Origin of the sequence: Bacteroides sp. AF29-11, from assembly GCF_003602895.1 — a bacterium.
In the GTDB taxonomy this organism is placed as follows: Bacteria; Bacteroidota; Bacteroidia; order Bacteroidales; family Bacteroidaceae; genus Bacteroides; species Bacteroides uniformis.
In genome coordinates this window covers 256,141-313,811 of record NZ_QTLY01000007.1, presented here as the reverse complement: position 1 = coordinate 313,811, position 57,671 = coordinate 256,141, and the positions used below count along the sequence as shown (strand labels likewise).

Annotated in this window: 44 protein-coding genes, 10 tRNA genes and 1 pseudogene (2 of these 55 only partly in view); 18 read left to right on the top strand and 37 right to left on the bottom strand. The window is 48.3% G+C overall.

The window, feature by feature from the left end:
• The 3 genes and pseudogenes from DWZ03_RS13905 to DWZ03_RS13895 form a co-directional block, all read right to left on the bottom strand.
• Nucleotides 1-467, bottom strand: a pseudogene (locus tag DWZ03_RS13905) (ATP-binding protein); it reaches 834 nt to the left of the window's first position.
• A 434-nt stretch (nt 468-901) separates the two neighbouring features.
• Nucleotides 902-1,717 (bottom strand): carboxymuconolactone decarboxylase family protein, encoded by an 816-nt coding sequence (locus DWZ03_RS13900; protein ID WP_016272656.1) that lies wholly within the window; start codon nt 1,715-1,717, stop codon nt 902-904.
• A gap of 375 nt (nt 1,718-2,092) precedes the next feature.
• Nucleotides 2,093-2,166 (bottom strand) — tRNA-Asp (locus DWZ03_RS13895).
• A gap of 165 nt (nt 2,167-2,331) precedes the next feature.
• Here DWZ03_RS13895 and DWZ03_RS13890 point away from each other — a divergent pair.
• Nucleotides 2,332-3,648, top strand: a complete 1,317-nt coding sequence (locus DWZ03_RS13890; RefSeq protein ID WP_016272657.1) for an aminotransferase class I/II-fold pyridoxal phosphate-dependent enzyme — start codon at nt 2,332-2,334, stop codon at nt 3,646-3,648.
• A 28-nt stretch (nt 3,649-3,676) separates the two neighbouring features.
• Here the strand turns inward: DWZ03_RS13890 and DWZ03_RS13885 are convergent, their stop codons facing one another.
• Nucleotides 3,677-5,257, bottom strand: coding sequence for a SusD/RagB family nutrient-binding outer membrane lipoprotein (locus DWZ03_RS13885; RefSeq protein ID WP_044467587.1), 1,581 nt, complete (start codon nt 5,255-5,257; stop codon nt 3,677-3,679).
• A 20-nt stretch (nt 5,258-5,277) separates the two neighbouring features.
• Nucleotides 5,278-8,385, bottom strand: a complete 3,108-nt coding sequence (locus DWZ03_RS13880; RefSeq protein ID WP_120130281.1) for a SusC/RagA family TonB-linked outer membrane protein — start codon at nt 8,383-8,385, stop codon at nt 5,278-5,280.
• A 125-nt stretch (nt 8,386-8,510) separates the two neighbouring features.
• Between DWZ03_RS13880 and DWZ03_RS13875 the strand changes: the two genes are divergently transcribed.
• Nucleotides 8,511-9,119 (top strand): YqgE/AlgH family protein, encoded by a 609-nt coding sequence (locus DWZ03_RS13875; RefSeq protein ID WP_016272660.1) that lies wholly within the window; start codon nt 8,511-8,513, stop codon nt 9,117-9,119.
• Here DWZ03_RS13875 and DWZ03_RS13870 read toward each other — a convergent pair.
• The 3 genes from DWZ03_RS13870 to recR are packed head-to-tail and all read right to left on the bottom strand — an operon-like array spanning nt 9,112 to nt 10,786.
• On the bottom strand, nt 9,112-9,648 hold the full coding sequence (locus tag DWZ03_RS13870) for a GNAT family N-acetyltransferase (protein WP_016272661.1): 537 nt from the start codon (nt 9,646-9,648) through the stop codon (nt 9,112-9,114). The two genes, DWZ03_RS13875 and DWZ03_RS13870, sit on opposite strands and share 8 nt — an antisense overlap.
• Nucleotides 9,649-9,661: 13 nt before the next feature.
• Nucleotides 9,662-10,120 (bottom strand): hypothetical protein, encoded by a 459-nt coding sequence (locus DWZ03_RS13865; RefSeq protein ID WP_016272662.1) that lies wholly within the window; start codon nt 10,118-10,120, stop codon nt 9,662-9,664.
• A 48-nt stretch (nt 10,121-10,168) separates the two neighbouring features.
• Complete coding sequence (recR, locus tag DWZ03_RS13860) at nt 10,169-10,786, bottom strand: recombination mediator RecR (protein ID WP_035448317.1); 618 nt, start codon at nt 10,784-10,786, stop codon at nt 10,169-10,171.
• A 175-nt stretch (nt 10,787-10,961) separates the two neighbouring features.
• Here recR and yihA point away from each other — a divergent pair, with 175 nt between their 5' ends.
• Both yihA and DWZ03_RS13850 read left to right on the top strand, forming a co-directional pair.
• Nucleotides 10,962-11,570, top strand: coding sequence for a ribosome biogenesis GTP-binding protein YihA/YsxC (gene yihA / locus DWZ03_RS13855; RefSeq protein ID WP_005836522.1), 609 nt, complete (start codon nt 10,962-10,964; stop codon nt 11,568-11,570).
• An 11-nt stretch (nt 11,571-11,581) separates the two neighbouring features.
• A complete protein-coding gene (locus tag DWZ03_RS13850) occupies nt 11,582-12,178 on the top strand; it encodes a DUF4923 family protein (RefSeq protein ID WP_087332535.1) in 597 nt (198 codons plus the stop codon).
• A 72-nt stretch (nt 12,179-12,250) separates the two neighbouring features.
• Here the strand turns inward: DWZ03_RS13850 and DWZ03_RS13845 are convergent.
• The 11 genes from DWZ03_RS13845 to DWZ03_RS13790 all read right to left on the bottom strand — a co-directional run bounded on the left by DWZ03_RS13845 (nt 12,251) and on the right by DWZ03_RS13790 (nt 16,997).
• A tRNA-Gly gene (locus DWZ03_RS13845) sits at nt 12,251-12,323 on the bottom strand.
• Between the two features lie 32 nt (nt 12,324-12,355).
• Nucleotides 12,356-12,437, bottom strand: a tRNA-Leu gene (locus DWZ03_RS13840).
• Nucleotides 12,438-12,464: 27 nt separating this feature from the next.
• Nucleotides 12,465-12,537, bottom strand: a tRNA-Gly gene (locus DWZ03_RS13835).
• Nucleotides 12,538-12,551: 14 nt separating this feature from the next.
• A tRNA-Leu gene (locus DWZ03_RS13830) sits at nt 12,552-12,635 on the bottom strand.
• Between the two features lie 43 nt (nt 12,636-12,678).
• Nucleotides 12,679-12,760, bottom strand: a tRNA-Leu gene (locus tag DWZ03_RS13825).
• Nucleotides 12,761-12,787: 27 nt separating this feature from the next.
• A tRNA-Gly gene (locus DWZ03_RS13820) sits at nt 12,788-12,860 on the bottom strand.
• Nucleotides 12,861-12,874: 14 nt separating this feature from the next.
• Nucleotides 12,875-12,958, bottom strand: a tRNA-Leu gene (locus tag DWZ03_RS13815).
• Between the two features lie 40 nt (nt 12,959-12,998).
• Nucleotides 12,999-13,083 (bottom strand) — tRNA-Leu (locus DWZ03_RS13810).
• Nucleotides 13,084-13,111: 28 nt separating this feature from the next.
• A tRNA-Gly gene (locus DWZ03_RS13805) sits at nt 13,112-13,184 on the bottom strand.
• 111 nt (nt 13,185-13,295) lie between these two features.
• Nucleotides 13,296-14,441 carry a carboxynorspermidine decarboxylase gene (gene nspC, locus DWZ03_RS13795; protein ID WP_035448315.1) on the bottom strand — a complete coding sequence of 382 codons (1,146 nt, stop codon included), beginning with the start codon at nt 14,439-14,441 and terminating at the stop codon, nt 13,296-13,298.
• Nucleotides 14,442-14,642: 201 nt separating this feature from the next.
• Entirely contained in the window at nt 14,643-16,997 is a 2,355-nt protein-coding gene (locus DWZ03_RS13790; RefSeq protein WP_120130280.1) for an ATP-dependent helicase, read from the bottom strand.
• 144 nt (nt 16,998-17,141) lie between these two features.
• On the opposite strand from DWZ03_RS13790, the gene DWZ03_RS13785 reads away from it, so the two are divergent.
• Both DWZ03_RS13785 and DWZ03_RS13780 read left to right on the top strand, forming a co-directional pair.
• Complete coding sequence (locus tag DWZ03_RS13785) at nt 17,142-17,762, top strand: superoxide dismutase (RefSeq protein WP_005828364.1); 621 nt, start codon at nt 17,142-17,144, stop codon at nt 17,760-17,762.
• A gap of 166 nt (nt 17,763-17,928) precedes the next feature.
• On the top strand, nt 17,929-18,537 hold the full coding sequence (locus DWZ03_RS13780; protein WP_120130279.1) for a thiamine phosphate synthase: 609 nt from the start codon (nt 17,929-17,931) through the stop codon (nt 18,535-18,537).
• A gap of 21 nt (nt 18,538-18,558) precedes the next feature.
• Here DWZ03_RS13780 and DWZ03_RS13775 read toward each other — a convergent pair whose 3' ends face one another.
• Nucleotides 18,559-19,443: a sensor histidine kinase gene (locus DWZ03_RS13775; RefSeq protein WP_005828359.1), complete on the bottom strand. Its 885-nt coding sequence runs from the start codon at nt 19,441-19,443 to the stop codon at nt 18,559-18,561.
• A 167-nt stretch (nt 19,444-19,610) separates the two neighbouring features.
• A complete protein-coding gene (gene ppdK, locus DWZ03_RS13770; protein WP_117963688.1) occupies nt 19,611-22,331 on the bottom strand; it encodes a pyruvate, phosphate dikinase in 2,721 nt (906 codons plus the stop codon).
• A 203-nt stretch (nt 22,332-22,534) separates the two neighbouring features.
• Between ppdK and rlmD the strand changes: the two genes are divergently transcribed.
• Both rlmD and DWZ03_RS13760 read left to right on the top strand, forming a co-directional pair.
• On the top strand, nt 22,535-23,956 hold the full coding sequence (rlmD, locus tag DWZ03_RS13765; protein WP_008663284.1) for a 23S rRNA (uracil(1939)-C(5))-methyltransferase RlmD: 1,422 nt from the start codon (nt 22,535-22,537) through the stop codon (nt 23,954-23,956).
• Nucleotides 23,957-24,016: 60 nt separating this feature from the next.
• The gene (locus tag DWZ03_RS13760; RefSeq protein WP_008663283.1) at nt 24,017-24,928 is read left to right on the top strand and encodes an RluA family pseudouridine synthase; all 912 of its coding nucleotides are present in this window, start codon (nt 24,017-24,019) and stop codon (nt 24,926-24,928) included.
• A gap of 66 nt (nt 24,929-24,994) precedes the next feature.
• On the opposite strand, the gene DWZ03_RS13755 is transcribed toward DWZ03_RS13760, so the two are convergent.
• From DWZ03_RS13755 to DWZ03_RS13730, 6 genes are all read right to left on the bottom strand, one after another.
• Nucleotides 24,995-25,408 (bottom strand): hypothetical protein, encoded by a 414-nt coding sequence (locus tag DWZ03_RS13755; protein WP_120130292.1) that lies wholly within the window; start codon nt 25,406-25,408, stop codon nt 24,995-24,997.
• Nucleotides 25,409-25,418: 10 nt separating this feature from the next.
• Complete coding sequence (locus DWZ03_RS13750; RefSeq protein WP_120130278.1) at nt 25,419-25,853, bottom strand: hypothetical protein; 435 nt, start codon at nt 25,851-25,853, stop codon at nt 25,419-25,421.
• A 57-nt stretch (nt 25,854-25,910) separates the two neighbouring features.
• Nucleotides 25,911-27,053 carry an MFS transporter AraJ gene (gene araJ / locus DWZ03_RS13745; RefSeq protein ID WP_120130277.1) on the bottom strand — a complete coding sequence of 381 codons (1,143 nt, stop codon included), beginning with the start codon at nt 27,051-27,053 and terminating at the stop codon, nt 25,911-25,913.
• Between the two features lie 105 nt (nt 27,054-27,158).
• Nucleotides 27,159-28,028 (bottom strand): aldose 1-epimerase family protein, encoded by an 870-nt coding sequence (locus DWZ03_RS13740; RefSeq protein ID WP_120130291.1) that lies wholly within the window; start codon nt 28,026-28,028, stop codon nt 27,159-27,161.
• Between the two features lie 16 nt (nt 28,029-28,044).
• Nucleotides 28,045-28,374 carry a PAS domain-containing protein gene (locus DWZ03_RS13735; RefSeq protein ID WP_005828341.1) on the bottom strand — a complete coding sequence of 110 codons (330 nt, stop codon included), beginning with the start codon at nt 28,372-28,374 and terminating at the stop codon, nt 28,045-28,047.
• Nucleotides 28,375-28,467: 93 nt separating this feature from the next.
• Nucleotides 28,468-29,550: a hypothetical protein gene (locus tag DWZ03_RS13730; protein WP_120130276.1), complete on the bottom strand. Its 1,083-nt coding sequence runs from the start codon at nt 29,548-29,550 to the stop codon at nt 28,468-28,470.
• Nucleotides 29,551-29,820: 270 nt separating this feature from the next.
• Between DWZ03_RS13730 and DWZ03_RS13720 the strand changes: the two genes are divergently transcribed.
• The 5 genes from DWZ03_RS13720 to DWZ03_RS13700 all read left to right on the top strand — a co-directional run bounded on the left by DWZ03_RS13720 (nt 29,821) and on the right by DWZ03_RS13700 (nt 37,337).
• Nucleotides 29,821-30,450: an HU family DNA-binding protein gene (locus DWZ03_RS13720; RefSeq protein ID WP_005836463.1), complete on the top strand. Its 630-nt coding sequence runs from the start codon at nt 29,821-29,823 to the stop codon at nt 30,448-30,450.
• 27 nt (nt 30,451-30,477) lie between these two features.
• Nucleotides 30,478-31,689 carry an exonuclease SbcCD subunit D gene (locus tag DWZ03_RS13715; RefSeq protein ID WP_120130275.1) on the top strand — a complete coding sequence of 404 codons (1,212 nt, stop codon included), beginning with the start codon at nt 30,478-30,480 and terminating at the stop codon, nt 31,687-31,689.
• Between the two features lie 15 nt (nt 31,690-31,704).
• Nucleotides 31,705-35,127, top strand: a complete 3,423-nt coding sequence (locus DWZ03_RS13710; protein ID WP_120130274.1) for an AAA family ATPase — start codon at nt 31,705-31,707, stop codon at nt 35,125-35,127.
• A 101-nt stretch (nt 35,128-35,228) separates the two neighbouring features.
• Nucleotides 35,229-36,083, top strand: a complete 855-nt coding sequence (gene map, locus DWZ03_RS13705; protein ID WP_005828329.1) for a type I methionyl aminopeptidase — start codon at nt 35,229-35,231, stop codon at nt 36,081-36,083.
• 21 nt (nt 36,084-36,104) lie between these two features.
• Complete coding sequence (locus tag DWZ03_RS13700) at nt 36,105-37,337, top strand: DNA recombination protein RmuC (protein WP_005828327.1); 1,233 nt, start codon at nt 36,105-36,107, stop codon at nt 37,335-37,337.
• A gap of 263 nt (nt 37,338-37,600) precedes the next feature.
• On the opposite strand, the gene nqrF is transcribed toward DWZ03_RS13700, so the two are convergent.
• The 7 genes from nqrF to DWZ03_RS13665 form a co-directional block, all read right to left on the bottom strand.
• Entirely contained in the window at nt 37,601-38,875 is a 1,275-nt protein-coding gene (nqrF, locus tag DWZ03_RS13695; protein ID WP_016272690.1) for an NADH:ubiquinone reductase (Na(+)-transporting) subunit F, read from the bottom strand.
• Between the two features lie 17 nt (nt 38,876-38,892).
• Nucleotides 38,893-39,519, bottom strand: coding sequence for an NADH:ubiquinone reductase (Na(+)-transporting) subunit E (nqrE, locus tag DWZ03_RS13690; protein WP_005828321.1), 627 nt, complete (start codon nt 39,517-39,519; stop codon nt 38,893-38,895).
• Between the two features lie 113 nt (nt 39,520-39,632).
• Nucleotides 39,633-40,271, bottom strand: a complete 639-nt coding sequence (locus tag DWZ03_RS13685) for an NADH:ubiquinone reductase (Na(+)-transporting) subunit D (protein ID WP_005836455.1) — start codon at nt 40,269-40,271, stop codon at nt 39,633-39,635.
• 4 nt (nt 40,272-40,275) lie between these two features.
• Complete coding sequence (locus DWZ03_RS13680) at nt 40,276-40,965, bottom strand: Na(+)-translocating NADH-quinone reductase subunit C (protein ID WP_016272691.1); 690 nt, start codon at nt 40,963-40,965, stop codon at nt 40,276-40,278.
• A gap of 14 nt (nt 40,966-40,979) precedes the next feature.
• Nucleotides 40,980-42,149 (bottom strand): NADH:ubiquinone reductase (Na(+)-transporting) subunit B, encoded by a 1,170-nt coding sequence (locus DWZ03_RS13675; protein ID WP_005828314.1) that lies wholly within the window; start codon nt 42,147-42,149, stop codon nt 40,980-40,982.
• A gap of 53 nt (nt 42,150-42,202) precedes the next feature.
• Nucleotides 42,203-43,552, bottom strand: a complete 1,350-nt coding sequence (locus DWZ03_RS13670) for a Na(+)-translocating NADH-quinone reductase subunit A (protein WP_120130273.1) — start codon at nt 43,550-43,552, stop codon at nt 42,203-42,205.
• Between the two features lie 213 nt (nt 43,553-43,765).
• Entirely contained in the window at nt 43,766-45,166 is a 1,401-nt protein-coding gene (locus tag DWZ03_RS13665; RefSeq protein WP_022401052.1) for a C1 family peptidase, read from the bottom strand.
• Between the two features lie 159 nt (nt 45,167-45,325).
• On the opposite strand from DWZ03_RS13665, the gene DWZ03_RS13660 reads away from it, so the two are divergent.
• From DWZ03_RS13660 to DWZ03_RS13650, 3 genes are all read left to right on the top strand, one after another.
• Entirely contained in the window at nt 45,326-46,528 is a 1,203-nt protein-coding gene (locus DWZ03_RS13660; RefSeq protein WP_055288402.1) for a BamA/TamA family outer membrane protein, read from the top strand.
• 248 nt (nt 46,529-46,776) lie between these two features.
• Entirely contained in the window at nt 46,777-47,967 is a 1,191-nt protein-coding gene (locus tag DWZ03_RS13655) for a glycosyltransferase family 2 protein (RefSeq protein WP_005828306.1), read from the top strand.
• Between the two features lie 16 nt (nt 47,968-47,983).
• Nucleotides 47,984-50,674 (top strand): ATP-binding protein, encoded by a 2,691-nt coding sequence (locus DWZ03_RS13650; RefSeq protein WP_120130272.1) that lies wholly within the window; start codon nt 47,984-47,986, stop codon nt 50,672-50,674.
• 23 nt (nt 50,675-50,697) lie between these two features.
• Here the strand turns inward: DWZ03_RS13650 and DWZ03_RS13645 are convergent, their stop codons facing one another.
• Nucleotides 50,698-52,473, bottom strand: coding sequence for a biotin/lipoyl-binding protein (locus DWZ03_RS13645; protein ID WP_120130290.1), 1,776 nt, complete (start codon nt 52,471-52,473; stop codon nt 50,698-50,700).
• Nucleotides 52,474-52,617: 144 nt separating this feature from the next.
• Nucleotides 52,618-53,121: an RNA polymerase sigma factor gene (locus DWZ03_RS13640; RefSeq protein WP_005828302.1), complete on the bottom strand. Its 504-nt coding sequence runs from the start codon at nt 53,119-53,121 to the stop codon at nt 52,618-52,620.
• Nucleotides 53,122-53,393: 272 nt separating this feature from the next.
• Here DWZ03_RS13640 and DWZ03_RS13635 point away from each other — a divergent pair, with 272 nt between their 5' ends.
• Nucleotides 53,394-56,297, top strand: a complete 2,904-nt coding sequence (locus DWZ03_RS13635; RefSeq protein ID WP_005836442.1) for a M16 family metallopeptidase — start codon at nt 53,394-53,396, stop codon at nt 56,295-56,297.
• 188 nt (nt 56,298-56,485) lie between these two features.
• Here DWZ03_RS13635 and DWZ03_RS13630 read toward each other — a convergent pair whose 3' ends face one another.
• Nucleotides 56,486-57,112: a trimeric intracellular cation channel family protein gene (locus tag DWZ03_RS13630; protein WP_005836440.1), complete on the bottom strand. Its 627-nt coding sequence runs from the start codon at nt 57,110-57,112 to the stop codon at nt 56,486-56,488.
• 152 nt (nt 57,113-57,264) lie between these two features.
• Here DWZ03_RS13630 and DWZ03_RS13625 point away from each other — a divergent pair, with 152 nt between their 5' ends.
• Nucleotides 57,265-57,671 carry the beginning of a UDP-N-acetyl glucosamine 2-epimerase gene (locus DWZ03_RS13625; RefSeq protein ID WP_057281211.1) on the top strand. It continues 688 nt past the right edge of the window, so 407 of the gene's 1,095 nt are visible here — the first part of the coding sequence; the start codon lies at nt 57,265-57,267; its stop codon lies off the right edge, out of view.

Sequence of the window (57,671 nt, the reverse complement as noted above, 5' to 3'; positions counted from 1 at the left end):
GGAGCATCGTACTCGTCAATCAGCACTACAACCGGCTTTCCGGTCTTGGCGTAGGCACGCAGGATGATGCCTTGCAGACGCTCTGCCGCCCCCTCTTCCTCTTCCTTTTTTCCGTAAATTTCTTCCCAACGGGATAAAAACAAATTCAATTGCCCCGTCAAGTCGCGCAGCTCGGTATATTTCGTCAGACTGAAATCGACGTGCAGCACCGGATAGGCCTCCCACTCCTGCTCCAGCCGTTCCATGGCCAGTCCCTCGAAAAGTTCCTTTTTCCCCAGGAAATAGGCCTCCAGCGTAGACACGAGCAGGCTCTTGCCAAACCGACGGGGACGACTGAAGAAATAGACCTTATCTGTATTCACCAATTTATAAACCAGCTCCGTCTTGTCCACATACACACAATTCCGGTTGCGAAGTTCCTCAAAATTCTGTATCCCTATCGAGTAACGTCTGCCAATCAATTCCATAGTTGCTACTGTTTTAAATTACAAGTATGACAAAGATGACACATATTCCGCAAATAAAGAAAGTACGCCCTTTTTTCAGGGCAACCGCACCCCAATACCCGTTTGTGCCCGCTACAGGAACAAGTTAAATGAAAAGTTATCGAGTATCATCAATAAAGCGACACTTTATTCGTAATAAAGTGATACTTTATCACTGATAAAGCACTGCTTTACTCGCAATAAAGTGTTGCTTTACTCGCGATAAAGTGATACTTTATATTCAGCAAAGTGTTCGTACAGCTGTTGTATGCTGATAAAGAAGACGTTGAGTTCGTCCGTCTCAACACAGTCAGAACGAAGCAAAAACTATACTTTAATGAAAAAGTCAGATAAGGTTTTGAGCGAAGCTAATGACAGAGCAAAATGATAGTTTCAGTTTTGACTTGTGGATTGTATTATTTAAGTTTATCGTATTCTTCATCCGTCACCGGCTCTAGCCATTCATTAGAAGTATCCTCACCGGGAACTTCGAAAGCAAGATGGGCAAACCAACCATCAGAAGCGGCACCGTGCCAATGCTTCACATTTGCAGGGATATGGATAACCGTACCGGGTAGAATCTCTACTGCCGGCTTGCCTTCTTCTTGATACCACCCACGACCGGCAACACCGATAAGCATCTGTCCACCGCCTTTAGTAGCGCGGTGCATGTGCCAGTTATTGCGGCAACGAGGCTCGAAAGTGACGTTAGAGACGGAAACCTGCTCGCGTGAAACGGGAGCAAGATAGCTGTTACCTATGAAGTACTGTGCGTATGCTGTGTTCGGTTCTCCAATGGGGAAAATCATTTCACGCTGGAACGCGGCTTTGGTATCTTCACCGGCGGTGTCCTCTGCCCATACGCCTTTGGCCAGATTAAACGCTGCCCACGCTTTGGGCCAACCGGCATAGAATCCGATATGGGTGATGATTTCGGCAATCTCCGTACGGGTGATGCCGTTCTTTTTTGCCGACTGAAGGTGGAACACGAGCGAATTATCCGTGATTCCCTGACTGATAAGAGAGGTAATAGTTACTAAACTACGGTCGCGCAGACCGAGTTTGTCGGTGCGGCTCCAGACCTCGCCAAAGAGGACATCGTCGTTGAGCTCCGCAAATTTAGGAGCAAACTCACCCAACTGGATGCGTCCTGCTGTCTGTACTATCTTTTCCTGTGCCATAACATTGAGTGTTAAAATGCTGAATACTGAAATTAAAAAAATCTTGTTCATAGTCGTTCTATTTATTGCATGAAGTTATTGAGTTTGTTAGCTGGGTCACCTTGCAGGGATTCGACAGAACTCCTAAAATTGTTTTTGCCATACGCTATATTACTCTATTTTTCTTGTTAAACTTCTGATGATAAAGGTACCGCGATAGCACAAGCGAAGGTGTATATGATTTACGGATATTTGTACCCGAATTCCCGATTATACCGCAAGAAAGTTCAAGTTCATCAGATGAGTATAGTAAGACTGGCAGAAATCCCACGAATAATCCCACGCATGATTTGTTTTTAATCGTTATTCTCTGCCGATACAGAAAACAAAAAAAGCTCTGAAATTCAAGAATTTCAGAGCTTTGCTTTAATTTGCTATTTGCTTTCGCGGTGCGTACGGGACTCGAACCCGTGACCCCATGCGTGACAGGCATGTATTCTAACCAACTGAACTAACGCACCATTATTTCATTTCTTTGTTGCCATCTCTCTCGATTGCGGTTGCAAAGGTAGACAAAATTCTTATATCTGCAATAGATTGAAAGAAAAAAAATCATCTTTTTTTTAACAAAGCTTGATTATAAGAGATTTATGTTACCTTTGCAAAACTAAATTAATATTGAAATCATGAGAAATACTCCTATTGAACGTAAGTTGATAGATGAAACTATCGCAGATTTTCATATCACAGACTTTGCCAAAGCAACCATCCGTGAAGTAAAAGCCATTGCAGCCAATGCCGAAGCGGCATCGGGTGTGGAATTCATAAAAATGGAAATGGGTGTACCCGGACTCCCCCCCTCAACCGTCGGCGTACAGGCAGAGGTGGAGGCATTGCAGAATGGTATTGCCAGCCTCTACCCGGACATCAACGGACTTCCCGCCTTGAAAGAGGAAGCAGCACGTTTCATCAAAGCCTTTATCAATGTAGATGTAGCCCCCGAAGGTTGTGTACCAGTTACCGGCTCCATGCAAGGAACTTTCGCTTCATTTCTCACATGTAGCCAATGCGATGAGAAAAAGGATACCATTCTCTTCATCGATCCCGGTTTCCCGGTACAGAAGCAGCAGTTGGTCGTGATGGGACAGAAATATGAAACCTTTGACGTATATGACTACCGTGGCGACAAGTTGAAAGCGAAGCTGGAAAGTTACCTCAGCAAAGGCAATATCTCCGCCATCGTCTATTCCAATCCCAACAACCCCAGCTGGATTTGCCTGAAAGAAGAAGAGTTGCGCATCATCGGCGAACTGGCAACCCAATATGACGTCATTGTGCTGGAAGACCTCGCCTACTTTGCCATGGACTTCCGCCAAGACTTGAGCAAACCGTTCCAAGCGCCTTACCAACCTTCTGTGGCACACTATACGGACTATTACGTGCTGCTCATTTCCGGTTCCAAAGCTTTCAGCTATGCCGGTCAACGTATCGGTGTCAGCTGCATTTCGGACAAACTGTATCATCGGGCCTATCCCGGGTTGACACAACGCTACGGCGGCGGCACCTTCGGCACAGTATTCATCCACCGCGTACTCTATGCGCTCTCCTCCGGCACCAGCCACTCTGCGCAGTATGCTCTTGCCGCCATGCTTAAAGCAGCCAATGAAGGTCAATACAACTTCCTTGATGAAGTGAAAGTATACGGTGAGCGTGCCCGCCGCCTGAAAGAAATCTTCTTGCGCCACGGTTTCCACTTGGTATACGACAATGATTTGGGTGATCCCGTTGCCGACGGTTTCTATTTCACCATCGGTTATCCGGGCATGAGTAGCGGAGAACTTGCGCGGGAACTAATGTACTACGGTGTAAGCGCCATTTCGCTGGTGACCACCGGAAGCCATCAAGAAGGATTGCGTGCCTGCACTTCCTTTATCCAAGACCATCAGTACGACCAGTTGGACGAACGTATGGCGATTTTTGCCGAGAATCACCCCATCCAATAAAAAATATCCCTATATAAATAAGGTATCTCTACCAGTTGATGCCGGTATCCCACCACAATCGGGTACCGGCATTGTCATCCCCACCCAGTGCCTCTACCAAAGCGGCATACTGCTCGGCATTCTCCGTCTTCAGTCCGCCGGGAAAGTTCAGACGGCGAATCATTGTCTCAGTATCTATGCACCCGTCTTTACTGTGATTAAAGCGTACGGGGAATAGCCGGGGATACCCCGTCCGGCGCTGTTCAGCCCAAGCCTCACACCCTTCGGGAAACATGGCAATCCATTTTTGGGTAATAATCTTCTCCAGTTTCGTATCCCTATCCGCTGACTCCAGCCAGCGTGGCGAAACCTGACAACGGGCGGTAATATCATTCTCCATATCGTAGGTATCCACAAAATCGGCAGGCAACAAGTCGCTCTCCAGATAAGCATCGGACTGCAAGATGCCATACTGACGGAAAGAAGCCATTACCCCTTCTTCATAGCAGGTTTTCACCGACTCATCGGTCCATCCCCGTAGGGCAGCCTCGGCACGCAGGAACCAGACTTCTGCTGCCGGCATCAACACTGCATCAGTCTGCTGGGTGACTTTCAATTTTGAGAGTGTATTATAATAGTTATGTGCAAAGCATGTACCCTGACGAATGCCGCGATACTCGCCTGCAAACTGTTCATTCTGGCAAGTGGCAAAATAGATTTCACGACGGGGATCTTCATATCCGTTCAGTATGGACTCCATCGGCGCTCCCATATAAGCTTCATTCCAAACAAGGTTTATCTCGCCCAACGGATTGGTATATCCACTCGCCGTGGAAACCGCCACCGACTCGTCCGCCTCCCGAATGACTCCGTATTCATTATCCATCGCTTTACGGAATTCCGTTTTTGCCTTCTCCGGACTGGCTACCGCAATGCGCATGGCAAGCCGCATCCGCAACGAATTGGCAAACTTTATCCAAGAGTCATAATCACCGTCCAACAACATATCGAAACGCGCAAACTCCGAAGCTCCCGGATGCTCGACAATATAATCGGAAAGTACAGCAACAGCCGTATCGAGTTCACAGAAAAAGGCACTATAGACCTCTTTCTGCGTGTCAGGCATATAACGGGCTTCGGGATCGGCAAAATGACTATACACAATAGGGCCGTAATAGTCCGTGACACGGTGCATCACTTCCACCTTCAGTATCTTGGTAATGCCGAAAAAGGCAGGCATACGGTCACGTGTGGCATTCTCCGACTGATATATCTGCGGGAAAACATACTCATAGGTATGTCCCCACATGGCGCTGTTCCATCCATCCTGCAAGTTGTAGTCCGAATTGTGCGAACCTCCATTCAGAGGCTTGGCATCGTGCATGTAACCGCTGAACATGTCGGCATTCAAATTCTGGGTCAATTGAAAAGGCCAGTTCTTCCCCTTTCCGTAGTCGTAATTGAAATAGATGCCTTGCTGGATGATTCCAAGACGGATGCCATGTTCGTTATAGTCGGCCTGCAAGTCCTCGTCCGTCACGCCGGACTTGTCCGTATTGATTTCCTTAAAGTCTCCCGTACAAGCCAGAAACACGAAAACCATGCCAATCAGTACTATAATCCTCTTCATATCAAGTCTCCCTCCCCCTCTTAAAATTCACACTTCAAAGAAAATCCCCAACTACGCGTGGTAGGCATACCGTAGACTTCAATTCCCTGGTTATCGTTGCCCGTAGAGAGTACCAGGTCAGGGTCGAAAGGCGCCTTTTTGTAGAAGAAGAACAAGTTGCGTCCCGAAAAGGACAGTTGTGCCCGCTTGAGGACTTTGGTCTTTTCCATCCAGGCAGCAGGCAGTTGGTAGCCCACGGACAGCTCACGCAGCCTGATGTTCGTGGCATCATATATATAATATTCCGTCACCCCGGCCCGTCCGCCTACAACATTCTTATAAAATCCTTTCACATTATCTATCCGGTTACCTTCAAGCATTACATAACCTTTGTCCCTGGCCCGGGCCGTGACTTCAGAAACGCCATACATATCCATATCCGCCTGCGTCTGGGACAAAATATCGCCTCCAAAGCGACAATCCACCAGAAAATAGAAAGAAAAATTCTTGTAAGACAGCATATGATTCCAGCCCAGCATCAGTTTTGGATTGGCATTGCCCACTTTCACCGTATTGCCATCACCTTCCACCAAAGGCATGCCGGTATTGTCTCCTTCCGTGCCGTAAACGATATTGCCCGCATCGTCACGTACAAAAGCTTTTCCGTAGATGTCACCGATAGAGCCCCCTTTCACCAATTTCATGGCATAACTGGACGAGAAGCTGGTAGGACCGTAAAGAAACTCCTTCAGCGCTTCGTGCAGTGAAATTATCTTGTTGCGGTTGGTGGAGAAGTTCACCTCTGTTTTCCACTTGAAATGGTTTGTCAGCAAAGGAACGGCATCCAATGAAATCTCCCACCCCACATTCTGTATATCACCCGCATTGACATAACGGTAGGCATATTTATCGCCCGACAGAGTAGGAAGCTTGAAGAACTGGTTCCGGGTATTCGTCTTATAGAAAGTGGCATTCAAACCAATGCGGTTCTTTAAAAAACGCGCTTCTATACCCGCCTCAAAGGAGTGCGTCATCTCCGGTTCCATATCCTTGAACGGCGCGGCATCACTTGCCAGGAACTCTCCGCCCGCCGTGATATGCGAGGAAGGATTTGTGATGAACATGGGAATATCATTGCCCACCATGCTGTATGCCCCCCTTATCTTTGCCAGTGACACCCATTGGGGTAAAGTCATCAGCTTATTGAATATCAGCGAAAATCCCACGGAGGGATAGAAGAACCCGCTTTTCTCATGAGATGTATAAGCCAGCGTGGAAGACCAGTCATTACGGGCCGACAAATCAAGATAGACAAACTCGTTGTAGCCCAGTTGTGCCGTCGCAAACAAGGACTGCAATTGGCGCCGCGCATCAATCTTCTGGTCCAGCCCGGCAGAACCATTCATGATGATATTGGCCAGATTGAACACATTGGCATATTTCAGCGAAGCTGTTTTAGAGTCATAGCGGGTGGAGTTCACAGTCTTGTCATTGATACTGACACCGAGCGCCGCGTTGAGAGAGAATGCATCCCACTGCTTTTTCATCATCAGTATGGCGTCTCCGTAATATTGGGTTTCCTGATAGTCCATCTCGATATAACGCCCATTGGCTCCCGCCAACGCCGGAGCGGTAGAGGCATAGAACTGCTGGCGCACCTTGTCGTTAATATAGTCTACATTGCCACGGGCCTGCAGGCTTAACCAATCGTTTATCTTCAGATTGGCGGATAAGGAGACTATGACATGCATGCGGTTCTCCTTGCTCAATATGCGATTGGTAATCCAGTAGGGATTCTGCTCAAAATCCTCGTAAGAGGTATGCCAATTCTGTATGTTCAAGTTTCTACCCTCATCATCAACCTCGAAGTTCTCCTTATAATAAGCAATATCCTCACCCCGTGGAAAACGGTAGAGCCCCACCAAAGGATTCATGTAGAAACCACCCACGGTAGGCTTGTTCTTCACCACCTGGCGCATCAGGTTCATACTGCCATCTAACTTCAGACGGGAATTCAATAGAACGGAAGTCTCTCTGAAAGTGAGGTTGTGCTTCGAAAGGTTATGTTTCCCAATGATGCCATGCCCCGTAGTATTAGCATAGGAGAAATAGTTCTGCAACTTCTCATTGCCGTGACTCAAGGAGATGGAAGTTATGGAGGTGACACCAGTAGAGAAGAAGTCTCTCAGATTATCGTATTCGGGAAGGTTTGCCCGTTCTCCCCAACTGTCCACACCGTCACTTACTCCATAGCGGTTCTGCATCTTGGGTAGCGCAAAAGCATTGTCGAACATTAGGCTCGTCGAGAAAGAAACACTGCGCTGCCCGTGCGACTGCCCCTTCTTTGTAGTAATCAGTATCACCCCATTGGCAGCCTGGCTACCATACAAAGCTGCCGCGGGAGCTCCTTTCAGGATACTGATACTCTCTATATCTTCAGGATTCAGATTGGAAATGCCGTCTCCTCCGTCACGGTTGCCGGCATTGGCCGTTCCGCCTATGGCAGAGTATGCTTGCTCGGAAGTGGAGTTCAGAATGGGAACACCGTCTATCACATACAGCGGTTGGTTGTCACTCGCCACCGAACGGATTCCACGGATACTGACTTTGGCTGAGGCTCCCAGACCGGAAGAAACCTGATTGACACGCACACCTGCCGACTTGCCGGTCAACGAAGTAATTAAGTTGGGCATTTTTACTCGCGTCAACTCCTCGTTTTTTATTAAATCTGTGGCGTAAGAAAGAGAATTTTCTTTCTTTTCGATACCCAAAGCGGTAACAATAACGTTATCCAGCTCTATCATATCTTCTCTTAGTGTGATATGAAAGGTCGAATGTCCTTCCACCTCAATATCCTGGGACATGTAGCCGATAAACGAAACACGAAGCACTGCATTATCGGCAACCACCAGAGTGAATTTTCCTTCCGAATCCGCTATCGCACCATTGGCAGTTTCTTTCTCTTGAATAGTGGCACCGGCCAACGGAAACCCGCTTTCATCCAGCACACGGCCACTTATCGTCACTTTAGAAAGCTGTATTTCAGAATGTCCCGGACGCTGCATACGCTCCATAAAATCCTCCGGGCAATCCGTCCATCCTATAGAAAACAGCCCTAAAATTAACGTATATAATGTAGTATATTTCATTGCATTAAATTGCCAATTACTTGCAAACTTAAGTATTTTCTCCGAATAAAAAAAGCCATAAAATCTGAGAAAAGAAACTTTTAAAATGAAAAACAGCGAAGAACTTTGGTTTATTGTGGAATATTATGTATATTAGGGGCATGTATAGCAATATAAATCTATTCAAGATAGAAACAAACCATGTGGTTCCTGCCCAGGGAAAGGTCTTGATTTCCGAACCCTTTTTGTGTGACCATATGTTTGGACGATCCGTCATTCTACTGGTGGACCATACACATGACGGCACAATGGGACTGGTTCTGAACAAACCGCTCCCCCTATTCTTGAATGATGTGCTGAAAGACTTCGACTGCCCGGAAAGTATACCTATCTATAAAGGAGGACCACTCAGCACAGATACATTGTTCTATCTGCACACGCTCGAGGGTATTACCGGAGCGCTGTCCATCGGCAAAGGCTTCTACCTGAACGGTGACTTTGAAGCCATTAAAAACTACATCATGCAGGGAAATCCCGTTCAAGGCAGAATCAGATTCTTCTTGGGATACTCCGGCTGGGAGTACGAACAACTGGGCCGGGAAATTGAAGAAAACACCTGGCTGGTAGGCAAAGAAAACATCAGTTCGCTAATGAACGAGGCGGCCAGCGGCACACTCTGGAAGAAGGCATTGTGCAAGCTGGGAGCAAAATATGAAATATGGTCGCGTTTCCCTCAGATTCCAACGCTCAATTAGTGCTTCGGAGAAGTTGCAACAGCACGACATCCTTATAGCATCCTCCTACGCGCCACCACTCCTTCAAAAGCCCGCAACGCACAAAACCGCAGGATTCAAAAAGGCGGATACTTGCCTCATTATCCACCGAGATATGGACTATCAACTGTTTCAGATACAAGAAACTGAAAACATAGTCGCACAGCAAACGCAGCGCTTCCTTGGCATAACCATTGCCCTGATACTCCTTCCGTATGGCAATGCCCACCTCTCCCCGGGCATGCATGGGAGAAAACTCTGTAATATCGATGGTACCTATCAGCGCATCATCCTCTGCACGTACAATCATCATACGCAGCTGGCGGTCGGCAAACATATCGCATTCGGAATTCTCAATATATTGTTTCAAGACAAATCTGGAATAGGGTACGGTGAAGTTCGTCACATCCCAAGTCTGGGAATCATTCTCCATAGCATACATCACTTCCAGGTCTTCCGGCTCCATAGCACGGAGACGCACCCTTTCACTGCAGAAATAAGATTTATTCATATCTTCCAGTCGGTTACATTTCTTCTTCTTTATTGATATGCAGTTCTTTACGCAGGCGTCCCTCACCCGGTAGGCAGAACAGAGAAGCCGTCAGTCCTATCAGTGCACACAGTGCACCCGTACTGCTCAACATGATATAATAGGTGAAAAAGCCTGCAAGCACCGGTATGGCAAGCAATGCCAGCCGCACGCCACTCCACAGCGCATAGAGGCGGAGGGCTTCGGGAAGCGTCACTACATCTATTTTCCGGATTAATACCCATGAAAAGAGTTTCAAGGCTATGGGTACGCAAGAGGCAGCCAGCAGAATGGTTACCGTCTCAGCCATATAGGTGACACGTACATCTCCGGCATACATACCTACCCATCCGCCTCCGGTTTCTCCAAGTAGAACGAGCAGGATGGGAAGCATCCAGAAATAGGCAAAAGTTGTTCGGACACGCGCTGCGGTCTTCTTTATTTGTTCTTCCATTTAGTAAATTGATAGTGGATAATGAATAATTGATAATGGCCCAAACAATCAGGCAGTTCCGGAAAATGGAGTGCGGTTCACAATACTGCGTCCCAGAGTCACTTCATCCGTATACTCCAATTCGTCGCCGATGGAAATGCCACGGGCTATGACAGAGAGCTTCACGCCCAGTTTTTCCAGCTTGCGGTAGATATAAAAGTTGGTGGTATCTCCCTCCATCGTCGTGCTCAGCGCAAGAATCACTTCATTGATGCCGCCGGCGGCTACCCGCTGCACAAGGCTTTCTATCTGCAAGTCTCCGGGGCCAATGCCATCCATCGGCGAGATGACACCTCCCAGCACGTGATACAAACCACGGAACTGTTGTGTGGCTTCCACAGCCATCACATCGCGGATGTTCTCTACCACACAAACCACAGAAGCGTCCCGTTGCGGACTGGAACAGATGCGGCACGTCTCCGTATCTGATATATTATGGCATACCTTGCAATATTTCACTTCATGCTTCAGCGTCACGATGGCATTGCCGAACGCTTCCACCACTGCCGTATCCTGGCGGAGCAGGTGAAGAACCAGCCTCATAGCCGTCTTGCGTCCCACTCCGGGCAACTTGGCAAACTCATTTACCGCCTTCTCCAATAATGTAGAGGGAAACTGTCCATTCATACTTAAAATTCTCCTATTGGCCACAAAGATAGTGCAAACCGAATGCAGAATAAAATGAACGAGTTCATTTTTTATGCTGAGGTACAGCCTATCTTCGCTTTCTGGGCAAAGATAGTACAAACTTATGAAATTAGTGCTACCTTTGCCACACGTAAAACCCCAAAAAGGCAACAAAATGGATATTACAAACGCTGAATTCGTCATCAGTAACACAGACGTGCGGAAATGCCCCACTGGTACATTTCCCGAATATGCTTTCATCGGACGCTCCAACGTAGGAAAATCCAGTCTCATCAATATGCTGACCGGGAGAAAAGGGCTTGCCATGACCTCTGCCACACCGGGAAAGACCATGCTCATCAACCATTTCCTCATCAACAAGAGCTGGTACATTGTAGACCTTCCGGGATACGGCTATGCCAAACGGGGACAGAAAGGGCAGGAACAAATCAAACGTATTATAGAAAGTTATATACTGCAACGCGAACAGATGACTTGTTTGTTTGTTCTTATAGATAGCCGGCTGGCTCCCCAAGCCATCGACCTCGAGTTTACGGAATGGCTGGGCGAGAACGGCGTACCCTTTGCCATCGTCTTCACAAAGGCCGACAAACTGAAAGGCGGCAGACTGAACACCCACATCAACGAATACCTGGAACAGTTGAAGGAACAGTGGGAAGAGCTGCCTCCCTACTTCATCACCTCTTCTGAAAACCGCATGGGACGGAAAGAGCTGCTGGACTATATCGAAAGTATCAACAAAAGCCTGAATAGCAAACAATAGACATAAGTAAAATGAAAAGATTAGTTTTTTGGCAACTGTTTGTTGCCGCACTACTGCTGACCGGCAATAGTCACGCACAATCCATCAAGGATTTGTTCAACAAAGAAAATATAGAGAAGGCGGTAAATGCCGTGACCGGCAAGTCAACAGCGGATATGACCGGCACTTGGTCGTATACCGGCTCCGCCATTGAATTCGAATCGGACAACCTGCTGCAGAAAGCCGGCGGTGCCGTTGCCGCCACAGCCGCAGAAAAGAAACTGGACGAACAGCTTGCCAAAGTAGGCATCAAAGCCGGGCAAATGTCATTCACATTCAACGCCGACAGCACATTCAGCGCCAAAGTAGGGCAAAAGAGCATGAAGGGAAGCTACTCCTACGATGCATCCACCCAAAAGGTCAACTTGAAATTCGCCAAGCTGATAGGTATGAATGCCAAGGTCAACGCTACCTCCACAACTATGGACCTGCTGTTCGAATCGGACAAGCTACTGAAACTGATAACCTTCCTCTCCAGCAAAAGCAGCAACTCCACTCTGAAGAGTATCGGCTCGCTGGCCAACAGCTACGACGGAATGATGCTCGGATTCTCATTACAGAAACTGTAACAACAACTTCCATACAACAAAAAAATCCCGCAAGCACCGAACAATGCTTGCGAGATTTTTTTATCTGAAAAGAGCGGAAAACGAGACTCGAACTCGCGACCCTAACCTTGGCAAGGTTATGCTCTACCAACTGAGCTATTTCCGCATGGGATGACTCTCCTTTTTTGAGGAGTAAAGTGCCCAGAACAGGACTCGAACCTGCATGCCTCTCGACACACGCACCTGAAACGTGCGCGTCTACCAATTCCGCCACCTGGGCATAAGTCATCTTCAATACATCTGAAAGAGCGGAAAACGAGACTCGAACTCGCGACCCTAACCTTGGCAAGGTTATGCTCTACCAACTGAGCTATTTCCGCAATGTATAAAAGCGTGAAGAGAAGGAGACTCGAACTCCCACGACATAATTGTCACTACCCCCTCAAAGTAGCGCGTCTACCAATTCCGCCACCTCTCCAACTTACTTTCAACAATTCAAAGAACCGACTGCTTTACCTAAGTGCCCAGAACAGGACTCGAACCTGCATGCCTCTCGACACACGCACCTGAAACGTGCGCGTCTACCAATTCCGCCACCTGGGCATAAGTCATCTTCAATACATCTGAAAGAGCGGAAAACGAGACTCGAACTCGCGACCCTAACCTTGGCAAGGTTATGCTCTACCAACTGAGCTATTTCCGCAATGTATAAAAGCGTGAAGAGAAGGAGACTCGAACTCCCACGACATAATTGTCACTACCCCCTCAAAGTAGCGCGTCTACCAATTCCGCCACCTCTCCAACTTACTTTCAACAATTCAAAGAACCGACTGCTTTACCTTGGTGCCCAGAACAGGACTCGAACCTGCATGCCTCTCGACACACGCACCTGAAACGTGCGCGTCTACCAATTCCGCCACCTGGGCATAGGTAATTGCAATCCAAACTGCGTTGAGCGGAAAACGAGACTCGAACTCGCGACCCTAACCTTGGCAAGGTTATGCTCTACCAACTGAGCTATTTCCGCGATTGCGGATGCAAAGGTAGATATTTTCCTTAAACCTGCAAACATTCCGCAGACTTTTTTCACACAGAAAAGTGTACATTTTCGCCAGGCATACAAGCAGACTTTTGATTATCAACTCATTCGCCCACGATAATCTTCATAAGAAAATTGCTTGAAAACTTCAGCTTTTCCTTCTTTTGTCCACATTGCAATGGCCGGATGGTGAATTCCATTGAACATATTCGTCTTTACAGTGGTGTAATGTATCATGTCCTCAAAGACGATTCTCTCCCCTATCTGCAGCTCATGGTCGAAACTCCACAGTCCCATATAGTCGCCGCTCAAGCAGGAGTTTCCTCCAAGGCGATAGACGTAAGGGCCCGCATCGCCCATCTCCGCTCCACGCACTGCAGGCTGATAGGGCATCTCCAGACAATCCGGCATGTGGCACGTAAAGCTAACGTTGAGAATGGCGGTACGAATGCCGCGGTTTTCCACGATGTCCACTATCTCCGAGCTCAGCACACCGGTCTGCCAAGTAAAAGCGGAACCGGGCTCAAGAATGATTTGAAGATGTGGATAGCGCCCCTTCAAGCCCTGCAACAGACGGACAAGATGCTCTACATCATAATCCTTACGCGTCATCAGATGCCCGCCTCCTAAATTCAACCACTTAATCTGTGAGAACCAGCGGGAGAATTTTCCTTCCAAGTGCTCCAATGTGTGTTCCAGCTCGTAGGAAGAAGACTCGCAGTGACAATGACAGTGAAAACCTTCAATACCCGCCGGAAGTTCTTCGGGAAGCTGGTCGGCCATTACACCGAAGCGGGTACCGGGTGCGCAGGGATTATAAAGCTCCGTTTCCACCTCAGAGTATTCAGGATTGATACGGATACCGCAGGAAATGCCGCTTCCCTCCGCCACCACTACCGGATAAAAGCGGTGGAACTGCGAAAGCGAATTGAAAGTAATATGGCTGCTGCACCGCATTATCTCCGGAAAATCGGCCTCGGTATAGGCAGGCGAGTACGTATGTGCCTTACTTCCGAACTCCTCCAATGCCAGACGGGCTTCGTAGACAGAACTTGCCGTAGAGTGGTCTATATACTCCCTGAAAATGGGAAAGGAACGCCACATGGCAAATGATTTGAAAGCGAGGATTATCTCCACACCTGCGCGGTCGGCCACACTTTTTATCAGTGCGAGGTTCTTTCTCAGCAATCCTTCTTCCATAATATAGCAGGGAGAAGGGAAAAGGGAAAAGTCTTTATTTGTCATTTTATATATATTTTTTTTACCATTTATGATTCCATCCTAATAAACACGCCACAAGGGGTTGACAAGCCCTCTCCAACGATTTAGTAAAACTTCGGAGAAGATTTACTAAATCGTCCTCCTCATTTTAGTAATTCTCCGGGGAATATTTAGTAAAACAGATGCCGCCCTTCTGCAAAGTCATTCTTTTGTAAACAATATTCATCACCCTATAACTTTGAAACGCGCGAAGCGCAGCAAAAGTTGTTTGTCTCCCGCATTCTTGAAGCGGATGGTGGCTTTCGCATTGTCTCCTTCGCCCTCCACTTTCAAAACTTCACCCAGGCCGAAACGTTCGTGCTCTATCAGTTGTCCCTGCTGTACACGGTTGGCAGACGCGCCGGCAGAAGGCGATGTACTTGCCGTATTTGCAGAAGGCGCCACCCGTTTCAGGTTACGTGGAACGGTCGGCGCAATAATCTGCTGCTTCGGCCGTACAGACACACGCTCTTTTCCTCCATACGGAGTATCTTCCTTATCAGGCGCAAAGCCTCTGGCGTTCTCCCTGCGGAAAACGGCAGCTTCCTCCTCTACCCTGCGGAACATTCCCGCATCCTGAGGCAGGCGCAGGAACCGTACGTCTATATCCTTCAGAAAACGGCTGGGACTGCCAAACTCCATCTTGCCGTACCGGAAACGCGTCTTTGCATACGATAGGAAACAGTGTTCTTCGGCACGTGTGATGGCTACATAGAACAGCCGCCGTTCTTCCTCCAATGCCCGGGGAGAGTCACCCACCATGCTGCTGGGAAAAAGATTCTCCTCCATCCCCACTACAAACACATTCTTGAACTCCAATCCCTTGGCCGAATGTACAGTCATCAGGGTTATCTTCTCATCGTCCCCATCCTTATCCGAATCCTGGTCGGTAAGAAGGGAAACTTCCGAAAGGAAGTCACCCAACAACACGTTAGGGTTTCCTTCCTCCTGCCGTTGGGCGCAAAAATCACTCATACCGTTCACCAGCTCCTCTATATTCTCCTTACGGCTCAGATTCTCGGGAGAGCTGTCTTGACACACATCATTGATGATGCCCGATTGGCGAATAATGTCAGCACCAATCTCGTAGGCATTCTTCTCCGCAGCATCTGTGATAAAGGCAGATATAAGTTCGCGGAATGCCTGCAACTTTCCCACCGTACCTTTATTGAAGTTCAAGCCATACGCCAACGGCTCACAAAGCACGGTCCACAAACTTACATTGTGCCCGGTGGCGGCAGCAATGATTTTTCCCACTGTCGTATCTCCGATACCCCGTGCAGGATAATTGATAATACGTTTGAAAGCCTCTTCATCATTGGGATTCACTATCAGACGGAAGTAAGCAATAACATCTTTGATTTCCTTGCGTTGATAGAACGACAAGCCTCCGTAAATACGGTAAGGCATACTGCGTTTGCGCATGGCTTCCTCAAAAATACGGCTCTGCGCATTGGTACGGTAGAGTATCGCAAAATCAGAGTAGGCATAGCGCTTTTCACGCCGCAGTTCAGCTATCTTATTCACCACAATATCCCCTTCTTCCACATCACTGTATGCCTGGTACACACCAATGGCCTCTCCCTTCTCCTTTTCCGAGAACACTTCCTTGCGTATCTGCCACTGGTTCTTTTCTATCAGGCTGTTGGCCGCGCGGACAATGGTCTGGGTGGAACGGTAATTCTGCTCCAGCTTGAAGACCTTCGTATCGGGATATACTTTCGTAAAGTAGAGAATATTGTCAATATCAGCACCACGGAAGGAGTAGATACTCTGTGCATCATCCCCCACCACACAGACATGCTGATGGTTCTTGGCAAGTTGCAGCACAATGCTGTGCTGTGCAAAATTGGTATCCTGATACTCATCTACCAGAATGTAACGGAACTGGTCCTGATAACGCGCCAACACCTCGGGGTGGTCCCGGAACAGCAGGAATGTGTAGAACAGCAAATCGTCGAAGTCCATCGCATCTGCCTGCCGGCAACGCTCCCAATATCTCTGGTAGATGTCGCGAAGCGCCGGAACCTTGGCTGCACGGTCTCCTTCGTAAGCCTCCTTGTTGTTGGCATAGCCTGCCGGAGAAACCAGATGATTCTTGGCATTCGAGATACGCGCCTGCACCATCCCCGGCTTGTACACTTTCTCATCCAGCCCCATTTCCTTGATAATGGAACGTATCAAGCTTTTACTGTCTGCCGTATCGTAAATGGTAAACTGCGAAGTGAAGCCGATATACCCGGCCTCGACATGCAGAATGCGCAGGAACATGGAGTGAAAGGTTCCCATCCACAGATGGCGCGCCCTCTCCGGCCCCACCTGACGGGCTATACGCTCCTTCATTTCGCGCGCCGCCTTGTTGGTAAAGGTCAATGCCAGAATGTTCCAAGGCTGGTAGCCATTCTCCAGCAGATAAGCAATCTTGTAGGTCAGCACGCGCGTCTTTCCCGAACCGGCACCGGCTATCACCAGTGACGGACCGTCATTGTATAACACCGCGTTCCGTTGTCCTTCGTTCAGTTCCTCTATATAATCGGGCATATCCGTATAATCTTAAAATGATGATATTTTTTCTTCCTTTGTTTTTACGGAGGCAAAGATAAAAAAAGCTTCGGAGACGTACGAACATTTCTATAGGTTATAGTGTTTATATAGTAAAGTTCCAAAATTAAATAATTGAAACTTATGAATACAATATTAACGATTTTAATGATAACAGTTATGACTTACGAAATGCCAAAACTTCCCTACACCAACAATGCACTGGAACCTGTAATCAGTCAGCAAACCATAGATTACCACTACGGTAAACATCTGCAAACCTATGTGAACAACCTCAACAACCTCGTTCCGGGAACGGAATTTGAAGGCAAAGACCTGGTAACCATTGTTGCCACAGCACCGGACGGTGCCATCTTCAACAATGCAGGACAAGTGTTGAACCACACATTATACTTCTTACAGTTTGCTCCGAAGCCTGCCCACAGCGAGCCTACCGGCAAGCTGGCAGAAGCCATCAAACGCGACTTCGGCAGCTTTGAGAATTTCAAGAAGGAATTCAACGCGGCAGCTGTCGGCTTGTTCGGCTCCGGATGGGCTTGGTTGTCTGCCGACAAGAACGGCAAACTCCACATCACCAAAGAAGCCAACGGTAGCAATCCGGTACGCGCCGGTCTTGTTCCGCTACTCGGATTCGACGTGTGGGAACATGCCTACTATCTTGATTACCAGAACCGCCGTGCCGACCATGTGAACGAACTGTGGAGCATCATCGACTGGGATGTAGTAGGTAAAAGACTGAAATAAGCAACAAGGTCCCACTAAACATGTTAATGACGCATTCTTGAGCAACTAAGGTTCAAGAATGCGTTTTCTTGTTTAAAATAGCCATCTAACATATTTTAAAGAAATTCTTTGGCTTCTACCATAAGTATTCATTAACTTTGCTAAACTTAAAAGTTAAACAAAAGAAATGAAACTCATCGTAGTAACAGCACCCACATTTTTTGTGGAAGAAGACAAGATTATCACGGCACTATTCGAAGAGGGGCTGGATATTCTACATCTGAGGAAGCCGGAAACTCCCGCCATGTATTCAGAACGGCTTTTAACGCTGATACCCGCAAAATACCATAAGCGCATCATTACCCATGAGCACTTCTACCTGCAGGAAGAGTTCAGCCTGATGGGGATTCATCTAAACACCCGCAATCCCAAAGAGCCCCATGACTATTCGGGTCACATCAGTTGCACCTGCCATTCACTGGATGAAGTGCAGAACAAGAAGCATTTCTATGACTATCTGTTCCTAAGCCCGATATATAATTGCATCACAAAGTCCGGAGTCACGTCCGGCTTCACAGCCGAAGAGTTGCGGCAAGCAGGAAAAAGTAAGGTCATAGACAGTAGAGTCATGGCTTTGGGAGGCATTACTCCCAACAACATACTGGAGATTAAGGATTACGGATTCGGTGGTGCCGTTGTAATGGGTGACTTATGGAATAAATTCAATGCCTGCACCGACCGCGATTATCTGGAAGTAATCCGCCACTTCAAGAAGTTGAAGAAAATGGCTGATTGAGCCTTGCCTTGGACTGGCAAATCAAAATTTACCGTACTCTTTGTATTCAATACCGGCAGGCAACGTGAAATAGAAGGTGGAGCCTTCCCCTTTCTTAGACTCCACACCGATACCTCCCCCATAGTGCTCCACAATAGATTTGGTGATGGAAAGCCCCAACCCCGTACCTTTGATATTGTAGTTCATCTTCACAAACCGTTCAAAGATGGCATGTCTTCCCACTTCATCGATACCACAGCCTGTATCTGCCACATAAAAATAGAAGTTATGGTTGCTCAATCTCCTGCAACCGATTTTCACACTGCCCATCTCCGTAAACTTCAAGGCGTTCCTCACCAAGTTACCTATGACTTGGGCAAAACGCACGCGGTCTACCACCAAACGGCATTGAGGCAGCCGTTCTACAAACTCCACCTGAATGCCCGTGGGATGCGAGCGCATATTCTCCGTCGTACAGACTTCATCAATCAGCGCGTTTACATCCACTTCTCCATCGTTATATTCCAGAGTATTTGCCTCAATCTTCGAATAGTCCAGCAAGTCATTGACCAGTTGCAGCAGCGAGTCCTTGTTATCATTAATCTCCTTCAGAAAAGCCATACGGGTTTCTCTGTCCAAATTATCCATTTCGGCAAGCATAGTTGTAAAGCCTACAATGGCATTCAAAGGAGTACGAATTTCGTGAGTCATATTAGCGATGAAAGCATTCTTCAGCTGGTTGGATTCTTCGGCAACCTCATTGATGCGCTGCAACGTCTTCAACCTTTTGCTCTTGCTGATGGAAATGATTATCATGATGACCAAAAGCAGAATGACAATTATCCCAAAACTATATACCAATGCTTCATTATTCTGATAGAAGTCATTCGTCCAAACATCGTATGCTGCCGTAATTGTCAATATCATCGTTTTTTGCTTGCTTATTGGAAACTATAAAATTATGGGAAGCAAATATACTAAAGAAAATACAAATAAATTAATAGAAACTACAGTTTTTTCCAACAAAATAGGCCGCATGCCATTACCAAGTAAAGCATGCAGCCCATAAATGTCATTATTCAGTATTATTGAAATCAGCCTTCAATGGCAGCCTGCGCCGCAGCCAGACGTGCAATAGGCACACGGAACGGAGAACAGCTGACATAATTCAAGCCAACTTTGTGGCAGAACTTCACAGAAGAAGGCTCACCGCCATGTTCGCCGCAGATACCGCACTTCAAATCCGGACGGATAGCACGTCCCTTTTCAGTAGCCATGCGCACCAACTGTCCTACACCATTCTGGTCGAGTACCTGGAACGGGTCTACTTTCAGAATCTTCTTCTCCAGATAAATCGGGAGGAAGGAAGCGATATCGTCGCGTGAATAACCAAATGTCATCTGAGTCAAGTCGTTCGTACCGAATGAGAAGAACTCGGCAGAGGAAGCAATGCGGTCGGCAGTCAAGGCGGCACGCGGAATCTCAATCATTGTACCTACCTTGAAGTCGATGCTGTCACCCACTTCTTCAAACAACTGGGCAGCCTCAGCACGAATCACTTCTTCCTGCTGCTTGAACTCATACAAGATACCGGTCAGAGGCACCATGATTTCAGGATGGGTTTCAACACCTTCCTTCTTCAATTCCAAAGCAGCACCCAGGATGGCACGCGTCTGCATCTGTGTAATTTCAGGATATGTATTTCCCAAACGGCAACCACGATGACCCAACATCGGATTATGCTCACAAAGTGCCTCAACACGTTGCTGGATATACTGGAGGCTCACGCCCATCGTATCTGCCATTTCCTGCTGTCCCTTCAGGTCATGGGGAACAAACTCATGCAAAGGAGGATCAAGCAGACGCACCGTCACCGGACAGCCTTCCATTGCCTTGAAAATTCCCTTGAAGTCAGCTTGCTGGTAGGGAAGAATCTTAGCCAAAGCCTTGCGGCGCCCTTCTGCATTTTCTGCCAGAATCATCTCGCGCATGGCTTTAATCTTCTCGCCTTCAAAGAACATGTGTTCCGTACGGCAAAGACCGATACCCACAGCGCCAAAATTACGTGCTACTGCGGCATCATGAGGAGTATCCGCATTGGTACGAACCTGCAGCTTCGTATATTTGTCTGCCAAATCCATCAGTTCCGCAAAGTCACCGGACAGCTCAGCCGCTTTTGTCTCCACCTTGTCTTTATATACTTCACCGGTGCTTCCGTTCAAGGAGATATAGTCACCTTCTTTCAACAGTACACCATCCACTTCCACTGTACGCGCCTTGTAGTCTATATTCAAGGCACCGGCACCGGATACACAGCACTTACCCATACCACGAGCAACCACTGCCGCATGAGAAGTCATACCGCCGCGGGCAGTCAGGATACCTTCGGCAACTGCCATACCTGCCAAATCTTCCGGAGAAGTCTCGATACGTACCATCACCACACGCTTGCCGGCAGCATGCCATTCGGCAGCATCATCGGCAAAGAATACGATTTGTCCCGTAGCGGCACCCGGAGAAGCGGGAAGACCACGGGTCAATACCTTGGCTTGCTTCAGCGCTGTCTTGTCAAATACCGGGTGGAGCAATTCGTCCAACTTATTGGGCTCGCAACGCATCAATGCGGTTTTTTCGTCAATCATACCTTGATGCAGCAAATCTACGGCAATCTTCACCATAGCGGCACCGGTACGCTTACCATTACGGGTCTGGAGAAACCAGAGTTTACCCTCTTGTACGGTAAACTCCATATCCTGCATATCACGGTAGTGGTTTTCGAGCTTCGTCTGCAAAGCATCCAATTCTTTATAGATTTCCGGCATAGCCTCCTCCATGGAAGGATACTTGCTGGCACGTTCTTCTTCGCTTACACCGGCCAATTCAGCCCAACGTTGAGAACCGATTTTTGTAATCTGTTGCGGAGTACGGATACCGGCAACCACGTCTTCGCCTTGTGCATTAATCAAATACTCACCGTTGAAAAGGTCTTCACCGGTAGCAGCATCGCGGCTGAAGCAAACACCCGTAGCAGAGCTCTCGCCCATATTACCGAATACCATAGCCTGAACGCTTACGGCAGTACCCCATTCGTCAGGAATTCCCTCCATCTTACGATACAAGATGGCGCGTTCGTTCATCCAGGAGTTGAATACGGCACAAACGGCACCCCACAACTGCTCGTAGGCACAAGTCGGGAAGTCTTTTCCGGTTTGTTCTTTCACCGCAGCCTTGAACTTCTTCACGAGTTCCTTAAGGTCTTCCACCTCAAGCTCGTTATCCAGCTTCACGCCTTTAGCATGTTTCACCTCTTCTATAATAGCCTCGAACGGGTCTACATCTTCCTTGTTCACCGGCTTCATACCCAGCACCACGTCGCCATACATCTGCACGAAACGACGGTAAGAGTCCCATGCAAAGCGTGCATTGCCCGTCTTACGCGTCAGGCCTTCCACCACTTCGTCATTCAAGCCAAGATTCAGGATAGTGTCCATCATGCCCGGCATGGAAGCGCGTGCACCCGAACGAACGGAAACCAGCAACGGATTCTCCACATCACCGAATTTGGAACGCATCAGCGTCTCCACATGGGCAATGGCCTGTTCAACTTCGTTCTTCAACAGAGCAACGACTTTATCCTGCCCCATTTCATAATATTCCGTACAAACTTCTGTCGTTATTGTAAAGCCCGGAGGAACCGGAACCCCTATAAGGTTCATTTCTGCAAGGTTAGCACCTTTCCCACCCAAAAGGTTTCTCATATCGGCCTTTCCTTCTGCCTGGCCGTTACCAAAGGTATAAACTCTTTTTTTGTCCATAATATAAATTTAAAGTTTTTGATAGTGATTTCTCTTTTCTGTTCGCAAATCTAAGTATATTTCGCAGACTAGAAAACTTTTTCAGAAAAAACTTTATGCTAAAATGCAATTTCGACATTGCAATCTTTAATATTTCATTTCATAGAGAGAAATCCCGAAAAAATGTCTATTTTTGCCGAAGAATTTATTAGATTGGTGTAAAAGTGGCAAGAAAGAGAAAAGAACTTCCCCTACTGGAGAAGGTGACAATTACGGATGTGGCTGCCGAAGGAAAAGCCATCGCAAAAGTCAATGATTTGGTGATTTTCGTACCATATGTCGTCCCCGGCGATGTAGTTGACCTGCAAATTAAGAGAAAAAAGCATCATTATGCTGAAGCCGAGGCTGTGAAATTCCATGAATATTCGGCAGTACGGGCAGTTCCATTCTGCCAACATTATGGTGTATGCGGCGGTTGTAAATGGCAGGTTCTCCCCTATTCCGAGCAAATCAAGTATAAGCAAAAACAAGTAACGGACAACCTCACCCGCATCGGCAAAATCGAATTGCCGGAAATCTCTCCGATATTAGGTTCAGAAAAAACTCAGTTCTACCGGAATAAACTGGAGTACACTTTTTCCAACAAACGTTGGCTGACAACAGAAGAGGTTCAGCAGAATGTAGTATACGAACAGATGAATGCCGTAGGCTTCCATATTCCCAATGCTTTCGATAAAGTGCTTGCCATAGAAAAGTGCTGGTTGCAGGACGATATATCCAACCGCATCCGCAATGCGGTACGCGACTATGCCTACCAGCACAACTATTCCTTCATCAACCTGCGTACGCATGAAGGAATGCTACGCAATATGATTGTGCGTACCTCTACCACCGGCGAACTGATGGTAATCCTCATCTGCAAGATAGAGAAAGAGGAGGAAATGGCTCTGTTCAAGCAAATGCTGCAATACATAGCAGATACATTCCCCGAAATCACTTCCCTGCTATACATTATTAATAATAAGTGCAACGATACCATCACCGACCTCGAGGTACACACCTTCAAGGGAAAAGACCACATCTTCGAGGAAATGGAGGGACTGCGCTTCAAGGTAGGTCCCAAATCTTTCTATCAGACCAACTCCGAACAAGCCTACAACCTCTACAAAGTAGCGCGCAACTTTGCCGGACTGACCGGTAACGAGCTTGTTTATGACCTTTATACCGGCACGGGTACCATTGCCAATTTCGTATCCAAGCACGCACGCCAGGTAATCGGCATAGAATATGTGCCCGAAGCCATTGAAGACGCCAAGGTCAATGCCGAGATTAACGGAATTAAAAATACATTGTTCTTTGCCGGAGATATGAAAGACATGCTGACACAAGACTTCATCAACCAATACGGCCGTCCCGATGTCATCATCACCGACCCTCCCCGTGCCGGAATGCACCAGGATGTAGTGGATGTCATTCTGTTTGCCGAACCCAAACGCATCGTATACGTCAGCTGTAATCCGGCTACGCAGGCGCGCGACCTGCAACTGCTCGATGCGAAATATAAAGTGAAGGCCGTTCAACCGGTAGACATGTTCCCGCACACCCACCATGTGGAAAACGTAGTATTATTGGAATTAAAAGATTGAAAGTCCAAGTAGTTTTCAATCGTAAATTGTAAATTGTCTAATCGTAAATTAAAACCAGTCGTGGCAAAAGAAAAAATTACAGCAAGAGCCCGCACACAATATACGGACTACATGGTGAAGGAACCGATGGAGCTCATGGAGTTTCTGGCAGCTAAAATGCCGGACGCCAGCCGCACCAAGCTGAAATCATTGCTGAGCAAACGCATTATATATGTGGACAGCGTTATCACTACACAATACAATTTTCCCCTGAAACCGGGTATGAAAGTACAAATCAGCCGTGAGAAGGGACGTAAAGAGTTCAACCATAAACTGATGAAGATTGTATACGAGGATGCCTATATCATCGTGATAGAGAAGATGCAGGGTTTGCTGTCCGTCAACACTGACCGGCAAAAGGAACGTACCGCCTATACCATCTTGAATGAATACGTGCAACGCTCGGGCAAGCAGCACCGTGTACACATCGTGCACCGCCTGGACCGTGACACCTCCGGCTTGATGATGTTTGCCAAAGACGAGAAGACCCAACGTACACTACGCGATAACTGGCATGACATTGTAACAGACCGGCGATACGTAGCCGTGGTGGTCGGCGAGATGGAAAAAGATGCAGGAACCGTGGTTTCTTGGTTGACAGACCGCAAGCTGTATGTATATTCAAGTCCGACAGATGACGGGGGACAAGAATCCATTACGCATTACCGTACCATCAAACGAGCCAATGGATACTCTCTCGTTGAACTGAACCTGGAAACGGGACGAAAAAACCAGATACGTGTACACATGCAGGATTTGGGGCATCCCATTATCGGCGACGGACGCTATGGACTGGAAGACGTAAATCCTATCGGACGCTTGGCCCTGCATGCTTTCAAACTCTGTTTCTATCATCCCGTCACGGGAGAGCTGATGCGGTTTGAAACACCTTATCCGGGAGAGTTCAAGAAATTGGTTTTGAAGAATAAGTAAAAAGCTGACATACAATAAAAAAACGGAGCAATTGATTTGCTCCGTTTTTTATTGATAAGCATGTCGTCATTGCCGACGCATACGAAAAGGCTGTCCGTGAATATTATCTTGATATTCCCTCCAGCTATTATACCAAGTACCACTGAAAGAATAAGAATCAGCCATGGCTCCTTCAATGTAAGCCATGCTGCCATCATCATAGAATTCCAATTCCATCAGATTGTAAGCCCCACTAACCCAATTCCATCTGAAAAGCAAATAATTCGGGTCGCCATATGAACCAATAGTACCTTGGTTACGCGCGTTAAAGGTCATAATCGTCCCCCTACCCCAAGTATATGCCCCAAAATCTATTTCTTCAGATGTATACCATTCACCGGGCAGATTATATTCCGTTTCTTCCTCACTATCACATGATGTCAATCCTAATACAAGGACAAACAACAATAACAATTTTGTGTATTTCAACATATTATTCATAAGCCATACTTTATTTATAATTAGCATCTACCATCATTACAACTACTCCATCCAGCTTGCCGGATAAATAATGCTCGCGCACCCATACATTATCAAAGTACTTGATTTCACCCGCACCGTAATTCAGCGTCAACCCCTCCATAGACTTGTCCATCCATTTCCAAGTAAAAGTACGTGAAGTCGTTTCATAGGGACGGGACTCGCCTCCGCGATAATACTCCCAGATTTCCTGTCCGGAATTATCAGCTTTGGCAAACTTCAGTTGATGACTGCATAACACTTCAACTCCATCTTTGTTTTCCGTCTGATATTCTTCTACCCACGTCTTTCCACACAATTTGTCGTCGCTATTCTGCATGGTATAATATACATCATCCCCACAAGACGCCAACCCAATCGTAAATACACACAACAGCAATATCTTCACATAATTCAAAGTCTTCATAAGTTATCGAGTTTAGTTAATACTTGCGGACAAACATACACAAAAAAAATGAAACACTTAATACTTCGCCTGAAATTTCTTGTAGAAGACAAGGAATAAAATAAATCCCATCAGTGCAAACGGTACGCCTGCCAATGCAGGATAACGGTAGCCTCCACTCAAGGCAAGGCCTCCGATATAAGCTCCGATAGCATTCCCAAAATTGAAAGCCATCTGCACACAAGCGCCTCCTAACATTTCTCCTCCAGGAGCCACACGAATCATCAACACCTGCTCCGGACTGGAGACGGCAAACAAACCTGCCGTACAGAGTGTCATCAATATTGCCGAACACCACGGATGGGGCGAGAGTAAAAATATCAATAATAAAATAACACATATCATCCCTTGCACCACCGTACCGACTTTCCCCGGAGTGTACCGGTCGGACATGCGCCCACTGACCAGATTGCCGACAACCATTCCGAATCCTGCCAGTACCATCAGTGCCGTAATGCTGTCCGCACTAAAACCGGAAACCTCGGTCAGCAACGGGGTGATGTAGCTATACCAGCAGAATACGCCACCGTTGCCCAAAGCCGTAGCTCCCAATATGAGCCACGGCGCCGGCTTCTTCAAAAAACGGAACTGTCCTTTAAATCCCGTGTCTTTCAGTCCTTCGACCTGCGGTACCCAACGCCAAATGTAGTACAGTGTTATCAATCCCCAGGCACCTACCAGCAGAAACGTGGCACGCCAAGACAGCGTATGGCTCAACGAAGTACCCAACGGCACCCCAAACAGATTGGCCACAGTCATTCCCGCTATCATAATTGAAACCGCCTCCGAGCTTTTCCCCTTATCAGCCAATTTTCCCGCAACAATGGAAGCCACCCCAAAATAAGCGCCATGAGGAAGTCCGGAAACAAAACGTCCCAACAGCAAGACCCAATAATTGGGTGCCATAGACGCACAAATATTACCCACAATCATTAATGTCATCAAGACCAGCAGAATCTGCTTCAACGGACGTTTGCGGGCCAGGAGCAGCATGGGTGCACCAAAACAGACACCCAACGCATACGCAGAAATGAAATGACCGGCCACGGGAATGCTGATTCCCAAATCAGTAGCCACATAGGGCAAAATACCCATCATCGTAAATTCGGCAATCCCCAGCCCCAATGTACCGAATGCCAATGCAATAAGACTCTTCTTCATACCTTAAAAAAACAACCTATATTTTTTACCGGGCGCAAAGATAATGACATTGCATTCTCCAAATAAAAAGGATACCGAATTATTTTCAGTATCCTTCTTCATTTTTTATCTTATATCAATTGTATACCCACCATTAAAGACTTCTCCCGGTATCAAGTGCTGCATCCAGTCCTTATTCTTATATTCACCTTTATAATGGGCACTGTCACAACGCCCGTACCACGGCTCGATGCAGACAAACGGAGCATTCTTGGCCGGAGGCGACCACAGCCCCACCACCGGAGTGTCGAAATACAGACTGAGATAGGGTTTCTTTTCCTTATTATATAATGTAACTTCTTTCACTTGACTGTTTTCCAGAATCAAGGCATCTTTATCAAAGGAGTGTATGTCCAAAGGCAGCAGGCCATCTGTCAACTCAAGCAAATATTCCTTATCCGGAGCGGCACATCCTTTCTCGGAGATAAGGATATAGTGCAAACCTTCCGTCTTATCAAAGCCGAAATATCCACGGTCCATTGTCTCCGCATCATAGTCCGGATAATAGAAAGCCGGATGAGCTCCTATCTGGAAGTGCATTTCGCGTGTTCCGGTATTGATGACTTTCCAAAGCACTTCAACCTTCTTTCCTTCTATCCGATAGCCTATCTCAAGACAAAACGGGAAAGGATATTTCTTGCGTGTTTCCTCACTGTCAACCAGTCGATAGCGTACCTCATCTTCCTGTTCAAATATCAATTCAAAATCCATATCGCGGGCAAAACCGTGTTGCGTCAATGCGTAGGAAACGCCTTCGTGGCGGTATTCATTCTCCCAAACGCTGCCTACAATGGGAAAAAGCACCGGAGAATGCCGTTTCCAGAAAGCAGGGTCTGCCTGCCAAAGATATTCTTTTCCATCATGCAAGATACTGCATAACTCGGCCCCATGTGGGGAGACTTTAATTGTCAGTTCTGAATTAGAAAGTGTTTTCATATCATATATCATTTTGTTATTTTCTCATATAGTGTGGCATCTCTCCGGGTATTTCCATCGAAATCTCCACCAGGCCACCGACCACTCCGTCCTGCTTCCATGCCGTCTGATAAATCATTTTCTTGACACCGTTCTTCTCAATGGTGTAGGCATTCACTCCCCCCGTCTCCAGCAGTTCGCGTATCTTGGCTTGCGATTGCGGGTTGTGGCAATCAAAGAGATTCTTGCCTATCAGGTCACCGTGTTTGGCAAACGTACGGCATGCTTTCTCGTTCATATATAGGATGATTCCCTTTGTGTCGCATACAGTTACGGCACAGTTCATTTCATTGGCCCATTCGTACATAATTCTTTATTTTTAATTGGCTATTTTCTATGCACTTGAAATGCATTTACAGAAAACTCTTCAAAGTCAAATGTCCTTTTCTCTATCGAATTATTATTGCATTAATCCTCCTTCTATGAAGAAAACGACTTCATTCAATCGTTCTTTATTCGATTCTTCATCTTTGAAAATAGCTGGAGTAAAGATTATCCTATCTTGAATCAGATTATCTACCAAATCCCACATGACTTCATGGTACAGCATCACCATTGCCACTTTTTCATTGTCAATACCATATTGGCTTGCTAAGGAGCCACAATTATTCTTTAGTTCCGCACTGATAGAGTTTACCAATTTTTCAGTTATTTGATGAAAGCGGTCTTGCCGTTTCTTTATAATAGGAAATAATACATCTCCATTATCATCTACCAGCCCATAAGGTTTTAACTGAGAAACGAGTTTGGCATCTGTTACTTTTCCAAATTGTGCTATTTCATCAGCACAATGGTCCATAATGTCGTTGTCAGGAGCAATGCCGCTATTGATGTAAGTCAAAATCAAATTCTGTTCTCCGAAACCATTCGTACCGCATGCAAAGCCATTTCTTGATTCGTATAATACCCAGTAACAGCCACTCCAGCTTGTATAATTGTCAACATCCTCAAACATGACTAACTTTGTCCACATTTTTCCATCCAGAAGGTATGAAAAAACAAGTGAGAGTACATTGTTCTTGAATCCCATTTCACTGATAGTTTGTGCCAATGATATAAAGTCTGCCTTTGTTTTGACATACATGGATTCAGCAATCTCCTTACTTAAGCTTCTTAGAGAATTGGTCTGTTCTTTGTCGAGAATGGGTATAGTAGCTTCCCATTTTCCTTTTGTTTTACTGACAAGTCCACCTACTTCCAATAACAATAATTGGCTATCAGAGCATTTAATACCCATTTCACGAAGTTCGGCTTGAGTACGTGGAGTCCGTAAATTGTATAGTATTTCCCAATTATTATCTGGCTTTACATAGTCTTCGGGCTGATGTCCGTTCACTGCAACAAACTGGGTTGCTTCCCATTCGCTATAAGGTCTTATCGATATTTGTGCTTTAATCATTGTGGTAACGGACAATAAGGTAAACAACAATAATAAGTCCGGATAATGTTTCATATATCGCTTAATTTTAGTTTTGTTCATCATTCATGCACTTCTCTTATGTAACAAAGATAACGTTTTTTTCAATTCCTCTCTCAAACCTATAACAAAAAACTTCCCGACTACCAATAAAAAACTTCCTAACTACTAATAGTAAAGTTTGCAAGTATAGAGATAAAGAATTACCTTCGCCCTTGGTTTGTCTATCCCAAGCCTTGGGATAGAAATCCCCAACCTTGGCATACACATCCGCAACCTTGGGACAAACTTTGTAAGCCCCAATAAACAAACGAACCTCATAACAACGCTACCATCATGGCAGAATACAACATGCAGGAACTGAACCTGCCGGGAGAAGACGGCAAACGCATCCTCTACCCACGAATGAAACTATACGGGCAGGTGGACTTGGAAACCATCACCGAAAAGATAGCATACGCCTCATCCTTCACACGAGGAGACATCATCGGACTGGTGCAAGCCATCACCGACGAAATAGCCTACCAAATGGGGCAAGGTTACTCCGTGAAGATTGACAACTTAGGAGTATTCACCCCTGCCCTCGGTCTGCGGCAAGACCGTGAACGGGAGACGGGCGAAGAAGGAGACACCAAGCGAAACGCCGTCAGCATCTGCCTGAAGGACATACATTTCAAGGTGGACAAAGAACTACTGTACCGTACCGCTCGCCATTGCCACCTGAAACGTTCCACCGACAAATTCCAACGCTCCTCACAAGTGTTTTCTCCGCAGGAACGGCTGGAACGGGCAAAAAAATACCTGGAAAAGAACAGCTTCATGACCCAAGCCGACTATTGCCAACTGACCGGCTTATTGAAGTCCGCCGCCTCCCGCGAGTTGCGCGAATGGATAGCCAATCCCGAATCGGGCATCGACTACAAAGGACGAGGAACACACAAGATTTATATTCTAAGGAAACCATAACCCACATCCATTGAAGTAACAAAAACAATGAAAATACTACATACCAGCGACTGGCACCTGGGACACACCCTCTACAACTACGACCGCACCGCCGAGCAGCAATCCTTCCTACGGCAACTCACCCGCATAGTAACCGAAGAGCAGCCCGACGCCATGGTGGTAAGCGGAGATATCTACCACTACTCCTCTCCCGCTGCCGCCACGCAGAAGATGTACACCGACGCCATGCTGAACATCCATCAAGCCTGCCCCGGAATGGCCATCGTAGTCACCGCCGGAAACCACGACAGCAGCTCGAAACTGGAGATAGACAGCAGCCTCTGGCAGCACTTCGGCCTGAATGTCGTGGGAAACATCGAACGTACAGCCGAGGAAGTGAATCTGAACAAGCATATCATCGAGATAAACAATGAAAAAAAGACAATAGGCTACGTCATTGCCGTGCCCCACGTCTATCCGCAAAACTTCCCCCTGCTGGACACTGAAACACCGCGCGACCAACGGCAGGCACGCTTCTTCCAGGCACTGCTGGACGAAGTGAAGAAACGGAATACGGCACAGCTTCCCGTCGTCCTCATGGCCCATCTCTCCATTGAAGGCAGCGACCGTAGCGGGCACGATGAGAGTATCGGCGGAATAGAGTATGTTCCCCTCAGCGCTATGGGAGAAGGATACGACTACCTGGCACTCGGACACATCCATTGCCCTCAGGACATCAAAGGCAGTCATCACCACGCACGCTATTGCGGCACTCCCCTCCCCGTCAGCTTCGACGAAACCTATCCGCACTCCATCTCCATCATCGAGTTGGAGAAAGGGGCAGAACCACAAATCAGTACAAGGGAAATTGAAAATCCGATTCCGCTCGTCACACTTCCCCATGACCCGACACCTTTCGAAGACGCCTTGAAATTACTGGAAGAATATCCGGAAGAGAAACCTGCATACCTCCGTCTGAATGTGCTGACAAAAGGCTACCTGCCCCCCGACTGCAACGAAAAAGCCTCGAACGCCGCCAAAGGCAAGGCATGCAAATATTGCTACATCAAGACTACCCGAGAGCGGCAGGCCGACACTGACGAGAGCAAGCCTATCTCCATCCAAGAGATGCAGGAAATGTCTCCCCTGGAAATAGCCAGACTCTACTACCGCGAAACCGAAGGAGAAGAGATGGACCCAGAACTTTGCCAGCTGATGGAGACTGTCATGCAAAAAGTGAAAAGCAAGAACAACTCCTAATCATTTGTCCGGAACATGAAACTCCAGAAACTGACCATAAAGAACCTTGCCTCCATAGAAGATGCCGTCATCGACTTTGAGAACGGACCGCTAAGCGAGGAATCCCTTTTCCTTATCTGCGGCGAGACGGGTGCAGGGAAGACAACCATTCTCGACGCCATCTGCCTGGCACTCTACAACGAAACGCCCCGCATGGACCATGCCGAGAACGAAAAATACAAAGACCTGAGCCAGACTTTCTCTGCCAAAAAGGAAGATGTTGCCATCAACGACAGCCGGCAACTGATGCGCCGTAACACCAGTGAAGCATGGACGGAGCTGGAGTTTACCGGCTCGAACGAAACGCCCTACACCGCCCGATGGTACGTGGCACGGGCACACCGCAAGATTTCAGGAGCCGTGCAAGATGTGCGCTGGACACTGGAAAACAAGAAAAGCGGCGCACAGCTCAACAAAAAGAATGAGATAAAGGCAGAAATACAAGCTGCAGTGGGGTTGACCTTCGAACAATTCTGCCGCACCACCATGCTGGCGCAAGGCGACTTCACCAAGTTCCTGCAAAGCAAGGAAAGCGAAAAATCGGATATTCTGGAAAAGCTGACCGGTACAAGTATCTACTCCGAAATAGGTGCCGAAATATATGCCGCCACCAAGGAAAGACGGACGGAATACGAAAACCAGAACCGGAAGCTGGAAGGCATCCACATCCTGGCAGAAGAAGAAGTCACTGCAATCAAGGAAGCCATAGCCACGCAAAATGCCGGAGTCAAGGAAGCCAATGAGCAGAAAACTACCGCCCTCGCAAAACGGGACTGGCTGAAGAAATACTCCGAACTCCTCCTCACCCGTGAACAGCAAAAGAAGATGTGGGAAGGGAAGCAAGCGCAACTGCAATCGGACGAATTCAAACAGAAAGAACTGCTGATTAAGGAATGGAACGCCACCGCCGATGCCCGCAACTGGCTCTCTACCTTGAAACAACAGCAACAGCAACAACAACAGAACCATGCACAAGCCGGGATACTGAGAGCATCCTTTGCCCGGCTGGACGGAGGAAGCAAGTGGCTATGCGGTTTCCTGAAAGAGCAAGAAGACAAGCTGCATCGTGCCGAGAAGTATTTGCAAGAGCATTCGCCCTTACTGCCCATGTTCGAGCAAAGCCAATCCATCATTACCGGCCTAAAATCCGCACTCGATGCCCAAACACGCATCGGCACCTACAACGCGCACCTTGAAAGACTTGCCGCGCAACAACCCGTAAAAGTCAAGGAGCGTACCGACAAGGAAGCTGCCCTCACCCGGAAAGAACAAGAGAACCATGCATTGCAAAACGAAATAAACCTCCGGAACAAGCAGCTTGAAACCATGGACCGCCCTGCCCTGCAAGACAAGAAAAACAAACTCGATGCCGGACGGGAGAACCTGCTACAAGCCTTGAGCGCCTTGTCTTTACTGGCTGAAACGGAAAGGACACTGAACGAGGCGAAGGAAAACGAAAAGGCTTTGAACGCCAAAGTGGAGGCGTGCCAAAAGCAATACGTCCTCCTGCAAACGGCATTCGACAGCAGGAAAACAAGTTATGATGACATCCGCACCCTCTACGACAAGCAAAAGGAAGCCGTAGAAGAGTGGGCAAAGGAAACACGCTCCCGGCTTGTCGTCGGGGATACTTGCCCCGTGTGCGGACAAGAAATAAAATCGCTTTGCAAAGATGAAGATTTCCAGTCTGTCCTTGCTCCCATACGCACCTCCCTGAAAACAAAAGAGAAAGAATACAAGGAAACCGAGCAGGCATTGAACAACAACCGGACAGAATCCAATACCTACGGAACGCTGGCAGAGAATGCCCGTCAGTCCACAGCAAGAGCGCTCCGGAGCTACAACCTTGCCCACACTGACGCACAGGCCAAATGCGCCCAATGCAACGGCGTCGGCCTCTCCACAACCACCGGCGAAACCCTGAAGAAGCTACTGGAAGAGAACAAGCTGGAAGCAGACAAACTGAACGAAAAGCTCACGGAAGTTCAAAAGCTCAGCGCACAAATCATAGCTCTGCAACGGCAAAAGGACGAATGCCAAAAACATGTGGACGCTGCACGCCAAGCCTTCAACTCTGCCGACAGAGTGCTGAATGAGCTGAAAAACAGCATCGTCAATTACGAGTCGCTCACCGCCAACGAAAAGGAGAACATACGTGCCACCATGGACCGCGTCACTCCCCACATCCTCTGGGAAGGATGGAACACGGAATGGAAGAACTCCCCCCTCTCCTTTATTGACCGCCTGACGCAAGCTACGCGCAACTACCGTCTGGCGCAGGAAAAACAAAGAGAACTGAAATCCGCCATTGCCCTTATCCACAAAGAGCTGGAAGGGATAAACATCAACAAGGAAAGCATCGATGCCGCATTCCCCGACTGGCGCAACGCACCTGCAGCAACACAGGAAATGGAAATCAAGGACCTGGGGATTGCCTGGAATAATCTGAATACACAAGCAAGCGGACTGAAACAAAGCATATCCTCCACCGCAGACCAAATGGCGAGGCTGCAAAAGGATTTAACCGGGTTCTATGCCGCCAACCCCACTCTCGACGAGGAGCGTATCACCGTCCTATCCGCTTGGTCCGGCTCCCGGATAGAAGCATTGCGTGCCTCACTGCAGACACTTAAAGAGGAAGAAGTAGCTGCATCGACCTCCTTTCATCTGGCCACCGGACAAGTGGAAGAGCACATCAACCGGAAGCCCGAAATAGAAGAAAACGAAAACCTCGAAACCCTGGATGCACTCATCGCGAATCTCGAAGAAAAGATAACCGCCGGCAACCAATCCATCGGCCAGCAGAAGTTACGCCTGGAAGAAAACACCCGCAACATCGACCGGATAAAGGAAGAAAAGGAACGTGCCGACCGGCTGCGCGAAGAGTATCTGAAGTGGGACCGCCTCTGCCGCCACTTCGGTGACGAACGGGGAAAGAACTTCCGCAACATAGCCCAGAGCTTCGTCTTGAAAGAACTGCTGGCAGGCGCCAATTTCTATCTGCAACGCTTGACCGACCGCTACGAACTGGAGTGCCAGGCCGGTTCGCTCACCATCCTGCTGCGCGACTTCCATCAAGGAGGCTCGGCACGTCCGGCATGCACCTTGTCGGGCGGCGAAAGCTTCCTGGTATCTCTGTCACTTGCCCTCGGACTTTCTTCCCTCAGCCGCCAGAGCCTCTCGGTAGACACACTGTTCATCGACGAAGGTTTCGGCACACTGAGCAGCGACTATCTGAACACCGTTATGGACACATTGGAAAAACTGCACCAGATGGGTGGCAAGAAGGTAGGCATCATCAGTCACGTGGAAGGACTGAAAGAGCGCATAAAGACCCAGATACAAGTACGGAGGATAGACAGTTCAAGAAGCGAAATAGAAGTGGTGAATACCCTCTAAGCTGGTATCGGGATAAAGAAAACGAATGTTTTTTCGGCTCTTGATAGTACAAGCACCTGCATTATTGTGTATTTTTGCAGTCTCATAAAAAAGAAAAGACAATGAAAAAGTTCATGAAAGGAGTCCGGTTTACTCCTAAAAACTATTCCGACGAAGTAGAAGCCAAAATTCAACATTATAAGAAAGAAGGATATAAACTGCCGATGCGAAGCGCACTCCGCACCGAGGAGCAGTTGGCCGGTATCCGCGCAAGCGCCAAAATCAACACGGCCCTGCTGGATTATCTCTCCGAGAACATTCGCGAAGGCATGTCCACAGCTGAAATTGACCATATGGTGTATTGCTTCACCACAGACCACGACGCCATCCCCGCCCCCTTCATGTACGAAGGCTTCCCCAAAAGTGTGTGCACCAGCATCAACGATGTAGTGTGCCACGGCATTCCCAGCACCAGGGAATTCCTGAAAAGCGGTGACATTGTAAATGTCGATGTATCCACCATTTACAAAGGTTACTTTGCCGACGCATCACGCATGTTCATGATTGGCGAAGTCAGCCCCGACATGCAGAGACTGGTACAGGTCACCAAAGAATGCCGTGACATAGGCATACAGACCGCACAGCCCTGGGCACGCCTCGGTGACGTAGGCGCCGCCATCCAGGAGCATGCGGAAAAGAACGGATACAGCGTGGTACGCGACCTCTGCGGACATGGCTGCGGCGTCAAGTTCCACGAAGAACCGGATGTGGAACACTTCGGCAAACGCGGTACGGGCATGCTGATAGTGCCGGGCATGACGTTCACCATCGAACCGATGATTAACATGGGAAGCTACGAAGTCTTTATCGACGAAGCCGACGGATGGACCGTCTGCACAGACGACGGACTGCCTTCTGCCCAATGGGAAAGCCAAATCCTGATTACTGAAGACGGAAACGAAATATTGACACAATAAGGCGGAAACTTCAAAACACTTATGGAGATAGTATTACTGATTATAGGGATAATCATCGGAACCGTAGTCGGCTATCTGGCGGCAGACCGCAAGTCTGCCGCACTGAGGGCGGAAATCAGCGGGACAAAGAAGGAAATAGAATTATTGAAGCTGCAGAAGGAAGAAGCCGAAGCGTTGCACAAGCGCATGAACACCGAGTTCGAGAATCTCTCCAACCGTATCTTCCAGAGCAAAGCCGAAGACTTTACCAGGCTGAATACCGAACACCTGGGCAATCTGCTCCGTCCGCTGGGCGATAACCTGAAGGACTTCCGCCAAAAGGTGGAACAAGTATACAGCACCGAAGCCAAAGAACGCTTCTCGCTGGGTGAACGCATCAAGGAACTGGTGGAACTGAACAACCGCCTCAGCGAAGATGCCAACAACCTGACTCGTGCCTTGAAAGGAGACTCCAAGATGCAAGGCAACTGGGGCGAAATGATTCTGGAACGTCTGTTACAAGCCTCCGGACTGATTGAAGGCGAACACTACTTCCGCCAGGAGTTTCTAAAAGACGAACGGGGCGAAGCCATCATCAACGAGGAAAGCGGGCAGAAGATGCAGCCCGACATCATCGTGAAATACCCCGACGAACGGGAAATGATTATCGACTCCAAAGTGTCGCTGACTGCCTATGCCGCCTACACCTCTGCCGAAAGCAAGGAGGAGCAGGCACACTTCCTGAAAGCACACCTGCAATCTGTCCGCTCCCACATCGACGAGCTCAGCCATAAAGACTACTCGCATTATGACGCTCAATCACCGGATTTCGTTATGATGTTCATCCCCACCGAAGGTGCCTACCTCCTCGCCATCCAAAGCGATGCCCACCTCTGGGAATATGCCTACAACAAAAAGGTGGTACTAATGAGCCCCACCAACCTGATTAGCGCCCTGCGCCTCTCGCTCGACCTTTGGAAGAAGGAGAACCAGGTAAAGAATGTGCAGGCCATCATCAAGCGCGGCACCATCTTATATGAAAAGATTGCAGGCTTTACCGACACCTTCCTCGGTATCGGCGACCGGCTGGCCAGCCTGCAAAGGGATTACGACAAAGCCTTCAACCAGCTCTCGGACGGTAACGGCAGTGTAGTACGCCAGGCCGAAATGCTGAAAGGCATGAGCCTCACTCCCAAGAAACGCATTTCTCCAAGATTGCTGCCCAAAGATACCATTCAAGAAGAAACAGAAGAGGAAAACGATAACATTCAATAAAACATCCAACATGAAAACTCTGAAAGACCGCATTCTCCTTCACCAAGAACCATTCATACGAGGTCTGTGTCAACAGGAATTACCACCGGAGAAGTAACAGCCATTCTGGCAAATGCACCGATTCATATCAAGGAATAAAGAAAAAGCGACGAAGAATCCACTCCACTTTCTTTCAATAGAGAGGAAATGCCCCGAACAAAAAACTCCGGCAAAGCCCTGAAGGCCAAGCCGGAGTTTTTTTATCTCAAGACGGACAAGGAAGATTATCCGCCGAAGTTATCGAACATCAGGTTCTGAGCCGGAACACCGAGGTCGTCGAGCATCTTCTCAACAGCCTTCGACATCGGGCCGGGACCACACATGTAGTATTCGATGTCTTCGGGAGCTTCGTGGTCTTTCAAGTAAGTCTCGTAAATTACGTTGTGTACGAAGCCCGGAGTATACTTCACGCCCGCTGCATCGGCTGCCGGATCGGGACGGTCCAGTGCAAGATGGAACTTGAAGTTGGGGAAATCCTTTTCAATCTGCAGGAAGTCTTCCAGATAGAACACTTCATTCAATGCACGTGCACCGTAGAAGTAATTCATCACGCGGTCTGTAGTGTGCAGTGTCTTCGTCATGTGCATAATCTGTGCACGCAACGGAGCCATACCGGCACCACCACCGACCCACATCATCTCCTTCTTGGAGTCGAATATCGGATGGAAGTCTCCGTAAGGGCCACTCATGGTTACCTTATCACCCGGTTTCAGGGTAAAGATATAAGAAGAAGCGATACCCGGCATTACATCCATGAAGCCCGGGCCCTGGTCTTTCGGCTTGAACGGAGGCGTGGCGATACGTACCGTCAGCATAATGCGGTCGCCTTCGGCAGGATAGTTGGCCATAGAATAGGCACGGATGGTTTCTTCGTCATTGCGGCACTTCAAGCCCAGCAGACCGAATTTCTCCCATGCAGGCAGATACTCATCACCGATAAGGCTCTTGTCGATGTCCTTATCATAATCCATCGAATATTTAGGAATCTTAATCTGCGCATAAGAACCCGGAACGAAATCCATGTGCTCGCCTTTGGGCAATGCAACGATGAACTCTTTGATGAACGTAGCCACATTCTTGTTGGAGATAACCTCGCACTCCCACTCTTTTACGCCCAGTACGCTTTCGGGAACCTTGATGGCCATATCGCCTTTCACTTTCACCTGGCAACCCAGACGCCAGTGATCTTGTATTTGCTTACGGCTGAAGTGCGGAGTCTCAGAAGGCAAGATTTCACCCCCACCTTCCATTACCTGGCATTTGCACTGTCCGCAGGAACCTTTACCACCGCAAGCGGAGGAAAGGAACACACCGTTTACAGACAGCGTATTCAGCAATGTAGAACCGGAAGCTACGTCCAGTTCCTTGTCGCCATTGATAGTCAGTTTTACATTACCCGAAGGCACCAAGAAATTCTTGGCAACCAGCAGGATAACAACAAGCAGGATGACAACCACGAGGAATACTCCAATGCTTGCTAATATCATATTCATATCCATTGTTTTATTCCTTTCTTTTAGATGTTCAAACCAGAGAAACACATAAATGCCATTGCCATCAGACCTACAGTGATAAACGTGATGCCCAGTCCTTTCAGTGGAGCCGGAACGTCAGAATAGGCCATTTTCTCACGGATGGCAGCCAAGCCTACGATAGCCAGCAACCAACCGATACCGGAGCCCAACGCATAAGAGACAGCATCAGCAATGCCACCGATGAATTTCGGGTCGCTCTCACCCAGCGTGATGCGCTGCTGCATGAAAAGGGAAGCACCCATGATGGCACAGTTTACAGCAATCAGCGGCAGGAAGATACCCAGTGAAGCATACAGCGAAGGGCTGAAACGCTCTACAATCATTTCCACCAACTGAACGATAGCTGCGATTACAGCAATAAAAAGAATAAAGCTCAGGAAGCTGAGGTCAACGCCTTCAATGATTGCGTTGGCAGCCAGCACCTTGGTCTGCAATAAATAGTTGACCGGAAGCGTAACCACCAACACGAAAGTTACGGCGATACCCAGTCCTACGGCAGTCTTCACATTCTTCGATACGGCAAGGTAAGAACACATACCGAGGAAGAACGCGAATATCATGTTGTCCACAAAAATAGAGCGGACGAATAAACTTATTAAATGTTCCATATCTCTTCGATAAATTAAGAATTAAAGAATTAAAGAATTAAAGCAATGAGAACTTGTACTGCAGCAGAGCAGCCCATTTTTCATTCTTTCATTTTTCATTCTTCATTTATTTATTACTGCTTTTCCTGCAATTCTTTGTGACGTGCACGCTGATACCAGATGATGCAAGCGCAGAGAATCAACGCCATTGGCGGCATCAGCATCAAGCCGTTGTTCACATAGCCCAACTTCTGCAGAGGTTCATAGTTCAAGATGTTGAAACCGAGCAGCGTTCCCGAACCCAGAAGCTCGCGGAAGAAGGCTACGATTACCAGAATCTTGGCATATCCCAAACCATTACCCACACCGTCAAGGAAAGATTCCCAGGGACCGTTCTGCATGGCAAATGCTTCCAAGCGTCCCATCAGGATACAGTTGGTAATAATCAGACCTACATATACAGAAAGCTGCACACTTACATCGTAAGCAAAAGCTTTCAGAATCTCACTTACAATAGTTACCAACGCGGCAACAACCACCAGCTGAACGATGATACGGATACGGTTGGGTATCGTCTTGCGCAGCAGTGAAATCACTACATTGGAGAATGCTGTAATCACCGTCACTGAAAGACCCATCACAATGGCAGGCTCCAGTTTGGCAGTAACAGCCAAAGCAGAACAGATACCCAATACCTGCACGGTAACGGGGTTGTTCAGTCCCAGCGGAGTAGAGAATACTTCTTTATTCTTCTTTGAAAACAATTGTCCCATATTCTTATTCCTCCTCATTATTATTAGTTAAAAAGTTCTTGTAGCTGCTCAGACAAGCCTTCAACATGGCATCCACACCTACAGAAGTGATGGTACCACCGGAAATGCCGTCCACCTGATAGTCAGGTTTCTCTACCTTGCCGTTCTTTACAACACCGAGAGCCACCTCGCCGTTCTCCAACGTTTTCTTTCCGGGGAACTCTCCCTGGAAATGCGTGCTGGCGATTTCGGCACCCAGACCCGGAGTCTCACTGGCATGAGAGAAGTAAACACCATAAACGGTATCCTTGTCGCTGTTCAGCGCAACATATCCCCAGATAGCGCCCCAAAGACCGGCACCGTAAACGGGAAATACATATTTCTTCTCACCGTCAACCTCTGCCACGAATACGTGCAGACGGTTATTTTCTTTGGCTTCCTTCTCGTAAGCGGTAGCAAATGCACCGGTATTCTCTGTCAGAGTACCGTCAACGTTCATCAGCATATCGCCCTTTACATATTTATTATATTCAGCTTCGGCATCCTTCACGTCCTTGATGTTGAGTGCAGCAAGAATCTGCTTCTTCGTGTCAAGTTCCACATTCTTGTTCTGCGTCTCGCGCAAGGAAGAACTTACGAATGCCAGCAGGAATGCAACGATAACAACCATTACCGAAGCATAAATGATAGTATAACTATTACTATTGGTATTCATTTCTTTTCCGGTATTTAATTGTTAGACTTGATTGCACGTTTCTCGCGACGGCTGATGTTACCCTGTACCACACAGTAGTCAATCAGCGGAGCGAAGATATTCATCAGCAGGATGGCAAGCATCATACCTTCGGGGTAACCGGGGTTGAGCACACGGATAATGATAGCCATGGCACCAATCAGGAATCCGAAGATATACTTACCGGTCTCTGTACGTGCCGATGTAACGGGGTCGGTAGCCATGAACACGGCACCGAAGCAGAAACCGCCCAGCACGAGGTGTTCGTACCAAGGCATCTGTGCCATCGGAGTGTCGGGACCGATTGCATTGAACACCCATGCCATGAAGGCACCGCCTACGAATACGGAGAACATCGTCTTCCAGCTTGCAATGCCCGTCCACAACAGCAGAATGGCACCCAGAGCGATGGCGATAACGCTTGTCTCACCGATAGAACCCGGAATAAGGCCGGTCACCATGTCCCAGGAGAACTCCGGAACGGCGCCCGAGGTAGCGGCTGCACCCAACGGAGTAGCTACCGTCAGACCATCTACCGACTGTCCCAGACCGAAGATACTGTCGCCCGATACCCAAACGGCATCACCGGACATCTTCGTAGGATAAGCAAAGAATAAGAATGCACGGGTAATCAAAGCTACGTTGAACACGTTCATACCCGTACCACCGAATACTTCCTTAGCAAAAATTACAGAAAATGCAGTAGCCACCGCCAGAATCCACAGCGGGCAATCTACCGGAACAATCATCGGAATCAAGATACCGGAAACCAGGAAACCTTCCTGAATCTCCTCCTTCTTCCACTGAGCCACTACGAACTCAATGCCGAGACCTACTACATAAGATACAATGATTTTTGGCAATACAGCCAGAAAACCGTAGATGAACATTTCCCAGAAGCCTCCGGCAGCACCGGTAGCGTGGAAATGCTGGTAACCTACGTTATACATACCGAACAGCAGCGCCGGTACTAACGCAATGACCACCATCGACATGATGCGTTTGCTGTCAATGGAGTCGTGAATATGCGTTCCCGATTTCGAAGTGGCATTGGGCACGAACAGGAATGTTTCGAAGCCATCAAACACCGAACGAAATGCGTGGAATTTGCCGCCTTCCTCAAAGTTCGGCTTTATCTTGTCGAGATAATTTCTTAACGCTTTCATTAATATATTTACGATTTTACGATTTACAATTTACGATTTGCCATACGCCCCGATTATGCCATTTCGGCACGAAGCATATCGAGCCCTGCACGTACGATGCGCTGCACTTCCACTTTGGAAGAACATACGAATTCGCAGAGAGCGAAGTCTTCGGGAGCTACTTCGTAGATGCCCAGAGCCTCCATACGGTCGATGTCACCTGCAATGATTGCTTTCACCAAGTATTCGGGGAAGATGTCCATCGGAAATACGCGGTCGTATTCGTTGGACATAATCATGTGACGTTCACCACCCTTGATACGGGCATCTATCACATATTCCTTCTTGCCCATCAACCAACTGAAGTAAGAGCGGTTGACGCTGAACTGATTGAAACGCGGCATAATCCAACCCAACATTTCATGGATTTCATCTCCTTCGGGAATAACGGTCAGCTGGCTGTCGAAAGAGCCGAGGAAGCCGTTCGGAGAAACTTTCTTACCGGTCAGCACGTTGCCGCTGATGTAGCGGAGGTCTTTGTCGGTAGTCACGTTACCTTTGAAAACGTTCGTCAACAGAGCGCCGACTTTCAGCTTGCAATAAGCGGGTTTCAACACTTCGGAACCCGTTACAGCCACCGTACGGGTCATGTCCACACGACCGGTATTCATCAGACGTCCGATGAAGAGTACGGCTTCGGCACTGATGGTCCAGACCGTTTCACCCTTCACTACCGGAGAGATGTGGTTAATCTGTACACCCACGTTGCCTGCCGGATGTGGTCCATCGAAAGCTGTTACGGTAACGTTCTTTGCCTGCACAAGAGCAGCAGACTTTTGTTTTACACTAATACCCAGATACGTCTTTGCCATCTTTGACAAAGCGTCGAGTCCCGTCTGGAAGTTTGCTTCTTCTCCCTTCAGCGCGAATTCAAAATCGGGAGCCAGCGGATTGCTGTCGAAAGCCGAAATGAAGATAGCTTTCGGAGTTACCGTCGGATCAGCGATAACGTCGTACGGACGTTGGCGGATGAAAGCGAACATACCTGCTTGCAAAAGAGCTTCTTTTACTTGCTGGCCGCTCATCTTGGACGGGTCCATCTTGCCGAATTCCTCATAGTCTTGCTCAGTGGCAGCCTCTACGACGATGTTCAGCACCTTGCGGCGTGCACCACGCTCCACGCTTGTCACTACGCCGCTAACGGGCGAAACAAATTTCAATTCAGGATGATTCTTGTCGATAAACAAGGGTCCCCCGGCCATCACATATTCCTGCTCTTTGACCACCACTTTCGGAGTGATGCCTGTATAGTCATCGGGAACCAGCGAATAGGATCCCGGTTCCTTAACAGACACAAGTTCCTGGGCAGCAGCGCCTTTCAGGTTGATGTCAAGGCCTTTACGTAACTTAATTACATTTGCCATGCGTTTATTTAAAATAATGGTTTCATTAATTTGCCGCAAAAGTAGCAAAAAAGAACGTGAATAAAGAGTAAAAAAGAAAGGAATTACGGAGAAATTTCCGTAATCCCTTTCGTTAACGAACACGAGAACAAGGATTAGGGGTTAAGGATTAATACCCTGCGGAATCATAGTGCAGCCCACTAATCCTTAATCCCTAACCCCTAATCCTTATCATCACTTTTCTTCAGCGAACATCGGGTCCCATGCCGGCAGGCGGACGGGCTTTTGTTTAAACAGTTCCATCACTTTGGCGGGAACATACTTTGTCTCCACTACCAGACGGAACATGTATTCATTGAACCACTCGTCGGTCATGATGAGATGTCCCTGATAACCGGAAGCGGCTCCCCAACTGTTCTCTACCATCCATTTTACGGGCTTTCCGTCTTTGTTCAAGTCAACGGCCATCAAGGTCATGGCGTGGGAAGAGCCACTGGAGAAAGTCTGGATACGTTGCTTCTTGTCCATCCCGAAGGTGGTGCCCATCAGTGATTCGTAGTCATAGTTTTTCACATCAAGCAGACCGCGTTCGGAGTTCAGGAACTTGCCCACATCGCAAGAGAAGTACATCATGGTGCTGTCCTTCAAGGAGGCAATGGCCATCTCTTTGATGTCCTCTACGGGCAGGTTGACATAAGTCCAGTTCTTGCCGTCGTAACGATGGCGGTCATAGTCTATTTCATAGCACTTGTAATACTCGCGACTGGGGTCGTTCATCAGCATTACGTAGTTGGTCAGCAGTTGTTTGTCTCCATATTTCTCAAGGAAAGACATGGGAGTGTGATGCTCTGTCTCCACAGGATTACCCTTGGCATCGTGGCGGACATAGTCGAACTCCGTGGGAGGTACACCGAGGTTCAGCACCAGCATGCGGTAGATGGTTCCGAGCATCGTAGTTTTCTCCTTCTCCAGAGCTTCGGGCTTGGCACCGGCGGCAGCCATGTCACGCAGTTGCAGACCATACTCTTTCAGCTTCAGAGAGATGAGGTTGGCCATGCGGGAGGTATTTTCACTGCTGTTTGTTTCGGGCATGGCATCTTTGGGAACAAGGCCGTATTTGGAAACAATGTCGGCCACACCGGTAAAGGTACCCCCATCGCTCAGCGGATGCTGGAAGAGCCATTCCACGGTCTTATCAGTCAGGGGACTCTTGGAGGTGTCGATGATGCCTTGCAAGAAGAGGTTTGCCTTCTCCAACTGGTCCCAGAAGAAGGGATAGACTTCGGAGAACTCAAAAGACTGGAAACCGTATTCGGCAAGGGTCTTGGCACGCATCACATTCAGCCCCGTAAACAGCCAGCAGCGGCCAGACGACTTCTGGTCGGTGATACCTTTGGATTCTACCTTGATGGAGAAGTGGGTATCCATGCCCTGCATATTCTCCTGGTTGAGTGCCAGTTTACGGATGTCATTATTGCCTATGGCATTGCGGAGCGCCTTGTCGGCAGCCGTGCCTTGATAACTTTGCTTGATTTGTCCAAGCATTTCGGGGCTGATACCCCCTTTTCCCTCTTGTGCCTGCACGGAGAGCAGTGCGGCACTCAGAACAATTACAGATAAAAATCGTTTCTTCATTCAGATTATGTGTTTTTAGTTATTGATGTCTTGCTTCGTGAAGCAGACAAAAGTAATGTCTTTTTTGATAATTTTAGTGACATCTTTAGATTTATTATCTATTACAGTGAAAACTATTCGGGATAAAATAGTTTCCTTTGCACCCACATTTCGTACGACATGAAAAGATATATACTAAGCATTATCGCACTGGTGCTGTTCGCCACCACCTTTTATGCCCAGGAACAGACTGCGGCCGCCACAAACGACAGCGTTCCTGCACTGACCAAAAAAGAACTACGCAAGCAAAAGGTAGCGCGTCGGAATCTGCATTACAATATTCTGGGCGGACCCAGCTACACCCCCGACTTCGGTGCCGTGCTGGGAGGAAGCGCCCTGATGACCTTCCGCATGAACCCCAGCGACACCACGCAGCTGCGCTCCGTAGTGCCCATGGCCATCGCCTTCATGTTCAACGGTGGCATCAATCTCTTCTCCAAACCGCAACTCTTCTTTAAGGGCGACCGTTTCCGTATCTTCGGAAAGTTCAGCTATAAAAATACGGAAGAAAACTTTTACGGCATCGGCTATAATACCAATAAAGATTATGTACGAAGCGACAGTACCAGCAAATACCGGTACAGCGGCGTGCAAATCAACCCCTGGTTCCTTTTCCGACTGGGCAACAGCAATATCTTTGCCGGACCTCAAATCGACATCAATTACGACCACTTGACGGAGCCCGGCAAGTTCTTGGTGGACGAACCCTCGTACAAAGAGGCAGGCGGTACGGCTAATGGCTATAACAACTTCAACTCCGGCCTCGGTTTCCTGCTGACATACGACAGCCGTGACGTCCCTGCCAACGCCTACCGTGGTATGTATCTGGATTTCCGCGGCATGATGTACGCCAAGTTCATCGGCAGCGACCAGACCTTCTACCGCCTAGAGATAGACTACCGCCAATACAAGTCACTGGGCAAGCGCAGGGTGCTCGCGTGGACGGCACAGACCAAGAACGTGTTCGGTGACGTCCCTCTGACGCAATATGCCCTCACCGGAACGCCTTTCGACCTGCGCGGCTACTACATGGGGCAATATCGCGACAAGTCCTCGCATGTGGTCATGGCAGAGTACAGACAGATGCTCAATACCGACTGCAGCACTTGGGTGAAGCGGATGCTCAACCACATAGGTTTTGTAGCCTGGACCGGCTGCGGCTTCATGGGCCCCACTCCCGGCAAGATAGAGGGTGTACTGCCCAACTATGGTGTAGGTCTGCGCATTGAGGTACAGCCACGCATGAACGTCCGCCTGGATTTAGGCAAAAACACGGTAAACAACCAGATGTTGTTTTACTTCAATATGACAGAAGCGTTTTGAGTAACGCCCTGCCTACCTGCCCATCCCTTTCCTATGGAGAATGATGATTGAAAGCCTTTAATCGCTTCTCACTCACAAGGTTATTCAAGCTCACCTCTATAGGAAGCCCACTTCCTTATAACATCGGAACACCTTGAGAAACAAACATTTTATTTTTCTTTTCTTTTTCTTGCATCGGTAAAAGATTATCCATACTTTTGGCAATCACATTTCTTTTTATCAAAAAAAGGAAGCAAACGAGCGGATACATGAAAGCCCTTGAAGTACTCTTCTGGATAAGTTTATTCATAGTGTTCTATACTTATATAGGATATGGTATACTATTATATATCCTGGTCAAGATAAAAGAATGTTTCCGTAAGCCTGCGCCCCGTCCGATGCCTGCCGACGATGCTTTACCCCCATTGACGCTATTTATCGCCGCCTACAACGAAGAAGATGTAGTGGATGAAAAAATGCACAACTGCCTGGAGCTGGATTATCCCGCCGACAAGCTACGCATCCTCTGGGTGACCGACGGCAGCAACGACCATACCAACGAACGCCTCTCCCACTGGCCGCAAGCCATCGTCCTCCACCAACCCCAACGCCAAGGCAAGACAGCCGCCCTGAACCGCGGTATACATTTCGTAGAAACGCCCCTTGTCGTGTTCACCGATGCCAATACTCACCTCAACCGCGAAGCCCTGCGGGAGATAGTGCACGCCTTCACCGACCCTAAAGTGGGATGCGTGGCAGGCGAAAAACGTATCGCCGTGCAAAGCAAGGACAATGCTGCCTCGGGGGGAGAAGGGCTATACTGGAAATACGAATCCACCCTCAAAGCGCTCGACGCACGCCTCTATTCGGCAGTAGGCGCAGCGGGTGAACTGTTTGCCGTGCGCCGCGAGCTGTTCGAGGAAATGCAGACAGATACGCTGCTCGACGACTTCATACTCTCCCTGCGCATCGTCATGCAGGGACACACCATTGCCTATTGTGCCAATGCCTATGCCGTAGAAAGCGGCTCGGCAGACATGCGCGAAGAAGAAAAGCGCAAGGTGCGCATCGCTGCCGGGGGCTTGCAATCCATCTGGCGGCTGCGTCCGCTGCTCAACCCATTCCGTTACGGCACATTCTGTTTCCAATATATTTCCCACCGGGTGCTGCGCTGGTCGCTCACTCCTATCCTATTGTTCCTATTGCTTCCCCTCAACACAATTCTCATCTTTACGACAAGCACGCCATTACTGTATGCCATCATCTGGCTGTTACAAGCTCTTTTCTACCTCATGGGAAGTTGGGGGTACTACCTTTCAATGAAGCATATAAAAAACAAGATACTTTTCATCCCCTACTATTTCCTCTTCATGAACGTCAACGTCATACGAGGATTCAACTACCTGCACAAGCGCACAGGCAATGCAAGCGGCGCATGGGAGAAGGCCAGAAGGGCATGAAACTAATACTGTAAGAATGAAAAACACTTTGAAACAAGCTGAAAACGCCGAGAGACTGTTGAAGCTGACGTCAGATACCATGCTCCTTCTGAACCGGGACGGCATTTGCATGGACATCGCAGTGCACAATGTAAACCTTTGGTTCATGAAGGAAGAAAAGCTGCTGGGCAAGAATCTGTTCCAACTGATACCGCCGTCCACTTACTACCAAGTATATCCGGAGTTCAAGAAGGTACTGACGCAAAAGGTACGTTCAGTCCATAATTACGAAATGACACTGGGTCACACTACCTATTACTTTAAATGCATCATGTACCCGTACGACGGCATGGTCCTCTGCCAGTACCGCGACATCACAGAACGCAGCCAGCGCAAACTGGAACTCGAAAAGAAAAACCACGAGCTCAACGAAATACAAAAGGCCGCCCTCATCGGAAACTGGCAATACGATACCCAGACCCGCATATTCTGTTATGCAGGCCATACGGGTATCATGTGTTCGGAAGAGGTGCAGCACATCAATATGGACAATTATCTGGAACTTATCCTTCCTGAAGACCGGAAAAGCTTTACCGGCTGGATGAAAGAGAATCTGAAAGGCAAGATGGAAAACAGCGTGGACTACCGCATCTTCCTCAAAGGAAACATTTTCTATATCCGCCTCAAAGCGTTTGCCCGCGAACGGCAGAAAGACGGGAATGTCACTATAGAAGGATACATACAGAACATTACCGACATACAGAAACGGCGCAACGACATCAATCTGCTGACACATGCCATCAACAACTCCACCGAGGACATTTATTCGGCACACGAAGACGGCACGCTGATATTCTGCAACCGTTGCTTCAAGGAACGGCATGGCATCGGTAATGGCCAAGACATCACCCGGATGAAGATATACGACCTGCCCTCATACGGCAGGGATGAAACATCCTGGAAAGAGTTTGCCAACCGTGTCAAACGTGGAGAGACGAACCACGGATACATCGTCTACCATCCGCTGCCCAAGCGTCCGGAAGTACTCGCCATTGAAGGAAACGCTTATTGGGTGACAAGCGACAAAGGGGAAGGAACCATCTGGACATTCGGAAGGGATGTATCCACACGCATCCGGCATGAGCAACAAATCAAACAGTTCTACCTGATTCTGGACAAAATCATCGAAAACCTCCCGGCAGGCATTGTTGTGAAGGACATCAACAACAACTTCAAATACCTCTACCGCAACCGCGAATCGTATAACCGCGAAATCCCCATACAAGAGGCATTGGGAAAGGACGACTTCGATTTTTATCCTCTGGAGACTGCTCAGGAAAAGAGGGCGCAAGACATCGAAATAGCCAGAACCGGCAAAGAGATGCACTGGATTGCGGAAGAACGCGACGGAAACGGTAACTCCATCTATCTGGACAAGCGAAAGATGAAGATTGAAAGCAACGACTTCTCCCCCATCCTGCTGAACATCGAATGGGACATCACGGAAATGGAACAGATGAAACGGGAACTGCTCGTAGCCAAGGAGAAAGCCGAGACTTCCGACCGGCTCAAATCCGCCTTTCTCGCCAACATGAGCCACGAGATACGCACACCGCTCAATGCCATTGTAGGCTTCTCGCGCATCATTGCCGAAAGTACCGACGAGGAAGAACGGCTAGGCTATTACGAAATAGTGGAATCGAACAACGAACGCCTGCTCCAGCTCATTAACGAAATCCTCGACTTATCAAAAATAGAATCGGGCATCGTGGAGTTCACCATCACGCCCGTACGCCTCCATCCACTCTGCAAGGAGATACACGACGCACATATTTTCCGCTGTCCCGAAGGAGTGGAACTGATATACGAACCCTCTGACGAGAATATCGTGATTGACGGAGACAAGAACCGGATTTTCCAGGTCATTTCCAATCTGATAGGCAATGCCTTCAAGTTCACCACCACCGGGCACATCAGTTACGGGTATCGCCGGGAAGGCAAGTATGTAGCATTCCACGTCACCGATACGGGTATGGGCATTGCACCGGACAAGGTGGACCGGGTATTCGAACGTTTCGTCAAGGTGAACAACTTTGCCCAGGGCACCGGATTGGGACTTTCTATCTGCAAAACCATCATCGAACGTCTGGGTGGCAACATATCCGTCACTTCAGAGGTGGGTAAAGGCACCACATTTACTTTTGTTCTCCCGCTGGAATCCACCAGCAAAACAGAGGCGGAAAAGAAAGAAGAGGACAACCAGGAAACGACAGCAGAGACACACTCCACAGAGCAGAGGGGCAAAAATGCAGCCCCCGGAGATTCCCCGAAGAATGAAGAGGTCGGAGCACTCCCTACCCCTCCTTCCAAGACCATCCTGATTGCCGAAGATACAGAAAGCAACTTCATCCTAATTAACGCCATTTTAGGCCGACTCTATCGGCTGAAACATGCCAAAGACGGCATGGAAGCCGTAACGATGTTCGAGGAAGTCCACCCCGACCTCATCTTGATGGATATGAAAATGCCCAACCTTGGCGGAATCGACGCCACTCGCATCATCCGTGAACTGGTACCGGACGTCCCCATCATCGCCCTTACAGCCTATGCCTACGAGCACGACAAGCAAGCTGCCCTGGAAGCAGGTTGCAACGACTTCCTTACCAAACCCTTCACTCAAGAAGTGCTGAAGGAAACCATCAAGAAATGGCTGGATGATAAAGGATGACTGAAAAACAGTCATCCTCCACTTTATGCAAAAATATCACTTCGCTGGATATAAGCAATCACATCCCCTTTATTGACCACATCCCCTTGCTTGGCACAGACTTCCACCACACGTCCGGTAAATCCGGTCCATATCTTCTCGTATTCGCCCCACGGCGTAGAGATGTAGCAGAACACCTCATCATGCTGGTACTTGCGTCCGATGAAAGGAGCAGAAGAAGGACCTTCGACGGAAACCTCCCAAAGCACTTGCCCCTTGGAAGGCGCGATTATCGGGTCTGCCTTGGCACGCTTCAGCTTCTTGATTTCTTCTTCCGAGTATCCGTTTTTGGCCATCGCCGCATCCTTGGCACGCTGCAGGTCATCCTCAAAACGTTTCTTGGCAACGCCGGATTTATAGTCGCGATACTGCCGGTCGTGCATGGCAAGCTCGAAGAGTTCCTCGTCATCATCGCCATATTCCCAACCGTTTTCGTCCATCTCTTTCCGGTATGTATCCAGAGCATCCGGGTAGTTCAGCTGCGGGTCCGTATCCACGAACTCAAAGCCTTTGGACTTAGCCAGTTCCACTATCTCGGGCGCTAAAGTACCGGGGAGGCGTCCACTCTTGCCCAGAATCATGTCCCACGTATGGTTGTCTATCATCGTCCAACGCTCCTCTCCCTTTACCTGCTGCATGAGGTTCATCAAAGCCACATTCTTCACATACTGGCTGAAAGGAGTCACCAAAGGAGGATAACCCAGCTTGGGCCATACATATTCCACTTCGTCGAACAGCATGACGAGCAGGTCGTCCAGACTGAGTTCCGGCTCGTTCTTACCGCGCAGTATCATGTTGATGCCGGAATGCACTCCCTTCAAGTCGGCCATCATGGAGCCCATCATGCCACCCGGCAAACCGCACTTCAGCAAGAGTGAGGACATATGTTTATTGGTGGGGTCCATGAAATAACCCAAGAAATCGTCAATGAACTCCTGCGTCATGGCACGGGCTTTCATGTAGGCTTTCATGTTTATGTCGGGCACTTGGAAACTCAGGTCTTTCAGCATGGCCTGCACGGAGATGATGTCCGGATGAACCTTGCCCCACGACATGGGTTCCATCGCCACATCGATGATGTCGGCACCGTTCTCACAGACTTCGAGAATGGAAGCCATGGAAAGTCCGGGACCGCTATGCCCGTGGTATTGTATCAGCACATCGGGGTGCTTCTCCTTAATGGTTCTGACAAGCTGTCCCAGCATACCCGGACGTCCGATGCCCGCCATATCCTTCAAGCAGATTTCAGGTGCCCCGGCTTCAATCAACCGGTCGGCAATACTGGCATAGTATTCCACCGTATGGACGGGAGAATACGTGATGCAGAGCGTAGCCTGCGGTATCATGCCCGCTTCCAGAGCATATTTGATAGAAGGAATTATATTCCGCGTCTCGTTCAATCCGCAGAAGATACGGGTAATGTCCACACCCTGGGCATGCTTCACCTTGTACATCAGCCGGCGCACATCTGCCGGAACGGGATACATGCGCAGTGCATTTAGCCCGCGGTCGAGCATATGCATCTGTATGCCTGCTTCCCTAAAAGGTGCGGTAAAGGCGCGTACAGCCTTGTTGGGATTTTCACCATACAGAAGGTTTACCTGCTCAAAAGCTCCTCCGTTTGTTTCAACGCGTGCAAAACAACCCATTTCAACTATCAACGGAGCAATACGTACCAACTGGTCTACCCGGGGTTGATACTTACCGGACGACTGCCACATGTCCCGGTAAACAAGACTGAATTTAATTTCCTTTTTCATCATAGTCAATAATAAGAGATTTTCCTTCGGTTAACTTAACATATACAAATATAAAGGATTATTCTGACATATAGTCAAGAATAACCCTTAAAAATTCATCATAAGCAATATGTTATATATCATATTGCTACTATCAAATTATTATCAGATGAAATCTTTCAATTCATCCTGCAACTTCTGGCGCGTAAAGAAGATGCGGCTTTTCACCGTTCCGAGCGGAAGGCCGAGGCGTTCGGCAATCTCGCGGTACTTGAAACCGGACACATGCATGGAGAAAGGGACTTTATAGTCGCGTGGAAGGGCATTGACGATGCGATGCATTTCTTTCAGGTCGTAGGCACCCTCGGTACTGGCAAAACCAGAGTCCTGGGGCATGCTGAGGTGATACTGATTGTCCGTCTGGTCCACAAAAGTCTGTTCGCGAACTATTTTCCGGTAATTATTGATAAAGATGTTGCGCATAATGGTATACATCCAACCTCTGAAATTGGTGTCGGGTTCAAATTTGTCTTCGTTATCCAAAGCCTTGAGAGATGTCTCTTGCAACAAATCATTCGCTTCTTCCCGGTCGGCTGTCAACTTGTATGCAAAGCGAAGCAGTTCTTCTTGCACTGCAAGCAAATCTTTTCTAAAACTGTAAGTATTCATACTTTGCTCAATTTTTAAATAGTTAATAATGGTTTAGGTTTTACGATTGCAAGTATAAGGAAGATTTGAAGCCCCGGGGGACGGAATACGGTTTTTATTAGGGGTGAAAACTATCATTTGACAGTTTACACCCCCCTCTCTGATAGTTTACGGGTGATATTATATACTGAAAACTATCATTTTTCCGAAGATTTCGTAAATGTTACGTGATTTTTTTATAGCTTTGCCTACATATAGGAAAACACTTTTATTACATAAAAACACTTTATTTTATGAAATCATTTCAATTTAAGTCACTTCTTCTGCTGACTACCCTTATCATTTCCCTGCCCTCCTTCGGACAAGGACTGAAGGCGTTCAAGCTGAAGAACGGTCTTTCCGTATATATATGGGAAGATGAATCCAAATCGGACGTGTTCGGACTGGTAGGCGTACGTGCCGGTTCCATCAACGACCCCGAAGAGTACACGGGACTTGCACACTACCTGGAGCACGTCATGTTTAAAGGAACAGACAAGATAGGCGCGCTGAACTGGACGGAAGAAGAACCGATCTACAAGGAAATCATCGCCAAGTACGACCAGATGGCCGAAGAAGCCGACCCGGCAAAAAAAGAAGCCATCAGCAAGGAAATCAATGAGCTGACCGTCAAAGCTGGAAAATTGGGACTTCCCAACGAATACTCCAACCTGATGGAAAGCATGGGTGCCAAAGGGGTGAATGCAGGCACCTACTATGACTGGACCTTCTATCACAGCTCCTTCCCTGCCTATCAGATAAACAAATGGCTGGAAATTTCCTCACAACGTTTCCTGCATCCCGTATTCCGTTCCTTCCAGTCGGAGCTGGAAAACGTGTACGAAGAATATAACCGTTCACAAGATGACCAGGGACGTGCACAGAACCAGTTCGTGATGGAGAAAGCTTTTGAGGGACATCCTTATTCCCGTTCCATCATCGGCCTGCCCGAACATCTGAAGAATCCCCGCCTGAGCAAGCTGATTGAATTTTACGAACAATGGTATGTCCCCGAAAACATGGTACTGGTACTCGTAGGAAACATCAAAGCCCAACAAATCAGCGGACGCATCAATGCCGCCTTTGGACGTCTGGCTGCTAAACCCTCACCCGAGCGCAAGGTCTACCAGAACCTCGAAATAAAGGGCCGCAAACAGTATTCGGCTAAAGTAGGATTCTACCCGCAAGTGGCAATGGTATTCAATGGAGTACCTGCCGGACATCCCGACGAAGACGCTCTGGACATCGCCCTGGCACTGCTGAACAACAACAGTCAGACCGGAACTATGGACAAGCTGGTACTGGACGGTGAACTGACCAGCGCCGGAGCCTACACCCGTACTTTCCGCGAACAAGGACGCGCCATCGTAGCGGCCATTCCCCTCTACGACGAAAACCAGCGCCGTTTCGAGTCGACCAAGAGCGCCGAAAAGAAAGCCTTGAAAGCCATCCAGCAAATCGCCAACGGAGAATTCGAGGACTGGAAAATTGATGCCATCAAAGCCGAGAAATGCCGCCAGTTCGACCTGGAAATGGAGTCGAACGAGGACAAGGCCATGATACTGATGAACGCCTTCTACAACGAGCAGGACTTGGGCGACATACTCAATTACAAGGACAAGATTATGGCCATCACCACTGACGACATCAAGCGAGTAGCCAAGAAATATCTGTCAGACAATTACCTGGCCCTATATATCGAAAAAGGAAAGCCTGACAAGAACGCCAAGATTGAGAAGCCGGGTTACAAACCCGTAGAACCTCCGATAGGAAAAGAATCGCTCTATGCAACACAATTCAAAAACCTGCCCATCGGACAGATGGAGGAGAAATTCGCAGACTACGGCGAAGTGCAAATCAAGCAACTGAACGACCGTTCAAAGATGTACTACACACCCAACAAGGAGAATAACGTATTCCAGTTGGTTGTACAATACGGAGCCGGTGAACGCGAATTCCCAAAACTTGGCTATGCCGCCCAGTTGATGAACAACGCAGGCATCATGGGGGCCTACGAACCGCAAGAGTTGAAAGAAGAACTCAGCAAGCTGAACGCAACCTGCCACGTGACAGCCGATGATGACAACCTCTACATCATCATGGAGGGCTACGAAGCCACCCTGCCGCAAGCCTGCCAGCTACTTTCACGCCAGATTTTGATGCCAAAACTGGACGAAAAGCAACTGGCACGTCTGAAAGGTTCGGCAATGGGTATGCGCCAGCAGCGCAAAGACAACGTCAGCATCCTGAACGAAGCACTGCGGCAGTACATGCTCTACGGAGAGAAATCAGACTACATCAAGGAACTGACCGACAAGGAGATTTACGAATTACAGATTTCAGAACTGACGGGCGACATCAACCGCGCCTCCAACTACGAGGCAAAAGTGTTCTTCACCGGAACACTCCCCTTCGACCAAGTATACGATATCCTGAGCAAGAACCTCCCATTGGTGGCCAACGAACGCCCGTCCAACTCCCCACAGGCAAAGGACATGATGCCGGTGACCGAAAACACCGTCTACTTCCTGCCTAACAACGATGCAGAACAAGCCCAAATCCACCTCTACATCCCGATGCAGAAGGCTGACAAAAAGGACGACGTGCTGCGTAGCGCATTCAACCAATACTTCGGTCTTGACTTCACCGGCATCGTTCTGAACGAAATCCGCGAAAAACGCTCCATGGCCTATACAGCCTACGCATTCGTCGGCACGCAAGGCATAGCCGGAAAAGCAAGCTATCTGCGCGGCTACATCGGTACCCAGAACGACAAGGCAAACGATGCATTGGACGTACTGATGGGTCTCGTCAACGACATGCCGAAAAATCCGGAACGTATCGACAACATCAAGAGCTACCTCCGCCAAGCCATGCTGACCAGTCACCCCAGCTTCCGCAACAAAGCCATGGAACTGGTAGACTTGGGCTACAGAGGCTACACAGACGACCCAGCAAAGGAAAACCTGCCGAAAGTAGATGCACTGACCTTTGACGACATCGTGAAATTCTACGAAGAGAACATCAAAGACAAACCTTACTGCATTTCCATCATGGGCAACCCAAAGAACATTGACCTGAAGCGACTGGAAAAATTCGGCAAGGTAGTGAAACTGAACGAACGCAAACTTTTCAACACGAAGGATGCATTGTTCTAACCTTGTTTTATCCCTTTAGCAATCCCATCCTCCTTCCCCCTTATCAGGGGAACGAGGAATATGAAAGATTCCCCGACATTTCGGTTGCAAATGCCGGGGAATCTTATTTTTAACACCTGAAGTTCTTTTGCACATTGCCCGGAATTTCACCGGAAAATCCCTGAGATTCTCAGACAGCAGATAACGGACTACCCTTCCTGCTCCTCCTCATTGCCCGAAAGGATAGGCAGGCAAATCCTATACTTCACCGCCAGTATGCGAGTAACGAACACCGTCACACCGCCCACAATCTGACACACGAAAGACTCCATCCCCAGAAGATGGCACATCCAGTAGAAGGTCCCTCCTACCACACAAGCCATCGCATAAATCTCCTTCCGGAATATCAGCGGAATTTCGTTAATGAATACGTCACGTATCACACCTCCCGCAGCCCCGGTGATGCTGCCCATAATGATGGCCACCCAAAAGGGATAGCCCAGCGCGATGCTCTTGCCCACGCCGACCACCGTGAACAGTGCCAGGCCAATACTGTCGAATATGAAGAACGTATTGTGCAGATGGATGAGATGTTTACCGAAGAGGATGACCCACAACAAGGCCAGTCCGGTACAAATCAAGTAAATGGGATCCGTCATCCAGCCCGGGGTGACGTCCAGCAACAGGTCGCGTATCGTACCGCCGCCAATGGCCGTCACAAAACCCACCACATACGCTCCAAACCAGTCGAACCGCTTGGCCGAGGCCAGGCGTATGCCACTGATGGCAAAGGCAAATGTGCCAATGAAATCGAGTATCTGAACAAATGTTGGCATTATCACTTTGAGAATTAAAAATTAAAAATTATAAATTAAACATTGAATAAGTGTGTATTTTCAACAGACACTCTGAAAATAATAGGCAAAGTAACAAATAATTTCCCTAAGAAAACGTATTTTTGTCGTATCATTTTTCACCAACTACGACAATGAGAATAACAATCGTATCGGGCGCACGCCCCAACTTCATGAAAATAGCCCCCATCTGCCGCGCCATCGACGCCGCCAGAGAGGCAGGAAAGAACATCTCCTACCGCATCGTCTACACCGGTCCGCAGGATGACACCAGCCTGGATGCCTCGCTCTTCTCCGACCTTTCCATGAGGAAACCGGATGCCTACCTCGGTGTCACCGGACACAACCACTCGCAGGTGGCAGCCTCCATCATGCTCGCCTTCGAGCGGGAGTTGGACGGGCATCCGGCACAAGTCGTACTGGTGGTAGATGACATGACCGCCACTATGAGCTGCTCCATCGTCGCCAAGAAGCGCGGACTGAAGGTGGCGCACGTCATAGCCGGCACACGCTCTTTCGACATGAACATGCCCCGCGAGGT

What these genes read in the sequence shown, in the direction of transcription:
- DWZ03_RS13655 (WP_005828306.1), top strand. Translation starts at nt 46,777, where the DNA reads ATGAAAGCCCTTGAAGTACTCTTCTGGATAAGTTTATTCATAGTGTTC.
- DWZ03_RS13675 (WP_005828314.1), bottom strand. Translation starts at nt 42,149, where the DNA reads ATGAAAGCGTTAAGAAATTATCTCGACAAGATAAAGCCGAACTTTGAG.
- DWZ03_RS13685 (WP_005836455.1), bottom strand. Translation starts at nt 40,271, where the DNA reads ATGGGACAATTGTTTTCAAAGAAGAATAAAGAAGTATTCTCTACTCCG.
- DWZ03_RS13880 (WP_120130281.1), bottom strand. Translation starts at nt 8,385, where the DNA reads ATGAAATATACTACATTATATACGTTAATTTTAGGGCTGTTTTCTATA.
- ppdK (WP_117963688.1), bottom strand. Translation starts at nt 22,331, where the DNA reads ATGGACAAAAAAAGAGTTTATACCTTTGGTAACGGCCAGGCAGAAGGA.
- DWZ03_RS13630 (WP_005836440.1), bottom strand. Translation starts at nt 57,112, where the DNA reads ATGCCAACATTTGTTCAGATACTCGATTTCATTGGCACATTTGCCTTT.
- DWZ03_RS13790 (WP_120130280.1), bottom strand. Translation starts at nt 16,997, where the DNA reads ATGCCCGATTATATAGAGGAACTGAACGAAGGACAACGGAACGCGGTG.
- DWZ03_RS13885 (WP_044467587.1), bottom strand. Translation starts at nt 5,257, where the DNA reads ATGAAGAGGATTATAGTACTGATTGGCATGGTTTTCGTGTTTCTGGCT.
- DWZ03_RS13890 (WP_016272657.1), top strand. Translation starts at nt 2,332, where the DNA reads ATGAGAAATACTCCTATTGAACGTAAGTTGATAGATGAAACTATCGCA.
- DWZ03_RS13635 (WP_005836442.1), top strand. Translation starts at nt 53,394, where the DNA reads ATGAAATCATTTCAATTTAAGTCACTTCTTCTGCTGACTACCCTTATC.
- DWZ03_RS13700 (WP_005828327.1), top strand. Translation starts at nt 36,105, where the DNA reads ATGGAGATAGTATTACTGATTATAGGGATAATCATCGGAACCGTAGTC.
- DWZ03_RS13735 (WP_005828341.1), bottom strand. Translation starts at nt 28,374, where the DNA reads ATGTACGAATGGGCCAATGAAATGAACTGTGCCGTAACTGTATGCGAC.
- DWZ03_RS13665 (WP_022401052.1), bottom strand. Translation starts at nt 45,166, where the DNA reads ATGAAGAAACGATTTTTATCTGTAATTGTTCTGAGTGCCGCACTGCTC.
- DWZ03_RS13870 (WP_016272661.1), bottom strand. Translation starts at nt 9,648, where the DNA reads ATGAATAAATCTTATTTCTGCAGTGAAAGGGTGCGTCTCCGTGCTATG.
- DWZ03_RS13750 (WP_120130278.1), bottom strand. Translation starts at nt 25,853, where the DNA reads ATGAAGACTTTGAATTATGTGAAGATATTGCTGTTGTGTGTATTTACG.
- DWZ03_RS13900 (WP_016272656.1), bottom strand. Translation starts at nt 1,717, where the DNA reads ATGAACAAGATTTTTTTAATTTCAGTATTCAGCATTTTAACACTCAAT.
- DWZ03_RS13680 (WP_016272691.1), bottom strand. Translation starts at nt 40,965, where the DNA reads ATGAATACCAATAGTAATAGTTATACTATCATTTATGCTTCGGTAATG.
- nqrF (WP_016272690.1), bottom strand. Translation starts at nt 38,875, where the DNA reads ATGGATATGAATATGATATTAGCAAGCATTGGAGTATTCCTCGTGGTT.
- DWZ03_RS13755 (WP_120130292.1), bottom strand. Translation starts at nt 25,408, where the DNA reads ATGAATAATATGTTGAAATACACAAAATTGTTATTGTTGTTTGTCCTT.
- DWZ03_RS13875 (WP_016272660.1), top strand. Translation starts at nt 8,511, where the DNA reads ATGTATATTAGGGGCATGTATAGCAATATAAATCTATTCAAGATAGAA.
- DWZ03_RS13710 (WP_120130274.1), top strand. Translation starts at nt 31,705, where the DNA reads ATGAAACTCCAGAAACTGACCATAAAGAACCTTGCCTCCATAGAAGAT.
- DWZ03_RS13715 (WP_120130275.1), top strand. Translation starts at nt 30,478, where the DNA reads ATGAAAATACTACATACCAGCGACTGGCACCTGGGACACACCCTCTAC.
- DWZ03_RS13670 (WP_120130273.1), bottom strand. Translation starts at nt 43,552, where the DNA reads ATGGCAAATGTAATTAAGTTACGTAAAGGCCTTGACATCAACCTGAAA.
- recR (WP_035448317.1), bottom strand. Translation starts at nt 10,786, where the DNA reads ATGAATGGACAGTTTCCCTCTACATTATTGGAGAAGGCGGTAAATGAG.
- araJ (WP_120130277.1), bottom strand. Translation starts at nt 27,053, where the DNA reads ATGAAGAAGAGTCTTATTGCATTGGCATTCGGTACATTGGGGCTGGGG.
- DWZ03_RS13720 (WP_005836463.1), top strand. Translation starts at nt 29,821, where the DNA reads ATGGCAGAATACAACATGCAGGAACTGAACCTGCCGGGAGAAGACGGC.
- DWZ03_RS13775 (WP_005828359.1), bottom strand. Translation starts at nt 19,443, where the DNA reads ATGATATTGACAATTACGGCAGCATACGATGTTTGGACGAATGACTTC.
- DWZ03_RS13660 (WP_055288402.1), top strand. Translation starts at nt 45,326, where the DNA reads ATGAAAAGATATATACTAAGCATTATCGCACTGGTGCTGTTCGCCACC.
- DWZ03_RS13850 (WP_087332535.1), top strand. Translation starts at nt 11,582, where the DNA reads ATGAAAAGATTAGTTTTTTGGCAACTGTTTGTTGCCGCACTACTGCTG.
- DWZ03_RS13640 (WP_005828302.1), bottom strand. Translation starts at nt 53,121, where the DNA reads ATGAATACTTACAGTTTTAGAAAAGATTTGCTTGCAGTGCAAGAAGAA.
- DWZ03_RS13780 (WP_120130279.1), top strand. Translation starts at nt 17,929, where the DNA reads ATGAAACTCATCGTAGTAACAGCACCCACATTTTTTGTGGAAGAAGAC.
- nspC (WP_035448315.1), bottom strand. Translation starts at nt 14,441, where the DNA reads ATGACAAATAAAGACTTTTCCCTTTTCCCTTCTCCCTGCTATATTATG.
- DWZ03_RS13785 (WP_005828364.1), top strand. Translation starts at nt 17,142, where the DNA reads ATGAATACAATATTAACGATTTTAATGATAACAGTTATGACTTACGAA.
- DWZ03_RS13650 (WP_120130272.1), top strand. Translation starts at nt 47,984, where the DNA reads ATGAAAAACACTTTGAAACAAGCTGAAAACGCCGAGAGACTGTTGAAG.
- DWZ03_RS13645 (WP_120130290.1), bottom strand. Translation starts at nt 52,473, where the DNA reads ATGAAAAAGGAAATTAAATTCAGTCTTGTTTACCGGGACATGTGGCAG.
- yihA (WP_005836522.1), top strand. Translation starts at nt 10,962, where the DNA reads ATGGATATTACAAACGCTGAATTCGTCATCAGTAACACAGACGTGCGG.
- DWZ03_RS13865 (WP_016272662.1), bottom strand. Translation starts at nt 10,120, where the DNA reads ATGGAAGAACAAATAAAGAAGACCGCAGCGCGTGTCCGAACAACTTTT.
- nqrE (WP_005828321.1), bottom strand. Translation starts at nt 39,519, where the DNA reads ATGGAACATTTAATAAGTTTATTCGTCCGCTCTATTTTTGTGGACAAC.
- DWZ03_RS13730 (WP_120130276.1), bottom strand. Translation starts at nt 29,550, where the DNA reads ATGATGAACAAAACTAAAATTAAGCGATATATGAAACATTATCCGGAC.
- map (WP_005828329.1), top strand. Translation starts at nt 35,229, where the DNA reads ATGAAAAAGTTCATGAAAGGAGTCCGGTTTACTCCTAAAAACTATTCC.
- DWZ03_RS13740 (WP_120130291.1), bottom strand. Translation starts at nt 28,028, where the DNA reads ATGAAAACACTTTCTAATTCAGAACTGACAATTAAAGTCTCCCCACAT.